Here is a 57,671-nt window from a genome sequence, read left to right as displayed (position 1 = left end):
CGCGGTCCCGTCCAGCTTCGGCGCTTTCTTAGAGAACAGGAACTTATGCAATGCGACCGCTTCTTCCGGCGGCTCTCCTTCCCCCTGGGTGGACGTCACTACCACCAGCAGTTTTTCCGCAGCAATTTGTTTGAATTTATAATCGCCTGCATTCACCAGCTTCACGTTCAGCTTCGCCGCCAGCAGATCGTCACGCAGCGCTTCGGCGACGCGGCGGGCGTTGCCGGTTTGCGAGGCGGAAATCAGCGTGATCGTCGGTACCTCGGCGGCCGGGGCGGGGGCGGCTACCGCCGCGCCGGACTGCTGATTCAGCACGCCCCAGAAATAGCCAGATACCCAGGCGAGCTGAGTGGGCGTGAAGTCAGTGGTGGCCGCCTGAAGGCGCGCCAGTTGCTCCGGGTTGAGCGGCAGCAAGTTGGAAGGTGGGGCCTGTGTCGTCATGCGTCGTTTGTTCCAGTAAGCAAAGCTGTTATTCGCACCCTGTCAGCGCGACAAAAACAGAAGAGAATAGAAGGTTAACGGCGGGCATAGTAACAATTAAATAAGGGATGGAAATAATAAATAACCAAATGGACTAACCTGTTTTAGTTGTAGTTATTAACAACAAAATCGATTAAATAAGCAATTGAAATATAAGAGATTAAATCAAATAAAGCAGATAAACATGTCCATTTTCTGTTCACGGCCGTTTTAGTTAATGCGAAAAAATGTACTTTCCGGTACCCTACGGCGGTTTTTTTCGTCCTGTTGAGAGTCAATGATGTCCACCACGCTGTTTAAAGATTTCACCTTCGAAGCCGCCCACCACCTGCCGCACGTCCCGGAAGGACACAAATGCGGTCGCCTGCATGGCCACTCCTTTATGGTGCGTCTGGAGATCACCGGTGAAGTCGATCCCCATACCGGGTGGATCATGGATTTTGCCGAGCTGAAGGCCGCCTTTAAGCCGACATACGATCGCCTCGACCACTATTATCTGAACGATATTCCTGGTCTGGAAAACCCCACCAGCGAAGTGCTGGCCAAATGGATCTGGGATGAGATGAAACCGCGGGTGCCGCTGCTCAGCGCCGTGATGGTCAAAGAGACCTGCACCGCCGGCTGCGTCTATCGCGGCGAGTAAGCGAAAAAAAAGCCCGGTCAGTACGCTGCCGGGCTTTTTTATCAGGCAATATTCAGATACTTGTGCGTCTGCATAGACAGGCGCCAGTTGCGGGCGATGCAGGTGTCGATACACAGGCGCGTCGCATCTTCTTTCTGACTGATCGGCTGCAGGGCGATGATCCGCGGTTTGTCATCGCTCAGCGTTTCCAGCAGTTCGTCCAGCGCTTCTATGTCGCGGACGCGCCCTACCGGATGCTTGATCTCATCCGCCCGCTGCAGGGCCTGAGACAGCACGTCATAGCCACCGCGCATGTTGACCTTCGGGGAAACCGTCACCCAGGTATTGGGGCTGCAGCGTACTTCATGGGTGCCGCTGGTTTCAATCTGACAGCTAAAGCCGTTTTGTTCCAGAAGCGAGGTTAACGGCGTTAAATCATGAATGCAGGGCTCACCGCCGGTAATAACCACGTGGCGGGCTGTCCACCCCTGCCGCCCAATAATCGCCAGCAGATCCTCGCTGCTTGCCGGGCCCCACTTGTCGCTCTCTTTGGTTTTCGCCAGGATGCTGAACAACGACACTTCCCGATCGGCCAGCTTGTCCCAGGTATGCTTGGTGTCACACCACGCGCATCCTACCGGGCATCCCTGCAGACGAATAAAGATGGCAGGCACGCCGGTGAAGTAACCCTCGCCTTGCAGGGTCTGGAACATCTCGTTAATCGGGTACTGCATAGTCATCTCTGTTTAGGGTGATAAACGTTCATTATCGCAGATTTCGCTGCCCAGGTCTTGTCCTGCGCTGCGATCGCTTTTTTACCCCTCCGTCAATATCCGTGTCGGGAATAATATTATTGATTAAAAAAGCAATCTTTTCTTTTGGCTTAGTTTATTAGCATGGTAAGAATTAAAATAAATAGCATTCTGACGCGCGGGGGGAAATATGTAACAGAAAATGTTATCCCTGTCATTCAGGATAAAATAAAAGGTCCAAGAACCAAAATAAAAAACCTTAAAATACAGTAATGTACAAACTGATACATGAAAGAGTGAATTATCTGGCCGATCTGCGAGTCCAATTCTATCCCCCGGTAATAATAACCTTAAACTGGTCTTAATAAAGCCCTGATCGGGCCCCTTTTTTATTTAATTGTCGTTTACTTTTGCCCGCCTAGAATCCCGCAGACCAACCATAATGAGATAGCGTTTATGACCACATTATTAATTACCGGCGTTACGGGGTTTCTGGGCGGTGCCGCGTTAGAGAAAATACTCCATCAGGAAACCCGGTTAGATCTGCTGCTGCTGGTACGTGCTGATAGCCCCGAGGCTGGCCTCGAACGGGTTAAAGAGAACATGCGTAAGTTCAACATCGCCGAGGAGAAGCTGGCGATGTTGCGCCAGCAGCATATCCTGCTGGGCGATCTCGCCTCTCCGGAGCATTTTCTTAACGATCCGCGCCTCGATCAGGTCACGCACATCCTCAACTGCGCCGCTGTCGCCTCATTTGGCAGCAACCCGCTTATCTGGAAGGTTAACGTTGAGGGCACGCTGCGCCTGGCGCAACGTATGGCGCAGGTGACGGGTCTGCAGCGCTTTCTGCACGTCGGTACGGCGATGTCATGTTCGCCTGAACCGGATTCACTGGTCGCCGAAAGCTCGGAGTTTCGGGAACGCGCTGAGCACCTGGTGGAATATACCCACTCGAAGTCGACCATCGAGCAGCTAATGCAGCAGCAGTGCCCTACGCTACCGCTGGTAATTGCCCGCCCCTCTATCGTGGTGGGTCATACCCATCACGGCTGCCGGCCTTCCAGCAGTATTTTCTGGGTGTTCAGCATGGGGCTGATGCTGCAGAAATTCATGTGCTCCATGGAGGACCGAATTGACGTTATCCCGGTGGACTACTGCGCCGACGCCCTGCTAATGCTGCTTAACCAGCCTCTGGCTCACGGCGAGGTGGTGCATATCTCTGCTGGCGAAGAGAACAGCGTGAAGTTTGCCGAAATCGACCGGGCGATGGCTCAGGCCCTGGAGCAGGCGCCGGTGGGGGATAAGTACGCCCAGGTGAGCTATGAAACGCTGGTCAAAATGCGTCGTGAACTGAAAGGGATATTTGGGCCATGCAATGAGCGGCTGATGCTGAAAGCCATGCGCTTATACGGCGCATTCGCCACACTGAACGTGCGCTTTAGTAACGACAAACTGCTGAGCATGGGGATGCCAAAACCGCCGCGCTTTACCGATTACATCGACCGCTGCGTGGAAACCACCCGTGGGTTGTCGATCCCTCAGCAAATGGCCGTCGACTTTAAATAATGGCCGCAGGCGTAAAAAAAAATGCCAGCCCGAAGGCTGGCATGATTATTTCACAAGGACAGGATTAAGCCTGGCCTTTGATCTCTTTACGACCGTTGAACGGCGCTTGCTCACCCAGCGCTTCTTCGATACGAATCAGCTGGTTGTATTTAGCAACGCGGTCAGAACGGCTCATAGAACCAGTTTTGATCTGGCCTGCAGCGGTACCAACAGCCAGGTCGGCAATGGTAGCGTCTTCAGTTTCGCCAGAACGGTGAGAGATAACAGCGGTGTAGCCAGCGTCTTTCGCCATCTTGATAGCAGCCAGAGTTTCGGTCAGAGAACCGATCTGGTTGAACTTGATCAGGATGGAGTTAGCGATGCCTTTTTCGATGCCTTCTTTCAGGATCTTGGTGTTGGTTACGAACAGGTCGTCACCAACCAGCTGGATTTTGTCGCCCAGTACTTTAGTCTGGTAAGCGAAACCTTCCCAGTCAGATTCGTCCAGACCATCTTCGATGGAGACGATCGGGTACTGTTTGGTCAGCTCTTCCAGGAAGTGAGTGAACTCTTCAGAGGTGAACGCTTTGTTGCCTTCGCCAGCCAGAACGTATTTACCGTCTTTGTAGAATTCAGACGCCGCGCAGTCCATCGCCAGGGTGATGTCTTTGCCCAGCTCGTAGCCTGCAGCTTTAACCGCTTCAGCGATAACAGCCAGCGCTTCGGCGTTGGAACCCAGGTTCGGCGCGTAGCCGCCTTCGTCACCAACGGCAGTGTTCATGCCTTTGGACTTCAGCACTTTCGCCAGGTGATGGAACACTTCAGAACCCATGCGTACTGCTTCTTTCAGGGTCGGCGCGCCAACCGGCTGAATCATGAATTCCTGGATGTCGACGTTGTTGTCAGCGTGCTCACCGCCGTTGATGATGTTCATCATCGGAACCGGCATGGAGTATTTGCCCGGAGTGCCGTTCAGTTCAGCGATGTGCGCGTACAGCGGCAGGCCTTTGGACGCAGCTGCTGCTTTGGCGTTCGCCAGAGAAACGGCCAGGATAGCGTTCGCACCGAAGTTAGATTTGTTTTCAGTACCGTCCAGGTCGATCATGATCTTGTCGATGCCAGCCTGATCTTTAGCATCTTTGCCCAGGATTGCCTGAGCGATCGGGCCGTTTACCGCAGCAACAGCTTTGGTTACGCCTTTACCCAGGAAACGGGATTTGTCGCCATCGCGCAGTTCCAGCGCTTCGCGGGAACCAGTAGAAGCACCTGACGGAGCAGCTGCCATACCGACGAAACCACCTTCCAGGTGTACTTCGGCTTCAACAGTCGGGTTACCACGGGAGTCGATGATTTCACGACCGATGACTTTAACGATTTTGGACATTAGGTTTTCCTCAGTACAAGTTAAACTAAAACTCCAGACAAACAATGCACCCGGATGGGTGCATTGCCGTTCAAACTCTTTTTACTTCGCCTGGCGTTTCTGGTACTCGCTCGCGGCTTTCACAAAGCCGGCAAACAGCGGGTGTCCATCACGCGGCGTCGAAGTAAACTCCGGGTGGAACTGGCAGGCCACAAACCACGGATGGTTCGGCACTTCGATGATCTCGACCAACTGATCATCCCCGGAACGGCCCGCAACGCGCAGACCGGCAGCTTCAATCGGTTTCAACAACATGTTGTTGACTTCGTAGCGGTGACGATGACGCTCGGTGATGGTCGGCTCGCCGTAAAGCTGGCGTACCAGAGAATCATCACTCAGCTGGCACTGCTGCGCGCCCAGGCGCATGGTGCCGCCCAGATCGCTCTTCTCAGAGCGGACTTCAACGTTGCCATCTTCGTCACGCCATTCGGTAATCAGGGCCACGACCGGGTATTTACAGTCTGGCACAAATTCCGTCGAGTTGGCGTTTTCCATACCCGCTACGTTACGCGCGAACTCAATCAGCGCAACCTGCATACCCAGGCAGATGCCCAGATAAGGAATATTGTTTTCACGCGCATAGCGCGCGGTGGCGATCTTGCCTTCAACGCCGCGGTAGCCGAAGCCGCCCGGGATCAGGATAGCGTCTAAATCCTTGAGGATTTCGACGCCGCGCGTTTCCACATCCTGCGAATCGATCAGCTTGATGTTGACGGTAACGCGATTTTTCAGACCGCCGTGTTTCAGCGCTTCAATCACCGACTTGTAGGCATCCGGCAGTTCAATGTACTTACCGACCATACCGATGGTGACTTCGCCTGCCGGATTAGCTTCTTCATAGATTACCTGTTCCCATTCGGCCAGGTTTGCTTCCGGACAAGTTAAGCTGAATCGTTTACAAATATAATCGTCCAGCCCCTGAGATTTCAACAGGCCCGGAATTTTATAAATGGAATCGACGTCTTTCAGAGAAATCACAGCCTTTTCCGGAACGTTACAGAACAAAGCAATTTTGGCTCGTTCGTTGGCCGGAACCGCGCGATCGGAGCGGCAGATCAGAATATCAGGCTGAATACCGATGGAGAGCAGCTCTTTTACGGAGTGCTGGGTCGGCTTGGTTTTGACTTCGCCCGCGGCGGCCATGTACGGCACCAGAGTCAGGTGCATGAACAGGGTATGCTCGCGGCCGATCTCTACCGCCATCTGACGAATCGCTTCGAGGAACGGCAGGGATTCGATATCGCCTACGGTACCGCCGATTTCCACCAGCACGACGTCATGGCCTTCGCCGCCCGCCAGTACGCGCTCTTTGATAGCGTTGGTGATGTGCGGGATAACCTGAACGGTCGCGCCCAGGTAGTCGCCACGGCGCTCTTTGCGCAGCACGTCGGAGTAGATACGGCCGGTGGTGAAGTTATTGCGGCGCGTCATCTTGGTGCGGATAAAACGCTCATAGTGGCCCAGGTCCAGATCGGTTTCTGCGCCGTCTTCAGTAACGAACACTTCCCCATGCTGGATTGGGCTCATGGTGCCCGGATCGACGTTGATATACGGATCCAGTTTCATGATGGTCACGTTGAGACCACGGGCTTCAAGAATGGCTGCCAGGGAGGCTGCGGCAATGCCTTTACCCAGAGAGGATACGACCCCGCCGGTCACAAAAATATAGTTCGTTGTCATGCTGAACCTGAGAAGTTAGGGTAAAACGATGGAATAACCAGGACGGGAAAGTAGTATACCCGAACATGCGTGACGCCACAAACTTTCATTCTTCCCCTCCCCTTCGTTCTTCAAGTTGCACCTGTGTTGCGACTCGAACAACTCGAAGAGGCAGGCTACATGGTGTTTCAACGACATAACGGAAAGAGAAAATAGACGCTTTTGGCGAAATGTTTTTGACGTAAATCAAGCGCTTGTTATTTATAAAATCACACAAATCGCGCTTGATCACGAAAATCCGTTAGAGATCAGTTTCCTGGCGTTTTACTTCCTGCCACACTTCTTCCATGGTATCGAGGTCGACGCCGGTCATTTGCAGGCCTCGGGCGGCGACAATACGCTCGACCTCGCGGAAACGACGCTCAAATTTGAGGTTTGCTTTCTGCAGCGCCACCTCGGCTTTGACGCCCAAATGACGGGATAAATTCACCGTGGCAAACAGCAGATCGCCCACTTCCTCTTCCAGTTTTGCTTCATCCACCACCGCCTGCTGCGCTTCATGCATCACTTCATCAATTTCTTCATGCACTTTGTCGAGCACCGGGCCCAGCGAGGTCCAGTCGAAACCCACTGCCGAGCAGCGGCGCTGGATTTTATGCGCGCGCATCAGCGCCGGCAGGCTATGGGGAATATCGTCCAGTGCCGAATGCTGGGCTTTTTCCGCTCGCTCCGCGCTTTTGATTTGCTCCCAGCGGGCCAGGACTTCCGTGCTATTGCCCGCCGATGCCTCGCCGAAGATATGCGGGTGGCGACGCTCCAGCTTGTCGCTGATGGCGGCGCAGATATCGTCAAAGTTAAAGCGTCCCTCTTCCTGCGCCATTTGCGCATAGAACACCACCTGGAACAGCAGATCGCCCAGCTCACCGCGCAGATCGTCAAAATCTTCCCGCTGGATAGCATCGAGGACCTCGTAGGTCTCCTCAAGGGTGTAAGGGGCGATGGTGGCAAAGGTCTGCTCTTTATCCCATGGGCAGCCGTTTTCCGGGTCGCGCAGGCGGCGCATGATGCCGAGCAAGCGGTCAATTTGAGTCATGTGACAATCCTGGAAATTTTAAAAATAGTCGGCCGGATAAGGCGTTTAGACCTTATCCGACGTTGCGAAATTGCCGGATGGCGGCTTCGCCTTATCCGGCCTACAGACGAATTAACCGCCGTGCAGACGGCGCGCGTCGATCACATCCGGCACCTGGTTGAGCTTACCGAGCACCCGGCCCAGCACCTGCAGGTTGTAAATCTCGATGGTCATATCGATGGTTGCCAGCTGCTGACGGGTATCGCTGCGGCTGGCGACGCCCAGCACGTTCACCTTCTCATTGGCGAGGATGGTAGTGATATCGCGCAGTAAACCGCTGCGATCGTTCGCCTCCACCCTGACCACCAGCGAGTAGCCCGCCGAGTAGCTTTCGCCCCATACCGCATCGACGATGCGCTCCGGAGCATGCGACTGCAGTTCAGCCAGCTGATCGCAGTCCGCGCGATGCACGGAGATCCCGCGCCCCTGGGTGATAAAGCCGACGATCTCGTCGCCCGGGATTGGCTGGCAGCAGCGGGCAATATGGTGCATCAGGTTGCCTACCCCTTCCACCACTACCCGGCCATTGTCCTTGGTGCGATTTTGCGGCGTGTAGGTTTTCTGCTGCAGTTGCTTCAGCGCGGCCGCATCCTGCTCGGCGGCGCTAGGTTTATTGAACTGCGCCTGCAGGAAGTTGACCATCTGGTTAAGGCGAATATCGCCGCCGCCGATAGCCGCCAGCAGTTCATCCAGTTCATTAAAGTTGTAGCGCGGCAGCAGATGTTTCTCGGCATCCTTCAGGCTGATGCCCAGATGCTCGAGCTCATCGTCAAGGATCTGCCGCCCGGCGAGAATGTTTTTATCGCGATCCTGTTTACGGAACCAGGCGTGAATTTTGGAGCGTCCACGGCTGGTGGTCACGTAGCCAAGGTTCGGGTTCAGCCAGTCGCGGCTTGGGTTCGGCTGCTTCTGGGTGATTATCTCAATCTGATCGCCCATCTGCAGCTGATAGGTGAACGGCACAATGCGGCCGCCAATTTTGGCGCCGATGCAGCGATGGCCGACATCGCTGTGAATATGATAGGCAAAGTCGAGCGGCGTCGACCCCGCAGGCAGGTCCACCACGTCGCCTTTCGGCGTAAAGACATACACCCGGTCGTCGAAGACCTGGCTGCGCACTTCGTCGAGCATCTCGCCGGAGTCGGCCATCTCTTCCTGCCAGGCAATCAGCTTACGCAGCCAGGCGATACGGTCTTCATAGCCGCGGCCGCCGCTGGTGCCGGCTCCCGCGCCCTCTTTGTACTTCCAGTGTGCGGCCACGCCCAGCTCGGCATCTTCATGCATCTGCCGGGTGCGGATCTGAATCTCCACCGTCTTGCCGCTCGGCCCCAGCACCACGGTATGGATAGACTGGTAACCGTTGGGTTTCGGGTTGGCCACGTAGTCGTCGAATTCATCCGGCAGATGGCGGTAGTGAGTATGGACGATCCCCAGCGCGGCATAGCAATCCTGCAAACGCTCAGCCACAATACGCACCGCGCGAACGTCAAACAGCTCGTCGAAAGCGAGGTGTTTTTTCTGCATTTTGCGCCAGATACTGTAGATATGCTTCGGCCGGCCATAGACTTCCGCCTTGACGCCTTCGGCTTTCATCTCTGAGCGCAGGTGGCCGACAAACTCTTCGATGTAATGCTCGCGGTCGATACGGCGCTCGTGGAGCAGTTTGGCAATGCGCTTGTATTCCGCCGGGTGCAGATAGCGGAAGCAGTAATCTTCCAGCTCCCACTTCAGCTGGCCGATACCTAAGCGGTTCGCCAGGGGAGCATAGATATTGGTGCACTCTTTCGCCGCAAGAACGCGCTCATCTTCCGGCGCGTCCTTGACCTCGCGCAGATGCGCGATCCGCTCAGCAAGTTTGATGACCACGCAGCGGAAATCGTCAACCATCGCCAGCAGCATACGGCGAATGTTATCCACCTGCTCGGAAGAGACCGAGTCGGTATGGGTAGCCTTCAGCTGGCGGATAGCGGCCATGTCCCGCACCCCGTGAATCAGGGTCACGACCGATTTACCTACGCTCTCCTGCATCACCTCTTCGCTGACAACTTCGCCGTCGGCCAGCGGGAACAGCAGCGCCGCGCGCAGCGTATCGATGTCCATACTTAGGGTGGAGAGGATCTCCACCATTTCGACGCCCCGCCACAGCAGCAGGTCCGCCTGCGGGTGTCCTTGCGTTTTTTCGCGACAATAATCCCAGGTTTCGGCTAAGCGCTCACACGACTGCTGGCTGGAAATTCCCAGACTCGCGATCCATTTCTTCGGGTCAAATTCACCAGCTTTATTAAGATGTGCACTTCTTACCGCAACCATTGTCCTCTCCTTAAGGGACCGGCCTGCCGAAGTCGGCAAGCCTCAACTTTCTACATGTCATCCTGCAGGTCGCGTCAGCATTCATGGCCAGGGTGGCTCTTCTGCGACGTTGTGAATGACCTTATGTAAGCCTGCGCTCAAACAACACCATTGATTCCAGATGGCCGGTATGCGGGAACATATCCAGCATCGCCAGGCGTTGAATCTGATATCCAGCCTGCAACAGGGTTTCGCTGTCTCGCGCCAGCGTCGCCGGGTTGCAGGAAACATACACCACCCGCCGCGGTGCCAGTTTTATTATATGCGGCATCACGCCCGGCGCGCCGGCGCGGGCCGGGTCCAGCAGCACTTTATCAAAGCCGTGCTTCGCCCAGGCCTGACGGGTGACGTCTTCTTCCAGATTTTCATGGAAGAAAGTGACATTTGATAAACCATTGCGGGCGGCGTTTTCCCGCCCCTTCTCCACCAGCGCCGGCACCCCTTCCACGCCCACCACATGGGCGGCGCGTGTCGCCAGCGGCAGGGTAAAGTTGCCCATCCCGCAGAACAGATCCAGCACCCGGTCCTCTGGCCGCAGATCCAGCCACTCCAGTGCGGTACGCACCATCTGCTGATTTACGCCGTCGTTGACCTGGATAAAATCCCGCGGGCTGAACACTAAGCGTAGTCCGTCTGAGGTATACCATGGCGCTTCGCCATGAATATGCTCCAGTATCTCGCTTTGTGGCGCGAGGTACAGGGAAAGACCGTGAGTTTGCGAAAAGCGTTCCAGTTTTTCCTTGTCTGTCGCCGGCAGGGCTGCGGTATGGCGCAGCACCATCAGCGGGCCATTGTCCGCCTGCACCAGCTCGACGTGGCCGAGATGGCGTAATGCGCTCAGCGCGCTTAAGCACTCGCGCACGGCGGGCAGCAATGCCTCAAGTTGGGGCACCAAAACAGGGCACTGCACCACATCGACGATCGCTTTGGCGTTGGCCTGGCGAAAACCCATCTGCAATTGTTGGGTCTTCGGCTGATAATTCAAGCTCAAGCGTGCGCGACGGCGGTAGCCCCACGGCGCGCCGGCGATGACGTCATCTACCTCACGCTTCATCAGTCGCCCCAGCGCGGCGCGTTTACTTTGCTGCTGAAGCGGAACGCTGGCATGTTGTTGTTGGCATCCGCCGCAGACGCCAAAATGGGGGCAGCGCGGCGCCTGGCGCTGCGGGCTGTCGGTCAGTCGGCGTTTCACCTCGGCGCGGGCGTACTGTTTTTTATCTTCCACCAGCGCCACCTCGGCCTGCTCGTGGGGCAGCACGCCGCTCACGAACAGCGCCTTCCCCTGGTGGCGGGCAACACCCTGACCAAAGGGATCGAGGTCGTTGACTGTAACGGTTATGATCTGGCGCGTCGTCACACGCCGTTTTGCAGAGTAGAATTGCGCCATCGTAGAGAGTTGTCTCAATCAAATAAAACGAGCTCGTTCAGAGCGGCAGCGCCGCGAGGCGCAGCAACGCTGCACAGAACGATGATGTCTATATTCTCCCATAATGGAACCGCATGACCAACTACAGCCTGCGTGCTCGCATGATGATTCTGATTCTGGCGCCAACCGTCCTGATAGGACTGTTGCTCAGTATTTTCTTTGTCGCTCATCGTTATAACGACCTGCAACGCCAGCTGGAGGACGCTGGCGCCAGTATTATCGAACCGCTGGCGGTCTCCAGCGAATATGGCATGAACTTGCAAAACCGCGAATCCATCGGCCAGCTGATCAGCGTTCTGCATCGTCGCCACTCGGAGATCGTGCGGGCCATCTCGGTGTACGATTCGCATAACCGCTTATTTGTCACCTCCAATTACCAGCTCAATCCCAGCGAACTGCAGATCCCGAAAGGCGAGGCATTCCCCCGTCACCTCAGCGTCATCCGCGATGGCGACATGATGATCCTGCGCACGCCTATTGTCTCGGAAAGCTATTCTCCGGATGAATCACCCGAATCTGACGCTAAAATGCCGGGCAATATGCTGGGCTACGTCGCCCTGGAGCTGGATCTAAAATCGGTTCGCCTCCAGCAGTACAAAGAGATTTTTATCTCCAGCGTAATGATGCTGTTCTGTATCGGCATCGCGTTAATCTTCGGCTGGAGGCTGATGCGCGACGTCACCGGGCCAATCCGCAATATGGTTAACACTGTCGACCGCATCCGCCGCGGACAGCTGGACAGCCGGGTCGAAGGCTTTATGCTCGGCGAACTGGATATGCTGAAAAATGGCATTAACTCGATGGCCATGTCGCTGGCGGCATACCACGAAGAGATGCAACACAACGTCGACCAGGCGACCTCCGATCTACGGGAAACGCTTGAGCAGATGGAGATCCAGAACGTCGAGCTGGACCTGGCGAAAAAGCGCGCCCAGGAGGCGGCGCGCATTAAGTCTGAGTTCCTGGCCAATATGTCTCACGAGCTGCGCACCCCGCTCAATGGGGTGATCGGCTTTACCCGCCTGACGCTGAAAACCGATCTCAACGCTACGCAGCGCGACCACCTGACCACCATCGAACGTTCGGCCAACAATCTGCTGGCGATCATCAATGACGTGCTCGACTTTTCCAAGCTGGAAGCCGGGAAGCTGATCCTGGAGAGTATTCCGTTCCTGCTGCGCACTTCGCTTGATGAAGTGGTCACCCTGCTGGCGCATTCCGCGCACGATAAAGGGCTGGAGCTGACGCTGAATATTAAGAACAATGTACCGGATAACGTCATTGGCGATCCGCTGCGTCTGCAGCAGATTGTGACCAACCTCGTGGGCAACGCCATCAAATTTACCGAGCACGGCAATATCGACGTACTGGTGGAGCAGCGGGCCATCAGTAATTCCCGGGTACAGATCGAAATTCAGATCCACGATACCGGCATCGGCATCCCCGAGCGCGACCAGTCCCGGCTATTCCAGGCCTTCCGTCAGGCCGATGCCAGTATTTCACGCCGCCACGGCGGCACCGGGCTCGGGCTGGTGATCACTCAGCGTCTGGTCAAAGAGATGGGCGGGGATATTTCGTTCCACAGCCAGCCGAACCGCGGCTCCACCTTCTGGTTCCATATCAGCCTCGATCTCAACCCGAACGCCATTCCGGATACGCTGAACACCGACGGGCTTGTCGGCAAACGTCTGGCCTATGTGGAAGCCAACGCGACGGCGGCGCAGTGTACCCTGGAGATGCTGGCCGCTACGCCGCTGGAGGTTATCTACAGCCCTACCTTCTCCTCGCTGGCGGAAGCGCAGTATGACATTCTGCTGGTCGGTATCCCGGTTTCAATGCGCGATTTGTCGCCGCATCGGGAAAAATTAGCCAAAGCCTGCGCGATGTCCGATAACGTACTGCTGCCCCTGCCGTGCCATGCCCAGGTCAGCGCCGAAGCCCTGAAGCGCGACGGCGTTGCCGCCTGCCTGTTAAAGCCGCTCACCACCACCCGTCTGCTACCGGCGCTGGTGGCTACCAGCCACGCGCTTGCCTCCGCGCCGCTGATGCAGATCGACAGTCATAAGTTGCCAATGACGGTAATGGCCGTCGACGACAACCCGGCTAACCTGAAGCTGATTGGCGCCCTGCTGGATGATCTTGTGCAGCAGGTGATCCTCTGCGACAGCGGCCAGCAGGCGGTGGACAAGGCCAAGCAGCTGCAGATGGATCTGATCCTGATGGATATTCAGATGCCGGATATGGACGGCATCCGCGCCTGTGAGCTTATCCATCACCTGTCCCATCATCAGCAAACCCCGGTTATTGCGGTCACCGCGCACGCCCTGGAGGGCCAGCGTGAGAAATTACTGAGCGCCGGCATGAACGACTATCTGGCGAAGCCAATCGAAGAAGAGAAACTGCACGCACTGCTGTTGCGCTATCAGCCCGGCCTGCACAGCGTCGTTCCGGCGTCGCTACCGCCCGCAGAGCCGATCGTCGATCATAACCAGACGCTCGACTGGCAGCTGGCGCTGCGCCAGGCGGCCATGAAGCCGGACCTGGCGCGGGAGATGCTGCAAATGCTGATCGCCTTTATGCCGGAGGTGCGTAACAAAGTTGAGGAGCAGCTGGTGGGCGAGCAGCCGGAAGGGCTCGTGGATCTGATCCATAAACTGCACGGCAGCTGCAGCTATAGCGGCGTGCCGCGGCTGAAAAAGCTGTGCCATACCCTGGAAAGTCAGCTGCGGGCAGGTACCGCCGCCGAGGATCTGGAGCCGGAGCTGCTTGAGCTGTTAGATGAGATGGATAATGTGGCCCGCGAAGCGTGCCGGATGGGGGTGTAAACCCCGGATAGCGGCGCTACGCGCCTCATCCGGGCTACGCCCTACGGTCCGGTATTCGGTTGGTAGCCCCGGTAAGCGTAAGCGCCACCGGGGATGGTTCCCGGATCGCGGTGCTACGCACCTTATCCGGACTACAAATACCACTGCGCCAGCCGGGTTACCGCCTGTCGCCCATCTGCAAAACCGCGGCTACGTTACGCGCCGTCATTCGCAGGTTGGCGGCGGCATTGGCCAACGCTTCATCAAGGGTACAGATGGTATACAACACGCTGAATACCGCATCCAGCCCGTGCTGATGCACGACGCCAACATCGGCGGTAAGACTGCCGGCAATCCCGATCACCGGGACGTTAAAACGCTTCGCCACTCTCGCCACCCCCACCGGCACTTTGCCGTGGATCGTCTGGCTATCGATACGCCCTTCGCCGGTGATCACTAAATCGGCATCCGCCACCCGCTCAGCCAGCTGTAGCGCATCGGTGACAATCTCAATGCCCGGACGCAACTGAGCACCACAGAACGCATACAGCGCCGCCCCCATGCCGCCCGCCGCGCCGCCGCCCTCAAGGCTCAGCACGTCGATATCTAAATCGCGGGCGATAATCCGGGAATAGTGCCGCAGGCCGCTGTCGAGCCGGTCGATCATCTGCGCCGTCGCCCCTTTTTGCGGGCCGAACACCGCGCTGGCGCCCTGCGGGCCGGTCAACGGGTTGGTGACGTCGCAGGCAACGTCAATCCGGCAATCTGCCAGCCGCGAATCGAGTTCGCTGAGATCGATTCGCGCCAGCGTCTCCAGCGCGCCGCCCCCGGAGGCGATTTGCTGGCCCTCGGCGGTCAGCAGTTTCGCCCCCAGCGCCTGCGCCATCCCGGCGCCGCCGTCATTGGTCGCACTGCCGCCAATACCAATAATGATCTGTCTTACCCCGGCGTCCAGCGCATGGCGGATAAGCTCCCCGGTACCCCAGGAAGTGGTCAGCAGCGGGTTACGCTGCGCCGGCGGGACGCTCTCCAGGCCGCTGGCCGCCGCCATTTCGATAAAGGCGCACTGGCGATCGCCGGACAGCCCGTAAAATGCCTCAACCGGCTCGCCCAGCGGCCCGGTGACCGTCAGCGGAACCAGAAGCCCGCCGGTCGCCGCCACCATGGCTTCCACCGTCCCTTCCCCACCATCGGCAACCGGCAGCTTGACGTACTCGGCGTCAGGATAAATCTCGCGAAAGCCTTGCTCTATCGCACTGGCCACTTCCAGCGCGCTCAGGCTCTCCTTCCAGGAATCCGGTGCGATCACTATTTTCATCTGCTGTCCTTACTCTGAGCCAACCCCTGGCGCTGTCGCGCAATGCCGGCCCCCGCAGAGGCCGGCGGACTTTTAGCGCACCATGCATGGACGCTTGTTGTCAAAGGTCCAGCCCGGGATCAGATACTGCATCGCCATCGCATCGTCGCGGGCGCCAAGACCATGTTTCTTATATAGCTCATTTGCCTGCATCACGCGGTCCATATCCAGCTCAACCCCCAGGCCCGGGGTACTAGGTACCTGCACCATGCCGCCTTTGATTTCAAAAGGTTGTTTGGTCAGACGCTGGTTGCCCTCCTGCCAGATCCAGTGGGTATCGATAGCGGTGATCTTGCCCGGCGCCGCTGCCGCGACGTGGGTGAACATCGCCAGCGACACGTCGAAGTGATTATTAGAGTGCGAACCCCAGGTCAGACCGAACTCATGGCACATCTGCGCTACGCGCACCGACCCCTGCATGGTCCAGAAGTGCGGGTCCGCCAGCGGGATATCCACCGATTGTAGCGACAGCGTATGGCCCATCTGCCGCCAGTCGGTGGCGATCATATTGGTGGCGGTCGGCAGGCCCGTCGCGCGGCGGAACTCGGCCATCACTTCGCGGCCGGAGAAGCCCTGTTCGGCGCCGCACGGATCTTCCGCATAGGCCAGCACGCCCTTCAGCTGTTTACCAATCTGAATGGCCTCCTCAAGCAGCCAGGCGCCATTCGGGTCGAGAGTGACGCGAGCATTCGGGAAGCGCTTCGCCAGGGCGCTGATCGCTTCGGCTTCTTCAAAACCGGCCAGCACGCCGCCCTTCAGCTTAAAGTCGTTGAAACCATATTTTTCATACGCCGCTTCCGCCAGGCGGACCACCGCATCCGGCGTCATCGCCTCTTCATGGCGCAGGCGATACCACTCGCACTGCTCATCCGGCTGGCTCTGATAGGCCAGCGGCGTCGCATGGCGATTACCGACAAAGAACAGATAGCCCAGCATTTCGACTTCGCTGCGCTGCTGGCCATCGCCTAGCAGCGAGGCGACGTTGACCCCAAGGTGCTGGCCCAGCAGATCCAGCAGTGCCGCTTCGATGCCGGTCACCACGTGAATGGTGGTGCGCAGGTCAAAGGTCTGCAGGCCGCGGCCCCCGGCGTCGCGGTCGGCAAACTGATTGCGCACCGCGCCCAGCACGTTTTTATACTCGCCCAGCGTTTTGCCCACCACCAGCGGAATGGCATCCTCCAGGGTCTGGCGAATTTTTCCACCGCCCGGGATTTCACCGACGCCGGTATGGCCGGCGTTATCTTTGATAATTACGATATTGCGGGTGAAGTACGGGGCGTGCGCGCCGCTCAGGTTCATCAGCATGCTGTCATGGCCGGCAACCGGGATCACCTGCATGGTGGTGACAACGGGCGTTGAAGAGAAAGTCGTCATAGCATCATCCTTTTTAATTAGTGGCGGCCGAAAACGGGACGTTTGCGGTCGAATGTCCAGCCGGGGATCAGGTACTGCATCGGGCCCGCGTCGTTGCGCGCGCCGCCCGGCAGCGCTTTATAGGCCTCATGGGCTCTGCGCACCTGCTCCCAGTCAAGTTCCACGCCGAGTCCCGGCGCGTCTGGCACGGCAATGCTGCCGTTAATAATCTGCAGCGGATTTTTGGTCAGGCGCGCGTCGCCCTCCTGCCAGATCCAGTGGGTATCGATGGCGGTGGGGTTGCCCGGCGCGGCGGCGCCGACGTGGGTAAACATCGCCAGGGAAATATCAAAGTGGTTGTTGGAATGGCAGCCCCAGGTGAGCCCCCAGTCGTCGCACAGCTGCGCCACCCGCACCGCGCCGGAGAGCGTCCAGAAGTGCGGGTCCGCCAGCGGGATATCGACGGCGTTGAGCATCACCGCATGGCCCATTTCGCGCCAGTTAGTGGCTATCATATTGGTGGCGACCGGCAGCCCGGTGGCGCGGCGGAACTCGGCCATCACCTCCCGGCCGGAGAAACCCTGCTCGGCGCCGCACGGATCTTCGGCGTAGGTCAGAACATCCTGCAGCCCTTTACACAGCGCGATGGCCTCATCCAGCAGCCAGGCGCCGTTAGGGTCGACGGTGATGCGCGCATCCGGGAAACGCTTTTTCAGCGCCCGCGCGGTGTCGATCTCCTGCTCGCCGGGCAGCACGCCGCCTTTGAGCTTAAAGTCTTTGAAACCGTAGCGATCCTGGGCGGCTTCCGCCAGACGCACTATCGCCTCGCTGCTCAACGCCTGCTGGTGGCGCAGGCGGTACCATTCGTGATCGCCCGGCGTATGGTCCAGATAACCAAGGTCGGTTTTCTGCCGATCGCCGATATAGAACAGGTAGCCCAGCACGGTGACGGCATCACGCTGCTTACCCGGGCCCAGCAGCTCGCAGACCGGCACATTAAGCACCTGGCCGAGCAGGTCCAGCAGCGCCGCTTCCAGCGCCGCCACCGCGTTAACCTTCAGTTCGAAGGTCCACGCCCCTTTGCCGAAGGTGTCGAAATCCGCCGCCTGATTGCCTTTGTGCACCTGCTGCACCACGCGATTGAGTCGGGCGACCTCCTGGCCCACCACCTGCGGGATCGCCGCCAGCAGCGTCTGGTAGATGACCTCTCCGCCGGGCGCTTCGCCGACGCCGGTATGGCCGGCGTTATCGGTTAACACCACGATATTGCGGGTAAACCATGCGTTATGCGCTCCGCCGATGTTCAGCAGCATGCTGTCGTGCCCGGCCACCGGAATGACCTTCATCTCTGTGATAATCGGGCTGGATTGAGTAGTCATGATTAACGTCCCGCTACAGGTTTCAGTTCGATACGTTTGATATCGCCCACCAGCACCAGATAGCTCAGCACCGCCACCAGGGCATGGATACCGACGTAGATCAGCGCGCCGTTGAACGAGCCGGTGGTGCCGACGATATAGCCGATGGCGATTGGGGTGACGATGCCGGAGATATTGCCGAACATATTGAACAGACCGCCGGAGAGACCGCTAATCTCTTTCGGCGCGGTATCCGCCATCACCGCCCAGCCGAGGGCGCCGATCCCTTTGCCGAAGAAGGCCATTGCCATAAAGCCGATCACCATCCACTCCACGTTGACATAGTTACACATCAGCATGGTCATGGAGAGCAGCATCCCCAGCACAATCGGCGTTTTGCGCGCAATGTTCAGCGAGCCGGTGCGGCGCATTAACCAGTCGGAGATCACCCCGCCCAGCACCCCGCCGACAAAGCCGCACACCGCCGGAATGGAGGCGACAAAGCCGGCTTTGAGGATCGACATGCCGCGCGCCTGCACCAGATAAACCGGGAACCAGGTGATAAAGAAGTAGGTTAAGGCGTTGATGCAGTACTGACCGATATAGATGCCGATCATCATCCGCGAGCCGATCAGTTGCTTGATCTGCCCCATTTTGACGCTAAACGGCACTTTCTGCGCGCTGCTCTTCTGATCCATGTTGATCAGCGCCCCGCCTTCGGCGATATAGTCCAACTCTTTCTGGTTCACGCCCGGGTGGTTGTTCGGATCGTGGATCACTTTCAGCCACACAAAGCTGATCACAATCCCCAGCCCGCCCATAAAGAAGAACACATGCGACCAACCCACCTCATGCGTCAGCCAGCCCATGATCGGCGCGAAAATAACGGTGGCAAAGTACTGGGCGGAGTTAAAAATCGATACCGCTGTCCCCCTCTCCTGCGCCGGGAACCAGGCGGCGACGATCCGGCTGTTGCCGGGGAATGACGGCGACTCGGCAAGGCCGACGAGGAAGCGCAGGGTAAACAGCGCAACGATAATGCCAAAGCCGCTGAAGATATCGACGAAGCCCTGCAGCAGGGTAAACATCGACCAGATGAAGATCGACCAGAAATAGACGCGCTTCGAGCCGAAGCGGTCGAGCAGCCAGCCGCCCGGGATCTGGCCGATGACATAAGCCCATGAGAAGGCGGAGAACACATACCCCATCCCCACCGGATCAAGGCCGATATCCCTGGCCATTTCCGAACCGGCGATCGACAGCGTCGCCCGGTCGCCATAGTTAAAAGAGGTGACGATAAACAGCATCACCACTATCCAGTAGCGGGCGTTGGTGCGCTTTTCAGCCGCCGTCGCCGCCTGACTTAATGAACTCATTGTTGTACTCCTGAATCATAGCGTTTAGCTACGTTCATTCTGAACAGCACAACCTGTAGGGTAATCAGAATGACGTGGTCGTGTTTTGATAGTTGTCGTTATATCTGGCACTGCATTTATCACTGGCTGGAGCAGTATATGAAGAGGCACACCGCGGCTCACCGTGCATCCACACAGCTTTTACGCCGCTATTGCAGGTGGTTTGTGGCGAATGCCTGAAAGAATGGGGGGAAGTTCACGGAAATGAAAAGCCAGCGCCGCTGGCGCCGCATAGCGCAGCAAAAAGGGCCGGAGTGTGAAATACCTCACTTGACCCGGTGAAACTGGCTGGCTTAAGCCATGATATTGTTAAGGATATTGTGGCGTTTGCCTAAAGGCGTGGCGCCTGGAAAGCGCTACTATTTTGACGTCCGCGTATCTGGCCGCGACGTATTGAAAGAGCGCCCTCTGCGTAGGGAGAGGGCAGCGCTTTTATGCGAGCAGGGTGGCCCACTGCTCAACCCACGGATTGGAGACGCTCTCCGGCTCCGGGTCTTCGCTGGCGTCAATCTTCAGCATCTCGCCGATGCGCTTCGCGCCCTGCTCCTGCAGCAGCTGATCGAACTTCAGGCCGCCGCCGCAAAAGTTGGCATAGGTGCTGTCGCCGAGCGCGATAATGCCGTACCGCAGGTGAGGCTGATACATATCTTTGATGCCCTCATACAGCGGGACGATGCTGTCCGGCAGATCGCCCTGCCCGGTGGTGGAGGTGACCACCAGCACATACTTACCCGTGTAGGATTCCCAGTCGTTGACCTGCGGATCCTCATACACGGTAGCCTTGTGTCCCAGTCCGCTGAGGATCGCTTCCGCTTCTTCCGCGACCAGCAGCGAGTTGCCGTACATGGTGCCGACAAAAATTCCGACTTCCGCCATGCTATTATCTCCCTGGATTGACCTTATTCTCTTCATCCTGACCGCTGTCGTCGGCAAACTCAACCCTTTCATTTAGCGGGAGAAGCCCGCGCCAGCCAAACTGCGACAGCGCGCGCATCCAGACGTCGTCAAAACCGGCGCGCAGGGTCAGCGGCTCGCCGGTAAAAGGATGGGTTAACGACAGCTCGCTGGCGTGCAGCATCAGGCGGTGACAGCCGAAATGTTCCGCGGCGCTGCGGTTTTGCCGCAGATCGCCGTGCTTGCTGTCGCCGAGGATCGGATGACGGAGGTGGGCCAGATGACGGCGCAGCTGGTGCTTGCGGCCGGTTTTCGGCTCCAGTTCCACCAGCCCATAGCGCGAGGTGGGATAGCGCCCAGTCGCCACCGGCATCTCCACTGTCGCCAGACCGCGGTAGTGGGTTACCGCTGGCTGCGGCCCTTTATCTTCGCGGGCGAACTTATCGGCGATTCTATCCAGCTCCTCCACCAGCGGGTAATCCAGCAGCGCCTCTTCCATCAGCCAGCCGCGGACGATCGCATGGTAGCGCTTCCGGATCTGGTGCTGCTCGAACTGTTGCGCCAGCAGCCGGCCCGCCTCGCTCGACAATCCCATCAGCAGCACGCCGGAGGTGGGCCGGTCGAGACGATGAGCGGTAAAAACGTGCTGACCAATCTGGTCGCGCACGGTCTGCATCACCACCACTTTTTCGTCGCGATCGAGCCAGCTGCGATGCACCAGCCAGCCCGAGGGTTTGTTGACCGCCACCAGCCAGTCGTCCTGGTAGATAATCTCCAGCATCAGGCCTGCTCACCGGCAAACAGCGCGTCTAACAGCAGAAGTTCCGCCAGCATGGATTCGCGGACCGGGTGGGCCTGATCCAGAGCCATTTCGTAATAAGGCGCAACGGCAAAATTTTGCGGCAGCGGCTGGCCGCTCTCCAGCAGCTGGTGCATACGCGGGATCAGGACCCACTGCAGCCACTCCAGCGGCTCCAGGGTATCCAGGCAAAACGGCTTATCGCTGGCGAAGGCGCTGCTGTCCGGCGCCGTCTCCTGCCAGTGCTCCGTTTCGCGCAGCAGGGCTTCAATGGCGCGCAGGCGATCGCGCACGCTATCGTGAAGAGTCATGGGGAAACCTCGATGAGTAAAAAACCGGGCGCAGGATAGCAAATCCGCAGGAGAAATAAAAAAAGGGAGCACTGTATAAACAGTGCTCCCGGTTCGTTTTGCAGCAGTCCCGCTACATTGGTGCTCCCTGCTCGTCCTTGAAAACTTTTCCTGAGGTCTCCTGACCATGTTCATCCATAAACACGTGCATCCTGCTTTCACACCACCCCGATGCGAAATGACTTATCCATAAGTTTGTCCCGATCTTCCTGATCCACCGTTCATCCTGAGCGGCTCTCGTTCTCCATCCTGGAGGTGTCCATTACGCGATCCTGCGTTATCCTTGCTTCATCCTGAAGCCTGTCCCTGCAACGCCGTCCTGGCGGGTCCTGCAGAAGCGCCATCATCCTGATGTTCGCTTCATTTCGTGACGTCCTGTCGACAGACATAGGATCACTGATTCTGCCCCTTCTTACAACCCTTCTTGAGACAATCTCTTAAGATTAGTCCCCACTCAAAAGGACGAAAAAATTAAGATCTGATTTAATACCAACAACTTATATAAAAAAGTATGGATTAAATTTACCTTAAATGATGACGATCTCTTACAGGTTTTGTAAGAGATCTCTCACAAACGATCTGGCAGACTGGATTACAGAACTGGCTCAAGGTGGTTGAGGAAACCCGCAAGTGAGGGAGAAAGCGTAATGCGTTTGGCGGTGCCGAGGGTCTCTTTGACTACCTCGCCGCTGAGATTACAGACGGATATCACATCCAGTTCACTCTCGAGGGTGGCGATGAACAGCGTCGGCGACAGCTTCAACCGCTTCTGCACCACCAGGTGCCCGATTAAATTTTCCTGCACCCGCTGGAAATCCTCTTCACTCCAGGTCTGCAGCAGCGTCAAGGTTTCGCCGGCAAACCGGCCGGACATATCGCCGGCAAACTGAGTGGTATAATAAGAATGAAGCGGCTGTTGTACCACAATGTCGAGGGCGCGTTCAACCGCGCTGATATTTTGCGCCAGCGAAAACGGCTGCGGCTGCCAGAAAACGGCCTCGCCCTGGGTGTCGACAACGCAAGGCGACGGGACGCCGTAAAGCTCTTCACTGCGCGGCAGGCTGTGGCGCTGCTGCTGCCAGACGGCGCAATATCGTTGGGTAAAAGCGCGTAGCGCTTCTGCTGTCTGATGGTCCACCGGTTTCTCTCTTCACGTTAGACAGGATACACTGGAGCAATAGTGTACCCGCTTTACTATGGTGAAACATGTCTTCTTACGATAATCATCAGGCGCTGGCCGGCCTGACGCTCGGTAAATCAACCGATTACCGCGATACCTATGACGCCTCGCTGCTGCAGGGCGTGCCGCGCAGTTTAAACCGCGACCCGCTGGGCCTGCATGCCGATAATCTGCCGTTTCACGGCGCCGATATCTGGACGCTGTACGAACTCTCCTGGCTGAACGGCAAAGGTCTGCCGCAGGTGGCTGTCGGCCACGTCGAGCTGCCCGATACCAGCCTCAATCTGGTGGAGTCGAAAAGCTTTAAGCTCTATCTCAACAGCTTTAACCAGACCCGTTTCGCCAGCTGGCAGGACGTTGCAGAGACCCTGACTCGCGATCTCAGCGCCTGCGCGCAGGGGAAGGTGAAGGTATCGCTCTACCGCCTGGATGAACTGGAAGGCCAGCCGATTGCCCGCCTGCACGGCACCTGCATCGACGATCAGGATATCGAGATCGATAACTATCAGTTCAGCGCCGATTACCTGCAGGGCGCCGCCAGCGGCAAAATCGTGGAGGAGACGCTGGTCAGCCACCTGCTGAAGTCTAATTGCCTTATCACTCATCAGCCGGACTGGGGCTCGGTGCAGATCCAGTATCGGGGGGCGAAAATCGACCGCGAGCAGCTCCTGCGCTATCTGGTTTCGTTCCGCCACCATAACGAATTCCATGAGCAGTGCGTCGAACGTATCTTTAACGATATTCTCCGTTTCTGCCAGCCGGAATCGCTTTCCGTTTACGCCCGCTATACGCGACGCGGCGGTCTGGATATCAACCCCTGGCGCAGCAATGGCGACTTTTCCCCCGCCACCGGCCGCCTCGCCCGTCAATAATAAACAATTTCACAATTTGCGTGCGTTTAGGCGCGCGCAAGGTTGTGGAAACGCCGTTCGCAGGGCTATTGTAATCACAGGAAGACCATAAGCGTCCTGTAAGGAGTTCACTTGATTACACATGTTAGCCCGCTTGGTTCAATGGATATGCTGTCGCAGCTGGAAGTGGATATGCTTAAGCGCACCGCCAGCAGCGACCTGTACCAACTCTTTCGCAACTGCTCGCTTGCTGTGCTCAACTCGGGGAGCCTGACCGATAACAGCAAGGAGCTCCTGTCCCGTTTCGAAAATTTCGAGATTAACGTGCTGCGGCGCGAACGCGGCGTGAAGCTGGAACTGATCAACCCGCCGGAAGACGCCTTCGTTGACGGGCGGATTATCCGCTCCCTGCAGGCCAACCTGTTCGCCGTGCTGCGCGATATCCTGTTCGTTTACGGCCAGATCCACAATACCGTTCGCTTCCCGAACCTCGATCTCGAAAGTTCGGTTCATATCACTAACCTGGTGTTCTCGATCCTGCGCAACGCCCGCGCGCTGCACGTCGGCGAGGCGCCGAACATGATCGTCTGCTGGGGCGGCCACTCCATCAACGAAAACGAATATCTCTACGCCCGCCGCGTCGGTACGCAGCTGGGCCTGCGGGAACTGAATATCTGCACCGGCTGCGGGCCTGGCGCAATGGAGGCGCCGATGAAAGGCGCCGCCGTCGGCCATGCGCAGCAGCGCTACAAAGACAGCCGCTTTATCGGCATGACCGAACCATCCATTATCGCTGCGGAACCACCGAACCCGCTGGTCAATGAACTGATCATCATGCCGGATATCGAAAAGCGTCTGGAGGCCTTCGTACGTATCGCCCACGGGATCATTATTTTCCCGGGCGGCGTCGGCACTGCCGAAGAGCTGCTCTACCTGCTGGGTATTCTGATGCACCCCGACAACAAAGCGCAGGTGCTGCCGCTGATCCTCACCGGGCCGAAGGAGAGCGCCGACTACTTCCGTGTACTGGACGAGTTTATCACCCATACCCTGGGCGAATCGGCCCGTCGCCACTACCGGATCATCATTGACGACCCCGCGGAAGTGGCGCGGCAGATGAAAAAAGCGATGCCGCTGGTGAAAGAGAGCCGTCGCGAGACCGATGACGCCTATAGCTTTAACTGGTCGATTCGCATCTCGCCGGACCTGCAGATGCCGTTTGATCCGACCCACGAGAACATGGCCAACCTCAAACTCTCCCCGGATCAGCCGGTGGAAGTGCTGGCCGCCGACCTGCGTCGTGCCTTCTCCGGGATTGTCGCGGGGAACGTCAAAGAGGTGGGCATCCAGGCCATTGAGCAGTACGGTCCTTACAAACTGCACGGCGATCCGGAGATGATGCGCCGTATGGACGATCTGCTGCAGGGCTTCGTCGCCCAGCACCGCATGAAGCTTCCGGGCGGCACCGCCTATATTCCTTGCTACGAAATCATCGCCTGATTTCCCCCTCTCCCGCCGGGGCATCGCCTGACGCCTGCCCCCGGCGGGCTCTCTTCCTCTGACTTCCAGAACGCGCTAAAAACCTTTCTGTTACTAATCAATCACCTGAATTATTTCTACATAGCCAAACGTTTGCGTTGGTAAAAACTGCGACAATTATCACTGCAAAAAATGGTTTTAAGCGCAAAAACGTCGACTAGTTCTCTTTTTTACAGTAAATCCCTCGTTATTACGCCGCTCCGCTTTTATCTCATATGCTGCAAATGGTAGCCTTCGCGCCACAAATCGCTGGCTGATCACCAGAAACAGGCTGTTGGACTAAAAATACGCACATTGAAAGTGGATTATTGCATTTGAGATCGAGATCACTGATGCATAAACCATATAAATGTATCTTTCCGGCCCAATTATTACGGAGAAAATTTCTAAAAAAACCGTAATTAAACGAATTTCATGTTACGCAATTGTATTTATTCATTAGATTTTGTTGATTCCTCCAGGAGATACAGATGGAAACCACTCAAACCAGCACCATCGTTTCGGGCGAAACCCGCAGCGGATGGCGTAAAACCGACACCATGTGGATGCTGGGCCTGTACGGCACGGCGATTGGCGCAGGCGTCTTGTTCCTGCCGATCAACGCCGGCGTTGGCGGCATGATCCCCCTGATCATCATGGCGATTCTGGCCTTCCCGATGACTTTCTTCGCCCACCGCGGCATGACCCGCTTCGTGCTCTCCGGGAAAAACCCGGGCGAAGACATCACCGAAGTAGTGGAAGAACACTTCGGCGTAGGCGCAGGTAAGCTGATTACCCTGCTTTATTTCTTCGCTATCTACCCGATCCTGCTGGTTTACAGCGTGGCGATCACTAACACCGTCGAAACCTTCATGGCGCACCAGCTGCACATGACGCCGCCGCCGCGCGCCATTCTGTCGCTGATCCTGATCGTCGGCATGATGACCATTGTGCGTTTCGGCGAGCAGATGATTGTGAAAGCGATGAGCGTGCTGGTGTTCCCATTCGTTATCGCGCTGATGGTGCTGGCTCTGTATCTGATCCCGCAGTGGAACGGCGCGGCGCTGGAGACGCTCTCCCTGAGCGGCGCTTCCGTTACCGGCAACGGCCTGCTGATGACCCTGTGGCTGGCGATCCCGGTGATGGTCTTCTCCTTCAACCACTCGCCGATCATCTCTTCCTTCGCGGTAGCCAAACGTGAAGAGTACGGCGAAGGCGCTGAGAAGAAATGCTCCAGTATCCTCGCTCGCGCCCACATCATGATGGTGCTGACCGTGATGTTCTTCGTCTTCAGCTGCGTTCTGAGCCTCTCTCCGGCAGACCTGGCGGCGGCGAAAGAGCAGAACATCTCGATTCTGTCTTACCTGGCGAACCACTTTAACGCGCCAATCATTGCCTGGATGGCGCCGATCATCGCGATGATCGCCATCACCAAATCCTTCCTTGGCCACTATCTGGGCGCTCGCGAAGGCTTTAACGGCATGGTGATCAAATCCCTGCGCAGTAAAGGCAAATCGATTGAAATCAACAAACTGAACAAGCTGACCGCGCTGTTCATGCTGATCACCACCTGGATTGTGGCAACCCTGAACCCGAGCATCCTCGGTATGATCGAGACCCTTGGCGGCCCGATTATCGCGATGATCCTGTTCCTGATGCCGATGTACGCGATTCAGAAAGTCCCGGCGATGCGTAAATACAGCGGCCATATCAGCAACGTCTTCGTGGTGATTATGGGCCTGATTGCCATCTCCGCGATCTTCTACTCTCTGTTCAGCTAATTCATTCAACGCCTCCCCCCGCGCCGCTTTACGGCGGCGCGCTTTCCGACAGCACGGGAATACATATGATCAGCGTATTCGATATCTTTAAAATCGGCATTGGCCCTTCCAGCTCCCATACCGTTGGACCGATGAAAGCGGGCAAACAATTCACTGACGACCTGATCGCGCGCGGCCTGCTGGCCGAGGTGAGCAAAGTCGTCGTCGACGTCTACGGCTCCCTCTCCCTGACCGGTAAAGGCCACCATACCGATATCGCGATTATCATGGGACTCGCCGGCAACCTGCCGGACACCGTCGACATCGACGCCATTCCGGGCTTTATTCAGGATGTTAATACCCATGGCCGCCTGATGCTGGCCAACGGTCAGCACGAAGTGGACTTCCCGGTGGATCAGTGCATGAATTTCCATGCCGACAACCTGTCGCTGCATGAGAACGGCATGCGCATCACAGCCCTGGCCGGCGACAAGGTGCTCTACAGCCAGACGTATTACTCTATCGGCGGCGGCTTTATCGTTGATGAGGAGCACTTCGGCCAGACTACCGAGGCGCCGGTTGCCGTTCCTTACCCTTACAAAAACGCCGCCGACCTGCAGCGTCACTGCCGTGAAACCGGGCTGTCGCTCTCCGGCCTGATGATGCAGAACGAACTGGCGCTGCACAGCAAAGAAGCCCTTGAGCAACACTTCGCCGCGGTGTGGGAAGTGATGAGCGCCGGTATCGAGCGCGGCATCACCACCGAAGGCGTCCTGCCGGGCAAACTGCGCGTCCCGCGCCGCGCCGCCGCGCTGCGCCGCATGCTGGTGAGCCAGGACACCACCAACAGCGATCCGATGGCGGTGGTCGACTGGATCAATATGTTCGCCCTGGCGGTGAACGAAGAGAACGCCGCCGGCGGCCGGGTGGTGACCGCGCCAACCAACGGCGCCTGCGGTATCGTGCCGGCGGTGCTGGCCTACTACGACAAGTTTATCCGCAAGGTGAACAGCAACTCCCTGGCCCGCTATATGCTGGTCGCCAGCGCGATTGGTTCGCTGTATAAGATGAACGCCTCCATCTCCGGCGCCGAAGTCGGCTGCCAGGGTGAAGTGGGGGTCGCCTGCTCGATGGCGGCGGCCGGTCTGGCGGAACTGCTGGGCGGCAGCCCGGGTCAGGTGTGCATCGCGGCAGAGATCGCTATGGAGCATAACCTCGGCCTGACCTGCGACCCGGTCGCCGGCCAGGTGCAGGTGCCGTGCATCGAACGCAACGCTATCGCTGCCGTGAAAGCGGTCAACGCCGCGCGAATGGCGCTGCGCCGGACCAGCGAGCCGCGCGTGTGTCTCGATAAAGTGATCGAGACCATGTACGAAACCGGCAAAGACATGAACGCCAAGTACCGGGAAACCTCCCGCGGTGGTCTGGCGATGAAGATTGTTGCCTGCGATTAACCTGCTGGCCCGCCACGCGTCGGCGTGTCGGGCCATCGTCCTGCATAACTCTTTTTGTTATATCAATAAAATTTTAGTTATTTAATGGTTATAAGCGATGTTTGTTACCTTACGCAAAACCGCTAAGGAGAACAGACAATGTCCAACCGATTCCGCCCCGCCTGGCTGCTGGTCCTCGCCGCCCTCTCTACCTCCGCGCTGGCCAAAGCGCCGGAAACCGTCAACATCGGCTATCAAAAGGCGAATATCTTCGCGCTGCTGAAGTACCGCGGCACACTGGATGAGAGCCTGAAAAAACAGGGCATTGCCGTACGCTGGGTCGAATTCCCCGCCGGGCCGCAAATGCTGGAGGGGCTGAACGTCGGTAGTATCGATCTGGCCGCGACCGGCGATGCACCTCCGGCCTTTGCCCAGGCGGCGCAAGCCGATCTGGTCTACCTTGCCCACTCCCCCGCTAACCCGAAAACGGAAGCGATTGTGGTGCCTGAACAGTCGGCAATCCACAGCGTGGCCGACCTGAAGGGCAAGCGCGTGGGGTTGAACAAGGGGTCTGACGTCAACTACCTGCTGGTTGCCGCACTGGAAAAAGCGGGCCTCAGCTATAAAGACATCACCCCGGTCTATCTGCCGCCGGCGGACGCCCGCGCCGCTTTCCAGCGCGGGGCGATTGATGCGTGGGTGATCTGGGATCCGTTCCTCGCAGAAGTGGAAACCAACGCGAAAGCCCGACAGATCCGCAATGCCGAGGGGCTGGTGCCGCACTACACCTTCTATCTCGCCAGCCGCAAGTTTGCAGATACCTACCCGGAGACAGCAAAGCAGGTGGTGGATGAGCTGGGTAAACTCAGCGCGTGGGCGAACAGCCATCAGGACGAGGCCGCCGGGCTGCTGTCGACCTCAACCGGACTGGATAAAGCCATCTGGCTGAAGACCCTGGCCCGCCTGCCCTACGGTGCCGAACGCATGACCCCGGCGGTGTATAACGAACAGCAGGCGCTGGCGGATACCTTTACGCGCATCGGCCTGCTGCCGGTGAAAGTCGACGTGCGCAGCGCCACCTGGTCGCTGGATAAACCTTGATTTTCCTGACGACGGGAAGCACTACGCCTCCCGTCGCCGACAGGCTTACCCCGCCGTTTTCTCACCATTGCCTATCTGCCAGATAAAGGTGGGCGCTTCACCGTTCACCAGCCAGTTACCGATATTACGTGCCTTATAAATCACCGGATTATGCGAGGCAACCGTCCGCGCATTGCGCCAGTGGCGATCCAGCGCAAGGCGAGTTCGCGTATCCGACGCCCCGAGGGCATTAAACAGCTCCGTCGCCGCCCGCGGGATCCAGTCGCTGGCGATCACCTGCGCCTGCGCCGCTTCCACTTCCGCCAGCTGGTTACGCCGGGCAATCAATGCTTCGTCGTCGCTGACGTGCGCCACATAGGCCTGCTGCAGCGATTCCGCGGCCTGCAGGACCGCGGCCCGGGTCGCCCATGCCCAGCTGCTGATCTGCCCAACGACCTGCAGAACCTGGGCGTCATCGCGCGGCACGGCGGCGTTGCCGTGGCTGTACATCCGGGAGCGATGTTTGACGCCCTGCGCGGCATCCCGCTCAACCGCCAGGCCAATGCCCGCGAGGGTCGCCAGCAGCACATGCTGGTAGAAGGCGGTCTGATAGCGAAAGCGCTGGGCAAAATCATAGACATGTTCGGTTTCCACCCGAGCGCCGGTAAAGCGGGTGGTCCCGCTGCCGGTCAACCGCTGGCCAAAGCCATCCCAGTCATCTTCCCGCACCACGCCGGTCTGCTGGGTGCTGACCAGGGCTATCACATCGCTGGCGGTATCACTGCGCCGGGCAAACACATCGATCCAGTCGGCGTACAGCGCGCCGGTGCTGTAAAACTTCTCGCCGTCGAGTCGCCAGCCGCCCTCTGCCGGCGTCACTCTGGTGTTCACCTCTCCCAGCTTAACCGCGCCGATCTCCGTCCAGCCGCTGCCCACCAGCTCACCGTCGAGGAAGCGACGAAACCAGCGGTCGCGCCCGGCGGAATCCGGCTGATTCAGCTGATCTTCCACAAAGGCAAAGTGCGCGCGCAGGGCCTGCGGCAGGTTAGAGTCCGCTTGCGCCAGCTCGATCAGCAGCGCGCTGAGCTGCGGCAGCGAAGCGCCCCAGCCGCCCTTCTCGCGCGGGATACGCAGCGTGCCGAAGCCCGCTTCTTTCAGCCAGCGGATCGGCTCATCGGGCAGAATGCGCTGCTGTTCGCGCTCCGCAGCGCCCTGGGCGATACGGGTGAATATCGGGCGGAAGGCGGCCGCCAGCGCGTCATAATCGGTGCCAGTAGAGAGCAGGGTCATTGTCAGTTCCTTATTCATGAAGTGCGTCGATATCTTCTCGCGTCGGTTCATGACGGACCGCCAGCAGGAAGAAAATGGGAATAATGGCGGCAAGCGAGACCACCCAGAACATCTGCGTGCCGAGGGAGGCCTGCAGCAGCGGCAGAATAAACAACGCCAGCGCGCTGCCGATCCCGGAGAGTGCCCGGCTGAAACCGACCCCGGTGGCGCGAATGGCAGTAGGATAGGAGAGCGCCGGGTAGATCATCAGCTGCGCCCCCGGGCCAAACCCTTCGGCGAACAGCCACAGCCCCAGCATCGCGATAGCCAGCACGATACCTGCCGTCGCGTGCGGTTGCCCCACCAGCGCCAGCACAATCAGCGCCACAAACTGCAGGGCGAAGCCGGCTATCGCCACATGACGCGAAGGATATTTCCACGCCAGATGCATACCGAGCAGCCCACCGGTAAAAGCAAACAGGGCGTTCAGCCCCAGCGATGCCGAAATAGTTTCGAAGACGCCAGCCCCGAGGAACTGGGCAAGAATTGACGGCAGGAAAAAGGCAATCGCCGTGTACTCGAAGGAGATACAGATATTCATCACCCCGGCGACGATAGTCCGCTCGCGGTAGGGTTTTTCGAACAGCACACGGAAGCTCACTTTCGGCGCTGGCGCGGGCTTCGCCGCCGGGACCTCATGGGCATGGATCCCCCAGGAGTCGCGTAAAATACGCACTGCAGAGGTCAGATCGCCCTGGTTCGCCGCCCACAGCGGGGATTCATTCATAAATCGACTGCGGACGGCAATAATCAGCAGTGCCGGCACGGCGCCGAACAGCAGGGAGGCGCGCCACAGCCAGTCAAGATGCTCCTGCGGCAGCAGGAAATAGAGGCCGAAGATAATGAGAAAGCAGACGGTTGAGGCGGCGTACCACATCGGGCACCACGCCGCGAGGCGAGCCGCTTTGTTGCCTTTGCCGGCAAAGCGGGAAAACTCGGCCAGATAGGACATCGCTACCGGCAGGTCGATGCCAACGCCGATGCCCATCAGGAAGCGGGCGCCAATCAACACCCAGACGTTCGGCGCCAGCCCGGCGGCGATAGCCGAAATCACGAAAAAGAACATATCGGCCATAAAAACCGAATAGCGACCATATTTATCGGTCAGCCAGCCGCCGATAATATTGCCGACGATAGTCCCGACCATAATGGACGAAGTCACCAGGCCGGTCAGCAGCGGTGAGAGCTGAAATTCACGTACAACGTCATCAATACCGTAGGAGAGCGTGGTTAAGTCATATGCGTCGAGAAAAACGCCCCCCAGCGCGAGGAAGACAATCATCCGCGCATATTTCGCTTGTTCCTTGCCGGAATTAATTAGCCGCGCCACATCCCCGACGCTACTGACCGGTACCGAAGCGATACCGGGATTATCCACTGGTAATGTACTCATTTTTTCACCTTATTATTTTGTGCAGGTCATCAGCGGTTATAGACCGCGCGCGACGAGAATCAAAACAAAAAATCATTCTATAAAAATCAATATAATCAATAAGTTAATAAATATCACCAACACAAAAAGGACGCGCTTTCACGCATCCTCAAGGGAAATAAATAACAACGAAAATAGACGTCGTGCAGGACGCTTATTCCGCGGACACTGGAACTAATACGTCTTTTACCAGCGGGTCATCGGTGGTTTTTAACCACGTCTGGATCCGCGGGTCAGAAAAAGCCTGTTTTAATTTGACGATATTTTCCTGCGATAAATACGGTGTACCAATCACTAATTGCGAAGCAAAGGTGCGCGGCGCCGGCGGGAATAATATGCCTTTCTCACGCGGCACTTTCCCGGCGTCAAATTGCGAGACATAGCCGATGGCGGCATCCACCGAATTTAACGCCCGCGGCATGGTCAGCAGATCCAGCTCTTTAAAGACAAACTGATGCGGGTTACCGACAATATTTTTCAGCTTCGCCGTGCGCGGCTCCACTGCCGGGTCGAGCGAGATCAACCCAATGCGCTGGAGCAGCCACAGGGCCTGCCCCTGATTGGCGCCATCGTCAGGCACGACAATGGTCGCGCCGTTGGGCAACGCCTGTACCGACGAGTAGCGGTCGGAATAGATGCCAAACGCCCACTGGAACACCGGCAACGTGGTCGACAGCGCAAAGCCGTTAGCGTCCACCACCTGTTTAAGCCACCACTGATGCTGATAGATCGTCCCGGCATACTGACCTTCCGCTACCGCGCGGTCAGCCTGGACCGGATCCTGCACCCCCACCGCCTCCAGTTTCAGACCGTAATCGGGCGCAATATGCTGATTAATATACTCAATGATCCGCTGCTCGCCGGCCATCGCCGGCTCGTAGTGAATTTTTAACGTGCTGCCGAAGACCACCTGCTGGCTTTGGGTATGTCCCCGCCACCACCAGAAGGCGATGGCGAGCAGGATAATCACCGCCAGCGCCGCCAGCCAGGGCCAGCGCCGCGCTTTACGTAACTCAAGTTGCTCTGTTGTCATACAAGGTTCCCCTGCGTGTGGCGTAAACGGTTGACCAGACGGTCACCCAAAAATTGAATCAACTGGATCGTGGCGATCAGGGCAACGATCGTCGCGATCATGATGTGGTTGTCGAAGCGCTGATAGCCGTACACCACGGCCAGGTAGCCGATGCCGCCGGCGCCGATGGTCCCGGCGATAGCCGAATACTCGATCATCGAGACCAGGTTTAGCGTCACCGCCGCCACCAGCGCGGGCATGGCTTCACTGAGCTGCGCGCTGGCAATGATTTGCCAGCGCGACCCGCCGCAGACGACCCCCACCGCGGTGACCTCCGCCGGCAACTCGCGCAGCGCGTTCTCCACCAGACGGCCAAAGAACGGGACGCCGGCGGCGATCATCGGCACTACCGCGGCGGGGATGCCAATCGTGGTGCCGGTCAGCCAGTAAGTGAACGGGATAATGGCGGCCATCAGCACCAGAAACGGCAGCGAACGTCCCATATTGACCACCCAGTTCAGCAGCCGGTACAGCAGTGCGTGCGGAAATAAGCCCCGCGGCGAGGCGTTAAACAACACCACCCCCACCAGTCCTCCCAGCGTGACGACAAACAGCATCACAATGGCCACCATCAGCCAGGTTTCGCCATAGGCGGGGAGCAGCAGCGAAGGGATTTCGCCCCAGGGGGTATCCTGACTGATGACTGTCGGTTTCATACCGCCTCCCTGAGCAACGGCGCACTGTCGAGGATCTCCGCCGTTATGCCGAGCTGCGCCAGCAGGCCCTGCAGTCGCGCGGGCGACAGGCGTTCGCCCTGAAAGCGCACTCCGGCCTGCAGGCGACCGGCCAGCCGACCATTAATCACCTCGACGTGACCGCCAAGGAGATCGATCTGCAGCGCCCACTGCTGGCTCAGGCGGCTGATCCAGTCGGTGGCCACCGGCACATCCCAGCGGTAGCTCAGACGCAGCAGCAGATCGCTGTGGGTAGCTGCCGCCGGCGTCAGCGGCAACAGCTGCTGGCCGAGCAGAGAATCGGGACGCGCCAGCAGATCTTCGATCCGCCCGTACTGGACGATCGTCCCGTCGCGGATCTCCGCCACCGCATCCGCCGCCGTGCGCACCGCGTCCATTTCATGGGTAATCAGGACGATCGCCAGCTGGTACTCATCACGCAGCCGCTTGAGCAGAGCCAGCACCGAGGCCGTGGCCTGAGGATCGAGGCCGGAGGTGGCTTCATCCGCCAGCAGAACGGACGGGCGCAGCGCCAGCGCGCGGGCAATGCCGATCCGCTGGCGCTGGCCGCCTGAGAGCTGGGCCGGCCAGGCATCCGCTTTGTGGCTCAGGCCGACGCTCTCCAGCAGCTCGCCAACCCGCGCCTTGATATCGCGCTCCACCACACCAAGCCACGCCAGCGGCAGGGCGACATTCTCCCAGGCGGTCCTGCGGCTCAACAGCGCCGAAGATTGGAAAACGGTGCCAATCGCCCGCCGTTCCCGGCGCAGCGCCTCGCCGGACAGCGCCGACAGATCCTGGCCATTGATACGAATGCTGCCGCTGTCCGGTTGCTCCAGCAGGCTGATGCAGCGCGCCAGGGTTGATTTACCGGCGCCGCTCGGCCCCACCACCGCGGTGATGGAGCGCTCAGGCACCTGCAGCGACAGCCCTTTCAGCACCGCGCTGAGCCGGCCATCCGCCGTGCGGTAACTTTTATGCAAGTCATCAATAGCGATCATGTCACCTTCTCCTCTACCGATGCCGCCGTGCGCGCATCGCGGCGGTAGCTGGCGCCCGGGTGAGGCGCGGCCAGACGCGGGCCGCCGCCGAACAGTTTTTCGCGCAGGGTCCCCTCGCGGTACTCCTGCTTAAAGACGCCGCGCTTTTGCAGCTCAGGCACCAGCAGCTCGACGACGTCGCGGAAGGTTTCGTGAGTGACGGCATAGGCGAGGTTAAAGCCATCGACGTCCGTCTCTTCGACCCAGGACTGCAGTTCGTCCGCCACGGTTTGCGCGCTGCCAACCACCAGCGGACCGAAGCCGCCGATCCCCGCCCAATCGGCCAGGGCCTGCACCGTCCACTGGCGGTTCGGATCAGCGGTCGAAAAGGCCTCCACCGCCGACTGAATGGCGTTGGTGTGCAGATACTTCAGCACCTGATCCGGCTGATACTGGCCGAAATCGATCCCCGTCCAGCCGGAGAGCAGCGCCAGCGCGCCTTCATAGCTGACGTACTGCTTATATTCCTGCCACTTCGCCTGTGCCTCGCGGTCGGTGTCGCCGACAATCACCGTCTGCAGGTTGAAGATCAGGATGCTGTGCGGATCGCGCCCCGCCTCAGCTGCCCGGCGGCGAATATCCGCCACCGTCTTCTTCAGCAGCACCTTCGACGGCGCTGCGACGAAGACGCATTCGGCATGGCCGGCGGCGAACTGTTTGCCGCGGCTGGACGCCCCCGCCTGATACAGCACCGGCGTGCGCTGCGGGGATGGCTCGCAGAGGTGGATCCCCGGCACGGAAAAGAACTGTCCCTGATGGTTAATGGGATGGATTTTCCGCGGATCGCTGAAGATCTTCCGCTCTCTGTCGCGCAGCACCGCCCCATCCTCCCAGCTTCCCTCCAGCAACTTATAGATCACCTGCAAATACTCATCGGCATAGTCATAGCGGGTGTCATGGTCGGTCTGGGTCTGCTGGCCGATATTGCGCGCCCCGCTCTCCAGATAGGAGGTGACAATATTCCAGCCCACCCGCCCTTTGGTCAGATGATCGAGCGTCGACAGACGACGAGCGAAGGGGTAAGGATGCTCAAACGACAGCGAGGCGGTCAGGCCGAAGCCCAGATGCTCCGTCACCAGCGCCATTGGGGTGATCAGAGCCAGCGGATCGTTGACCGGAACCTGCGTCGCCTGGCGGATCGCCGCATCGCCGCTGCCGTTCAGCACGTCATAGATCCCCAGCACGTCGGCGATAAACAGCCCGTCGAACTTGCCGCGCTCCAGCAGCCGCGCCAGATCCACCCAGTACTCCAGATCTTTATACTGCCAGGAGCGATCCCGGGGATGCGCCCACAGGCCCGGCGACTGATGGCCGACGCAGTTCATATCGAAAGCGTTAAGACGAATTTCACGTTGTGATGACATAGCAATCTCCATAGCGCGGCCCGTCGCCGGGGCGCACGCGGCAAAATGAATCAGGGAAAAGAAAGAGAGGTATTCAGTACGCAGGACATCGGGAGTCCTGCGGGATCCCGAGCGTGAGTAACGCTTGCGCCGCCACGTCAGCGGCATGGTCGGCTACCTGCGGCAGGCCCATCAGTTCGCCAAAACGCCCGCGGGCGGCCGGACCGGCCACCAGCACCGGCAGCGCCTCAACGTGCGGCTCAGCCACTGCCCGGGAACGGCTGTCCACCTCCAGGCCCATGCCGAGGGCATCGGCGCGAATCAGGCCGCGGCGGGCGAGGTCCTGTAAAAATGGCTGGCTGTCGGTCAGGGCGCGGTGTGCGGGTCCGGTGGTCAGGATCAGGTGATCGACGCTCAGCGTCTGCACGCCGCCGCCGCGCCGCGCCAGCGTCAGACGCAGCGTTTCGCCTTCACCGCTTATCGACAGTAGCCTGGCCGCCTGCACCTGCAGACTGCCCGTGCGCTGGCGCGCCTCCAGCACCTCGGCGACCTGCGGCGCCACGCGGTAGCGGTGGACATCCCAGTAATGGCGCAGATGGCGCAGAAAACGCTGGCGATCGGCGACGCTGAGCGCCTGCCAGATCCGTTGCCCCTGCTGACGAACCGCATCCAGCACCACCTGCCAGCTCAGGCCCTGCTGCGCCGCATACGCGACGTCGAGGCGGATCTGGCGCAGGCGCTGGCGCAGGCTGCCCTGCTGATAGTCGCCAGGCCAGGTTGCCCCTGCGCCGCTAAGGTTGCCGCGCGACAGCAGGCCATGGCGCGAAAAGGCGACGATACTGCCGCGGTGGCCCAGCCGGTCCAGCGTCGCGACCGTATCGGCCATGGTTAATCCGGTGCCCATCACCGCCACCCGGGCGTGCGGGGCGATGGCATCGAGCGCGCCTGGCTGCCACGGGTTGGCAATCAGCGCCGGATGATGACGCCAGGCTTCGGCCTGTGCCGGCAGCGAAGGCGGTGGATGACTGATCGCCAGCACCAGCAGATCGGCCTTAAGCTGCAGGCCGCCGTCGGTGGTCACCATCCCCTGATGAAAAGCGAGCGCCCGATCGCGCAGGTGGCGAAGCCGTCCGCCGCTGGACGCCGCGGCGTCGGCAAAACGCTGCGCCACATAGCGACCAAACTGGCCGCGCTGAGGGTAGACGGAACCGTCCGGGCGCAGCGCCTGCACATCGACGGTAAAGGCAGGCTGATGGCGGTACCAATGATCGAAGGCGCCCTCTTCGTCGCCGGCCAGCTGCATGCGAGCGGCCGGAACGTTAATCCGGTGCGTCGGCTCCGCAGTGGAGTAGGCCACCCCGGCCCCGGGGGACTGGCGCGGCTCCAGCAGCGTCACGCGCACCCCGTTCGGCGCCAGGCGCAGCAGCTCAATCGCCACCGCCGCGCCGCTAAAGCCGCCGCCGATAATCACGATATGCGGTTCTGCACTCATCGCTGCCCTCCTCCGGTATGCTGTCTCATGGTCGCGCTCCGGGCCATCAGCTGGCGCTGACCTGGCGCACCGGGCGCTTATCGCCGCCGATGGTTTCGCCAAACGGACCGGTGTTCACGCTACGCGCCTTCGACGAGGCCCCGTTTTCCAGCGGCAACAGAGGCATCACCAGCTCAGCAAAGCGGTGCGCTTCTTCCAGATGTGGGTAACCGGAGAAGATAAAGTTGCTGATGCCGAGCGCCTGATATTCGCGGATGCGTTCCGCTACCTGCTGCGGATTACCTACCAGCGCGGTACCCGCGCCGCCGCGCACCAGTCCGACGCCGGCCCACAGATTGGGCGCAATGCGCAGATTATCGCGCGATCCCTGATGCAGGGCGCTCATCCGCGCCTGGCCGGCCGAGTCCATGCGGGCGAAGATCTTTTGCGCCTGGGCAATGGTATCGTCGTCAAGATGGGCGATCAGCCGGTCGGCGGCGGCCCATGCCTCTTCTTCCGTTTCGCGCACAATGACGTGCAGACGAATGCCGTACTGCAGGGTGCGTCCGCGGGCCGCGGCGCGCTCGCGCACCACCGCCAGCTTCTCCGCCACCAGTTCCGGGGGTTCGCCCCACGTCAGATAGCTGTCGATCTGCTCGGCCGCCACATCAATGGCCGCATCAGAAGAGCCGCCGAAATAGAGCGGCGGGCCATTCTCCTGTACCGGCGGGAACAGCACTTCAGCGCCTTCCACGTGAATATGCTCGCCGTGATAGTCCACTTTTTCCCCGCGCAGCAGGCGGGTGTAAACATCAAGAAATTCGCGGGTCACCTGATAGCGCTCGCTGTGGCTGAGGAAGATACCGTCGCCTTTGTTTTCCACCGGGTCGCCGCCGGTAACGACGTTGATCAGCAGCCGACCTTCCGATAAACGGTCGAGGGTGGCCGCCATCCGCGCCGCCAGGGTTGGCGGCTGCAGGCCCGGCCTGACCGCCACCAGATAGCGCAGACGGCGGGTCAACGGCGCCAGCGCCGAGGCCACCAGCCACGAATCTTCACAGCTTTTACCGGTGGGGATCAGCACGCCGTAGTAGCCCAGGCTGTCGGCTGCCAGCGCCACCTGCTGCAGATAAGGTAAATCGACCGGGCGTCCACCCTCGGTGGTACCCAGATAACGGCCATCGCCATGGGTAGGTAAGAACCAGAAGACATTGATCTTGTCGGGAGCTTGCTGCGTCATTATCTATTTCCTATATAACCATATCCGATATTTATCGAAGAGATGTTTTAATTTGGTTATATGAGTGTTAGCGATAATCATGCCAATGGTGAATAAAAAATTAATCTTTTAAAATCAATGCACTGAAAACGGCTTCGCCGCGCCGCGCTGTTGCAAATCGCGCAGCCGCCGCGCATCCGCTGGCGCATTTGCAACAGCCGCGGGCCTTCCCCCTCTGGTTTCTGCGGCCGCCGCAGGATAAGTTCAGAGCATCAACGATCGGAGGCCCGCTATGCTGAACCCAGAATCCCCTTCCACCGCTCCCGCGCTGATCGACCCGGCGTCGAAGGCCTTCCAGAGCCTGCTGGACAAACTCGCGCCAACGGAGGCGACCGTGCTGATCGTGGGCGAAACCGGCACCGGCAAGGAGGTGGTGGCCCGCTATCTCCATCATCACAGCGCCCGTCGCCAGCAGCCGTTTCTGGCCGTTAACTGCGGCGCGCTGACCGAGAGCCTCGCCGAAGCCGAACTGTTCGGCCATGAGAAAGGCGCCTTCACCGGCGCGCAGCAGGGACAGCCCGGCTGGTTTGAAGCCGCGGAAGGGGGGACGCTGCTGCTGGACGAGATCGGCGAATTAAGCCTGCCGCTGCAGGTCAAGCTGCTGCGAGTGCTGCAGGAGCGTGAAATTACCCGCGTCGGCTCACGCAAAGCGATTAAAGTGAATGTCCGGGTGATTGCCGCCACCCACGTTGACCTGGCCCAGGCGATCCGCGAGCGCCGCTTTCGCGAGGATCTCTACTATCGACTGAATATCGCGGTGGTGCCGCTGCCGCCGCTGCGCCAGCGTCGGCAGGATATCCCGCTGCTGGCGCACCACTTTTTATCACTCTACGCCCGGCGCCTCGGGCGGCCAACCCTGCGTCTGGCGCCGGAATCACTGGCCCGGCTGATGGACTATTCGTGGCCGGGCAATATTCGCGAGCTGGAAAACACCCTGCACAACGCGGTGCTGCTCAGTAAAGAAGAGGAGATCAGTCCTGCCCAGCTGCGCCTGGCGACGCTCAACGACGCCCCGGGGCCGGCGAGCGATCATGAACTGGACGACTTTATTCGCCACCAGCTGGCGCTTCCCGGCGAGCCGCTGTGGCAGCGAGTGACCAGCGCCCTGATTCGCCACGCCATGGCACATTGCGACGATAACCAGAGCCAGGCGGCCGCGCTGTTGGGGATCAGCCGGCATACCTTGCGCACCCAGCTCGCTAACCTCGGGCTGATCAAAAGCCGCCGCCGCCCGCCTGCGCCGCCGCGGGCGTTCGCCAACGCAGCCGGGGCCGATCGCGAACTGCGCATTGGCTACCAGCGCTTCGGCAGCCTCGGGATCCTGAAAGCCCGTCAGAGTCTGGAAACCGCCTTCGCCAGCCTCGGCGTCAACGTGCTGTGGAGTGAGTTTCCTGCCGGACCGCAGCTCCTCCACGCCCTCGCCTGCAACGAGATTGACTTCGGCACCACCGGAGAAGCGCCGCCGGTGTTTGCCCAGGCCAGCAATAGTGAACTGATGTACGTGGCGTGGGAGCCGCCGGCGCCGCGCAGCGTGGCGATGGTCGTCCCGCAGGAGAGCGACATTCGCCAGCTCAGCGATCTGCGCGGTAAACGCATCGCCCTCAATAAAGGGTCGAATGTCCACTGGCTGCTGCTGCAGATCCTCGAGGACGCCGGCCTGGGTCTGAACGATGTGCGGGTGGTCTATACCCCGCCGAAATATCCGCTGACCGCCAGCGACTATCTGGCGGTTGACGCCTGGATGATGTGGGATCCGCTGCTCAGCGACGCCGAACACACCGGCGAGCTGCGGGTGGTCGCCAGCGGCGAAGGCCGGGTCAACAACCATCAGTTTTATCTTTCGCGACGGGACTACCTCGCTCAGCATGGCGATATCATGCGCCGCCTGCTGACGGAGCTGACCCACACCGGGCAGTTTATCGACTCGCATCGCGGCGAAGCGGCCCGCTTACTCTCGGCAGAGCTGGGGATCGACGCCCGGTCGCTGAGCATGGCCCTCGCCCGCCGCAGCCATCGCCCGCGGCCGATGGATCTGTCGGTGATCCGCGCCCAGCAGACCATCGCCGATCGCTTTTACGCCCTCGGGCTTATCGCCAAACCGGTCCCGGTGCGCGAAGCGGTGTGGTACGGCGAACCCGCGCCGGACGTCATCAGACCGCTGATGGCGGTCAGTTAGCGAAATTTGCGCGTTATCTTCCTGATTGTTCAGGCGCAGATAGCCTCGATCTGATGGCGATGTTACCCTAAAGACGCTGAGAATAAGGGGGTATCTGTGGCTGTTCATCTGTTAATCGTCGACGCGTTAAATCTAATCCGCCGCATCCACGCGGTGCAGGGTTCACCCTGCGTCGATACCTGCCTGCATGCCCTGGAGCAGCTGATCGTCCACAGTCAGCCCACCCACGCGGTGGCGGTGTTCGATGATGAGGATCGCGCCCACGGCTGGCGCCACCAGCGCCTGCCGGAGTACAAAGCCGGCCGCGCGCCGATGCCGGAGACGCTGGTGGCCGAGATGCCGACGCTGCGGGCCGCCTTCGAACAGCGGGGGATCCGCTGCTGGGCCTCGCCGGGCAGCGAAGCGGACGATCTCGCCGCCACCCTGGCGGTGAAGGTGGCCCAGGCGGGCCATCAGGCCACCATCGTCTCCACCGACAAAGGCTATTGCCAGCTGCTGTCGCCCACCATCCGCATCCGCGACTACTTTCAGAAGCGCTGGCTGGACGCCCCCTTCATCGCCAGCGAGTTCGGCGTCACCCCGGAGCAGCTGGCGGATTACTGGGGGCTGGCGGGGATCAGCAGCTCGAAGGTGCCGGGCGTGGCGGGCATTGGACCCAAAAGCGCCGCCCAGCTGCTGAACGAGTTTCAGGACCTGGAGGGGCTGTACGCCCGTCTGGCCGAGGTCCCGGAGAAGTGGCGCAAAAAGCTGGCCGCGCATCAGGAGATGGCCTTCACCTGCCGGGAGGTGGCCCGCCTGCAGACCGACCTCCAGCTGGACGGCAATCTGCAGCAGCTGCGGCTGACGCGCTGACCTTCGTTAAGAGGTGCGCCGGTGCAGGGTGACTGCCTCCGGCACTGCCTGCTTTACCCGGGCCAGGCAATCACCAGGCCGCCTGATATAACCCGACGATATCCGCCAGGCTCGCCTCGCGCGGGTTGCCGCCGGTACACACATCCGCCAGCGCCGCCTGGGCCAGCGCCGGAATATCCTCTTTCCTGACGCCCACCTCACGCAGATGGCCGGGAATACCGACATCGCGGTTAAGCTGGCAGACCGCCTCTACTGCCGCCTCGCGCGCGGCGGTCAGGCTTAACGCTTCCACCCTGACGCCCATCGCCCGGGCGATGTCGCGATATTTTTCCCCGGTCGCCTCAGCGTTAAAGCGCATCACGTGCGGCAGCAGGATGGCATTCGCCACGCCGTGCGGCGTGTTGTAAAAAGCGCCGAGCGGATGCGCCATGCCGTGCACCAGCCCGAGCCCGACGTTGGAAAATCCCATCCCCGCCACATACTGGCCGAGCGCCATAGCTTCCCCCGCGCCGGCGTCTCCGGCAACCGAGCCGCGCAGCGCGCCGGCGATGATCTCGATGGCCTTGAGGTGCAGAGCATCGGTCAAAGCCCAGGCGCCGCGAGTGAGGTACCCTTCGATAGCATGCGTCAGGGCGTCCACGCCGGTAGCCGCCTTCAGCGCCGGCGGCATAGCGTCCATCATATCGGCATCGATAAAGGCCACCTGCGGAATATCGTGCGGGTCGACACAGACGAATTTGCGCCGCTGTTCTTCATCAGTGATGACATAGTTAATCGTCACCTCCGCCGCGGTACCCGCGGTGGTCGGCACCGCGAAGATCGGCACGCTGGGCTGACGGGTGGGCGACAGCCCCTCGAGGCTACGGACATCGGCGAATTCCGGGTTACGCTGAATAATACCGATCGCCTTACAGGTATCCTGCGGCGAACCGCCGCCGATGGCGATCAGGTAATCCGCCCCGCTGCGTTGAAAGGCCTGCAGCCCCTGCTGGACCACGGCGATGGTCGGGTTAGGGATCACGTCGCTGAATATATCCCATGCCAGCCCGGCGGCATCCAGTTTGTCGGTGACTTTCGCCGCCACGCCGCAGCGGGCGAGAGTGCTGTCGGTGACGATCAATGCTTTACGATAGCCGCGCCGCGCCGCTTCATCGGTTAATGCGTTTATCGCCCCCCGGCCAAACCATGCCGTTTCATTGAGGATCATTCTGTTTGCCATCGTGGCTCTCCTGTTAGCGTTGCGGCATCACTCTTCAATGCGTAATCCGTAGGTTTTGAACTTCTCCAGCACGATGGCGATCGCCTCGTCATCCAGCACCGGGACCGGGTCGGTAATCGCCAGCGTACTGAGGTAGAGCTGGGCCAGGACCTCCACTTCATGCGCCAGCCAGAGCGCTTTCTCCAGGCTGGCCTCGCAGGCGATCAGGCCGTGATGCTGCAGCAGCGTGGCTTTGCGGTGCTTCAGCGCCACCGCGACATGCTCAGACAGTTCGCGGGTGCCGAAGGTGGCATAGGGCGCGCAGGGGATCGAATTCCCGCCGGCCGCGGCGATCATATAGTGGATGGCCGGGATGGGCCGGTTGAGGATCGACACCGCCGTACAATGGACAGCGTGATTGTGGACCACCGCCTGGGCATCGGGTCGCGTCTGGTAGGCCGCCTGATGAAAACGCCATTCGCTGGAGGGCAGTTTTCCCTGCTCATGCTGGCCGTCGGCATCAATAAAGACGATCTTGTCTTCCGTCAGCTTTTCATATGGGATACCGGTAGGGGTGATCAGCATTCCTCCCTGATAGCGCACGCTGACATTGCCGGCGGTCCCCTGATTTAACCCCAGGCGGGTCATTTCCAGGCAGGTATCGATAATCTGCCGGGCCAGTCTGTTTCTTTCCATTGCGTTCCTCTTTTGGTGACTCATCATCCATCAACGGCAGGGCAACAGAAATATCGTCGGCTACCGTGGGATAGGGTGAATAATGGTCTTCATCATCAACCTGAATATTCAAAGGGGAATTTTCATGATTATTTTTTGTGAGCCGCGTCAATTATTCCGCCATGAATAAAGCAACCATGCCCATTACGAGAGAGATTAAAATGCCCGTTCTTAATAATATTTCATCAAGCGGGCATTTTATTTCTTTGTAACATTTGCCCGTTTTCCACGATATATATTCATTCGGTCATTAGCGTTGTGGTTTTGTGAATTTATTTTCTCAAACGGTCAGCGTTTTTGAAAAATTAAAGTGACAATAATCACATAAAATGGCCCACAGTACGTTAAGTGTGACCATCATCATATTAACAGACGGTTTTTATTTGAAAATGAAGCCATGAGTTCCGCCGTGACTTTCATTTCACTCACCGGCGCGTCACCTGAGCTCACTTAATTTTGCGGTCTGCTGCAGCACCAGACTGCGCCCTGAATGCTGTTGTAAATGCTTCTGAACTGATGAGGACGCTATGGGAAACACAACGATACCAACGCAAAGTTACCGCGCCATGGAGAGCGGGCAGAGTAAGAGCTACATTATTCCTTTCGCTCTGCTGTGCTCCCTCTTTTTTCTGTGGGCCGTGGCTAATAATCTGAATGATATTTTATTACCGCAATTTCAACAGGCCTTTACCCTGACAAACTTCCAGGCCGGATTAATTCAATCGGCCTTTTACTTTGGCTATTTTATTATTCCCATCCCCGCCGGGATGTTGATGAAAAAATTCAGCTACAAAGCCGGCATCCTTACGGGGCTGTTTTTATATGCCTGCGGCGCCGCGCTGTTCTGGCCTGCCGCCGAAGTGATGAATTACACCTTATTTCTCATTGGATTATTTATTATCGCTGCCGGGCTTGGCTGTCTGGAAACCGCGGCCAACCCGTTTGTCACCGTCCTCGGTCCGGAAAGCGGCGGTCACTTCCGCCTTAATCTGGCCCAGACCTTTAACTCATTCGGCGCCATTATTGCCGTGGTATTTGGCCAGAGTCTTATTTTGTCTAACGTCCCGCATCAGCCGCAGGAGGTGCTGGATAAAATGACGCCGGAACAGCTCAGCGCCTGGAAGCACAGTCTGGTCCTGTCGGTACAAACCCCCTATATGATTATCGTGGCCATTGTCCTGCTGGTCGCCCTGCTGATCGTCTGCACCCGCTTCCCCTCCCTGCAAAGCGATGACCACAGCGACAGCGCGCAGAGCACTTTTTTCGCCTCGCTGACGCGCCTGATGCGCATCCGCCACTGGCGCTGGGCGGTACTGGCCCAGTTCTGCTACGTCGGCGCGCAAACCGCCTGCTGGAGCTACCTGATTCGCTACGCTATCGAAGAGATCCCGGGCATGACGGCCGGTTTCGCCGCCAACTACCTGACCGCCACCATGGTCTGCTTCTTTATCGGCCGTTTTACCGGCACCTGGCTTATCCGCCGCTTCGCGCCGCACAACGTGCTCGCTATCTATGCGTTTATCGCCATGCTGCTCTGCTTGCTCTCCGCCTTCAGCGGCGGCCACGTCGGTCTGCTGGCCCTGACCCTGTGCAGCGCCTTTATGTCCATTCAGTACCCGACCATCTTCTCGCTGGGGATTAAGCATCTGGGCCAGGACACCAAATATGGCTCGTCATTTATCGTCATGACCATTATCGGCGGCGGGATAGTTACCCCGGTGATGGGCTTTGTCAGCGACGCCGCCGGCAATATCCCGACCGCCGAACTGGTCCCGGCGCTGTGCTTCGCCATCATCTTTATTTTTGCCCGTTTCCGTTCACAAGCGGCGACGAACTAAACCTGTTATCCGCATAACCTGAGGGATCTGTAATGAAAAAAGTCAGCTTACCGAAGATCGGTATTCGTCCGGTAATCGATGGTCGTCGCATGGGGGTCCGCGATTCGCTGGAAGCGCAAACCATGAACATGGCGAAAGCCACCGCCGCGCTTATCAGCGAGAAACTGCGCCACGCCTGCGGCGCCCGGGTGGAGTGCGTGATTGCCGATACCTGCATCGCCGGCATGGCCGAGTCGGCCGCCTGTGAAGAGAAATTCAGCAGCCAGAACGTCGGCGTCACCATCACCGTCACCCCCTGCTGGTGCTACGGCAGCGAAACCATCGACATGGATCCGCTGCGCCCGAAGGCCATCTGGGGCTTTAACGGCACCGAGCGTCCGGGGGCGGTCTATCTGGCCGCGGCGCTGGCGGCCCATAGCCAGAAAGGGATCCCGGCGTTCTCCATCTACGGACATGACGTGCAGGATGCCGATGACACGTCGATCCCAGCGGATGTCGAAGAAAAGCTGTTGCGCTTCGCACGCGCCGGCCTGGCTGTCGCCAGTATGAAAGGGAAAAGCTATCTGTCGCTGGGCGGCGTCTCAATGGGCATCGCCGGATCTATCGTCGACCACAACTTTTTTGAGTCCTGGCTCGGCATGAAGGTGCAGGCTGTCGACATGACGGAGCTGCGCCGGCGAATCGATCAAAAAATCTATGATGAAACCGAGCTGGAGATGGCGCTGGCGTGGGCGGATAAACACTTCCGCTACGGCGAAGATCAGAACGCTGAGCAGTATAAGCGCAATGAAACGCAGAGCCGCGCGGTGCTGAAAGAGAGCCTGCTGATGGCGATGTGCATCCGCGACATGATGCAGGGCAACCCGAAGCTCGCAGAAAAAGGGCTGGTGGAGGAGTCGCTGGGTTACAACGCCATCGCCGCCGGTTTCCAGGGTCAGCGCCACTGGACCGATCAATACCCCAATGGCGATACCGCCGAAGCGCTGCTCAACAGCTCTTTTGACTGGAACGGGGTGCGCGAACCGTTTGTCGTCGCTACCGAAAACGACAGCCTCAACGGCGTGGCCATGCTGATGGGCCATCAGCTCACCGGCACCGCCCAGGTGTTTGCCGACGTACGCACCTACTGATCGCCGGATGCCGTTGAACGGGTCACCGGGCAGCCGCTCACCGGGCGGGCGGAGCACGGCATCATTCACCTGATTAACTCCGGCTCTGCGGCGCTGGACGGCTCCTGCCAGCAGCGCGACGCGCAGGGCAATCCGACGATGAAACCCCACTGGGAGATTGAGCAGAGCGAGGCGGATGCCTGCCTCGCGGCGACCGAATGGTGCCCGGCGATCCACGAATACTTCCGCGGCGGCGGCTTCTCTTCCCGCTTCCTGACCGAAGGCGGCGTGCCGTTCACCATGACCCGGGTGAACATCATCAAAGGTCTGGGGCCGGTGCTGCAAATTGCCGAAGGCTGGAGCGTAGCGCTGCCCAAAGCGATGCACGACCAGCTCGACGCCCGCACCAACTCCACCTGGCCCACCACCTGGTTTGCCCCACGCCTGACCGGCAAGGGCCCGTTCAGCGATGTGTACTCGGTGATGGCCAACTGGGGCGCCAACCACGGCGTGCTGACCATCGGCCACGTTGGCGCAGATTTCATTACCCTCGCCGCCATGCTGCGCATTCCGGTCTGCATGCACAACGTGGAAGAGGCGAAAATCTATCGCCCTTCCGCCTGGGCCGCGCACGGCATGGATATCGAGGGCCAGGACTACCGCGCCTGCCAGAACTACGGGCCGCTGTATAAGCGTTAACAGGTTGGTTTCGCCCGGAGGAGCAGGCTTACCTGGCCTACAGACGCGCGCGGTCTGTAGGCCGGATAAGCGCTGCGCCATCCGGCAATGTTGTTTCGGGAGTCACTATGAAGCAAGACGTTATCCTGGTCCTCGACTGCGGCGCCACGAACGTGCGGGCGATGGCCGTGGATCGACAAGGGAACATTATCGCCCGCGCCGCAACGGCGAACGCCAGCGACATCGCGGCGGAAAAAAGCGACTGGCACCAGTGGTCGCTGGAGGCCATTATGCAGCGCTTTGCCGACTGCTGTCGGCAGATCCATGACCAGCTGGCCTCCTGCACGGTGCGCGGCATCACCGTCACGACCTTTGGCGTCGATGGCGCGTTGGTGGATGAGAAGGGTGCCCTGCTGTATCCGATCATCAGCTGGAAATGCCCGCGCACCGCGGCGGTGATGGAGAATATCAGCCAGTATATGCCCGCGCGCCAGCTGCAGCAGATAGCCGGCGTCGGCGCGTTTGCGTTCAATACCCTGTATAAGCTGGTGTGGCTGAAAGAGAACCACCCGCAGCTGCTGGCGCAGGCCCATGCCTGGCTGTTTATTTCATCACTGATCAACCATCGGCTGACCGGGGAGTTCACCACCGACCTCACCATGGCAGGCACCAGCCAGATGCTCGATCTCCGGCAGCGCGATTTCAGCGCGCCGATCCTGCAGGCGACCGGCCTGCCGCGCCGCCTGTTCCCGCGGCTGGTTGAAGCAGGCCAGCCGATCGGCGCCCTGCTGCCGGAGGCCGCTGCGCTGCTGGGCCTTCCCGTCGGGATCCCGGTTATCTCGGCCGGGCATGACACCCAGTTCGCTCTGTTTGGCGCCGGCGCCGGGCAGGATGAGCCGGTACTCTCCTCCGGGACCTGGGAGATCCTGATGGTGCGCAGCGCGCAGGTCGACACCTCGCTGCTCTGTGACTACAGCGGCTCCACCTGCGAGCTGGACAGCCAGCCGGGCCGCTATAACCCGGGGATGCAGTGGCTGGCCTCCGGCGTGCTCGAGTGGGTGCGCAAACTGCTGTGGAGCGCTGACACCCCATGGCAGACGCTGATTGACGAAGCGCAGGCGATCCCGCCCGGCGCCCAGGGCGTCAGGATGCAGTGCGACCTGCTCGCCAGCCAGCACGCCGGCTGGCAGGGCGTCACGCTCAACACCACCCGCGGCCATTTTTACCGCGCCGCGCTGGAGGGGTTAAGCGATCAGCTGGCGCAGCATCTGCAAACCCTGGAAAAAATCGGCGGCTTCAGGGCGAAAGAGCTGCTGCTGGTGGGCGGCGGCAGCCGCAACGCGCTATGGAACCAGATCAAGGCCAACCGACTCGGGATACCGATCAAAGTCCTCGACGATGCCGAAACCACCGTGGCCGGCGCGGCGATGTTTGGCTGGTATGGCGTGGGCGAGTTCTCTTCGCCAGAACAGGCCAGAGCGCAGGTCGCGTACCGCTACCGCTATTTCTGGCCGCAAACTGAACCTGAACTGATAGAGGAAGCCTGAGATGCTCAAAACCATTTCCCCGCTGATATCGCCGGAACTGCTGAAAGTGCTGGCCGAAATGGGCCATGGGGATGAAATCATTTTTTCCGATGCCCATTTCCCGGCGCACAGCATGGGGCCGCAGGTGATCCGCGCCGATGGCCTGCGAGTCAGCGATCTGCTGCAGGCGATTATCCCGCTGTTCGAATTAGACAGCTATGCGCCGCCGGTGGTGATGATGGCCGCCGTCGAAGGCGATGCGCTCGACCCGACGGTGGAACAGCCCTATCGGCAGGCGCTCTCGGCGCAGGCCCCCTGCCCGGATATCGTGCGGATTGACCGCTTTGCCTTCTACGACCGGGCGCAAAAAGCCTTTGCGATCGTTATCACAGGAGAGTGCGCTAAGTACGGAAATATCCTTTTAAAAAAAGGAGTCACGCCGTAATCTCATGCCGGAGCGTCTGCCTGATGCAGACGCTCAATCAATGATGGGATGAGAATAAATGAAAGCAGCCCGCCAGCAGGCGATCGTCGATCTCCTGATCACCCACAGCAGCCTGACCACCGAAACGTTGTCAAAACAGCTCAACGTCAGCAGGGAAACTATTCGCCGCGATCTGAGCGAGCTGCAGGCGCAGGGCAAAGTGCTGCGTAACCACGGCCGGGCCAAAGTGATCCACCAGCGCAGCCAGGACAGCGGCGATCCTTTCCACATGCGCCTGAAAAGCCATTACGCGCATAAAGCCGACATCGCCCGCGAAGCGCTGGCCTGGATTGACGAAGGGATGGTGATCGCCCTCGATGCCAGCTCCACCTGCTGGTATCTCGCCCGCCAGCTGCCGGACCGCCCGCTGCACGTCTTTACCAACAGCCAGCCCATCTGCCAGGAGCTGGCCAAACGCGACCAGATCACGCTCACCTGCTCCGGCGGCACTCTGCAGCGGAAATATGGCTGCTACGTGAACCCGGCGCTGATTTCCCAGCTGAAATCGCTGGAGATCGATCTGTTTATTTTTTCCTGCGAAGGCATCGACCCGCAGGGCGCGCTGTGGGACTCCAATGCGTTCAATGCCGACTTCAAATCGATCCTGCTTAAGCGGGCGGCGCAGTCGCTACTGCTGATCGACAAAAGCAAGTTCAACCGCTCCGGCGAGGCGAGGATTGGTCATCTGGATGACGTGACGCATATTGTGTCGGATGCGCCGCAGCCTTAAGGGGAAGGCCGGAGGACGCGCACGCGTCTCCGGCCTGAGGGGGAAGGATTAACGCTCGTCGCGACGTCCGCCGACGGCGGCCCACAGGCGGCGCACGTGAACGGTCACCTCTTCACGATCGTGATACAGCTGACGCGCCTGGATCTGGGCGTTAACGCCGTGCTCGTCCAGCTGGGCCTGAATATAGGCCAGATTCTGCGACACCTCTTCATAGCGCTTTTTCATCGGCAGCTTGAGGTTGAAGATGGTCTCCCGGCACCAGCCGTTGACCAGCCACTGCGCCATCAGCGCCGCCACCTTCGCCGGTTTCTCCACCATATCGCAGACCATCCACGAGATGTTGTTGCGGTTCGGACGATAGCGGAAACCGTCTTCGCGCAGCCAGGTCACCTGGCCGGTATCCATCAGGCTCTGGGCCATCGGGCCGTTATCGACCGAAGAGACCCACATGTTGCGCTTCACCAGCTGATAGGTCCAGCCGCCCGGGCAGGCGCCGAGATCGACGGCATACATGCCGTTCGCCAGACGCTCGTCCCACTCGTCCGCCGGAATAAAGACGTGGAACGCCTCTTCCAGCTTGAGGGTGGAACGGCTCGGGGCGTCGGAGGGAAACTTCAGCCGCGGAATGCCCATATAGAACGGTGAGTTGTTGTTGCTGTATGAGTAGCCGGTATAGCAGCAGCCGGGTGCGATAAAGAACACATGCACCACCGGTCGCTTTGGCGTTTCATAGTTGGTCAGCACGCCCGCCTCGCGCAGCGCCGCGCGTAACGGCACCGTAAACTTGCGGCAGAACTTCATCAGCTCTTTGCTTTCGTTGGTATCCGCCACTTCCACACGCAGCTCGCCACCCTTCTCCACCACGCCCTGCAGCATGCCGACGATCGGGGTTATGCGATCCTCCGGCGGCAGGTCGCGCAGCAGTTCGCCGACCACAAACATCTGACGGGCGAAAATCAGCGAGCTGAACGGCAGATCGCGCACCAGCTTCTCGCCGTCGTCCTGCTGATAACCTTCAAAAATTACATAGCCAGAGTCTTCTTTGACCCGGGCAAAACCAAACACCTCAAGGCGGGCTGCCTTATCGGTAATTTCTGCTGCGCACTCTTTCTCAAAACCAGGGCGACAATAGAGGACAACCTTATTCATGAACAACGCCCTTACGTTTCAGACGAATTGCACCAATTAACATTAAAACCCAACCGGCGAGGAAGCTTACGCCGCCCACCGGGGTCACGAACGCCCACAGACGTAAATGAGAGAGCGCCAGACAATAGAGGCTGCCGCTGAACAGCACGGTCCCTAACGCCAGAAATACGCTGCTCCAGTAGAACCAGATACTGATCCGACGCTGCATCGCCACCGCCAGACCAAAAATCGCCAGGGTATGGAAGGCCTGATACTCCAGGCCGGTATGGATCCAGGCCATCTCCGCCGCGCCGAGCGATTGACTTAAGACATGCGCGCCAAAGGCGCCCAGAGCCACAAAGATAAAGCCGCTAATCGCGGCGAATATCAGCATAAAACGGCTGGTCATGTTGTTACCCTACAAGTAATTATTGTTCATAACGAAAGCGGAATTTTTCTTGTTCACTTGCCGCTTTCGCCAGGATCCACTGCCGGAAAGCGGCTATTTTACCCAGTTCTGCCTGACTGTCATGGCAAACAAGGTAAAACGCATTCTTACTGACCAGAACATCATTAAACGGACACACCAGACGACCGGCTTCAATTTCGGACTGCGCCATGACGTTGTTGGCCAGCGCCACGCCCTGCCCGTGAATGGCCGCCTGCAGCACCATCGCGCTATGGCTGAAAATCGGCCCCTGCTGCACATTAATATGGCTTAGACCAAGCTGACGGGTATAAGTTTGCCAGTCGCGGCGGGACGCATCGTGAAGCAGGGTATGTTGCGCCAGATCGGCAGGCGTTTTCAATGCTTTGTCGCCGGTGAGCAAGAGCGGGGAACAGACCGGCAGCAGATACTCGGCGTACAATTTTTCCACACGCAGGCCCGGCCAGTTGCCGCGACCATAAAAAATCGCCACATCGACATCGTCCGCCAGCTTATCCTCCTGACGGTCCACCGCCTGGATCCTGACGTCGATTCCCGGATAAGCTGAGTTAAAGCTTGTGAGTCTTGGCACCAGCCACTGAATGGCGAAACTTGGCAATAAACTGACCGTTAATGCCCCTTTGGCGCTGCGCGCCTGCAGTTTACGCGTCGCTTCCGTCAGTTGCGAAAAAATCTCTTTAATATCCTGAAAATAGCTCTGCCCTTCTTCCGTTAACAGCAGCGAACGATTGCGCCGACGGAACAGCTTAAGGCCCAGAAAATCCTCGAGAGACTTGATTTGATGGCTGACTGCGGCCTGCGTCACAAAAAGCTCATCGGCTGCCCGAGTGAAGCTGAGATGACGTGCGGCTGCATCAAAAACACGTAATGCATTCAGAGGTGGTAATCGCTTCGACATGGTTATTCTGGCTTAGATGTTAACTCAATTTAACAAATAGGAAACAATGATTAACCTATTAGTTTTTTTTATCTGAGCCATTATAAATTGTCCGTTGAGGTTCTACCAGCAAATACCTATAGTGGCGGCACTTCCTGAGCCGGAACGAGAAGCTTTTTTTGGAATGCGTGTTCCATCAAGCTTTTGGCTTACGGTTGTGATGTTGTGTTGTTGTGTTTGCAATTGGTCTGTTTTTGCAGACCCTGGTAGCAAAGCTACCCCTTTTCACTTCCTGTACATTTACCCTGTCTGTCCATAGTGATTTAATGTAGCACCGCAACGCGCGGTGCTTTTTTTTGCCTTTTTACTGCCTTACTCGTCCAGTTCACCCAGTTGTTTCACGTCAGAGCGATTGATCTGCTGTTTGTTGCCCCACGCGTCTTTATACGAGATCATGCCAGTGTCATTATCGGTTTGCGGTTTCCCGTCGGTAACGATGGTCCGCCCATCGTTGGTATGCATCACATAGTTAGAGGAACAGGCGCTCAGGCCTAAAGTCAGCATACAGGCAGAGATAATCGCAGCGGCCTTAGTCATTTTCATTCTTCTCTCCTTACGGCTATTTATACTATTCGTAACTCGTTAAGTAATAGGTTAAAACACAAACCCAACACTTTTCAGCATAACCCTCTTTGACCGACGTGGAGTCACATTCGGACAATTCCACAGGACGCAGAGACCTTGTCACGCCCGGCAAATTGCGCGACGATCGCGGTATTGATACGAGGAATTCCATGAACGCATTCAACCCGGCGCACTTTCGCGCGCAGTTTCCGGCTCTGGCCGATGCCGGCGTCTATCTCGACAGCGCGGCGACAGCGCTCAAACCGCTGGCGGTGATCGACGCCAGCGACCAGTTTTATCGCCTGAGCGCCGGCAATGTCCATCGCAGCCAGTTCGCCGCCGCCCAGCGGCTGACCGAGCGCTACGAGGCGGCCCGCGATCGCGTGGCGGCGTGGCTTAACGCCCCGTCCGGCAAAGATATCGTCTGGACGCGGGGGACCACCGAGGCCATCAATATGGTGGCGCAGAGCTACGTCCGGCCGCGCCTGCAGCCTGGCGATGAAATTATCGTTAGCGAAGCCGAGCATCATGCCAACCTCGTGCCCTGGCTGATGGTGGCCGGGCAGACCGGCGCCAGAGTGGTCAAGCTGCCGCTTGGCGCCGACCGCCTGCCGGATATCGCCAGCCTCAGCGCGCTGATTACCCCGCGCAGCCGGGTGCTGGCCATCGGTCAGATGTCCAACGTCACCGGCGGCTGCCCGGACCTGGCGCAGGCTATCCGCCTTGCTCACGCCGCCGGGATGGTGGTGATGGTCGATGGCGCCCAGGGAGCGGTGCATTTCCCCGCTGACGTGCAGGCGCTGGATATCGATTTTTACGCCTTTTCCGGCCATAAGCTGTATGGCCCGACCGGGATCGGCGCCCTGTACGGCAAAAGCGAGCTGCTGGCAGCGATGTCGCCCTGGCTCGGCGGCGGGAAAATGATCGCCGAGGTCAGCTTTGACGGCTTTACGCCGCAGCCGGCCCCCTATGGCCTCGAGGCCGGTACGCCGAATGTCGCCGGGGTTATCGGCCTCAGCGCCGCGCTGGAGTGGCTGGCGCAGAGCGATATCGGCCAGGCGGAAAACTGGAGCCGCAGTCTGGCGAGCCTGGCGGAAGAGGAACTGGCGAAACGGCCGGGCTTCCGCTCTTTCCGCTGCCAGCAGTCAAGCCTGCTGGCCTTTGAATTTGAGGGTATTCATCACAGCGATCTGGTGACGCTGCTGGCGGAGTCCGGCATTGCCCTGCGCGCCGGGCAACACTGCGCCCAGCCGCTGCTGACGGCCTTAGGGGTCAGCGGCACCCTGCGGGCCTCTTTCGCCCCCTACAATACCCAAGACGATGTTGCGGCGCTGGTCCACGCGGTGGATCGCGCCCTGGAAATTCTGGTGGATTAATGACAACTCTGCACCCCTTCGGCACAACCATTACCGACGCTACGCTGCGCCAGATCTTCGCCCCGCTGAACCAGTGGGAGGATAAATACCGTCAGCTGATTTTATTGGGCAAAAAGCTGCCGACGCTGACCGACGAGCGCAAAGCGCAGGCCCATGAGATTGCCGGCTGTGAGAACCGCGTCTGGCTGGGCTATGAGGAGGACGCCGAGGGCAGGCTGCACTTCTTTGGCGACAGCGAAGGAAGGATTGTGCGCGGTCTGCTGGCGGTACTTTTAACCGCCGTGGAAGGAAAAACCCGCGCCGGGATCCTGGCGCAGGATCCGCTGGCGCTGTTCGACGAGCTGGGGCTGCGCGGCCAGCTCAGCGCCTCGCGCAGCCAGGGCCTCAGCGCCCTGAGCGAGGCGGTGCTCGCCGCCGCCCGCGAAAGGTAACCTCACGATTTCGCTTTCCCGCCGCCGCGCCCGATGGGGAAACTACTTTCCGGAAGCCGCAGCGTCACGCTGCGCTTTCGCCAGCATCTTCTTCAGGGCATGCGACACCGCGACGAAGCCAAAGGTCGCGGTCACCATCGTCGCCGCGCCAAAGCCGGAAGCGCAGTCCATCCGCTTCGGCCCTTCCGCCGTGCTCTTCATTGCGCAGACGCTGCCGTCCGCCTGCGGGTAGACCAGCGCTTCCGTAGAGAAGACGCAGTCTACACCGAGCTTACCTTTGCTGTTTTTCACCACCCCAAACTGGCTTTTCAGCCGCTCGCGCAGTTTGGCCGCCAGCGGATCCTGGATGGTCTTCGCCAGGTCCGCGACCTGGATCTGCGTTGGGTCAATCTGACCGCCCGCCCCGCCGGTAGTCACCAGCGGCACCTTGTAGCGGCGACACCAGGCGATAAGCGCCGCTTTCGGCCGGACGCTATCGATAGCGTCGATAACATAGCTAAAGCCGACGCCAAGATATTCCGCCACGTTTTCCGGGGTCACGAAATCATCCACCACCGTCACCCGACACTCCGGGTTGATGAGACGAATACGCTCCGCCATCACCTCCGCTTTCGCCAGCCCGACGTTGCCGCTGAGGGCGTGGATCTGACGATTGGTGTTGGTGACGCAGACATCGTCCATATCGATAAGGGTGATCGCCCCGATGCCGGTCCGCGCCAGCGCTTCCGCCGCCCAGGAGCCGACCCCGCCGATCCCGACCACGCAGACGTGGGCGTCGGCAAAACATTGCAGCGCTTTTTCACCATATAAACGTGCCGTACCGCCAAAACGCTGGCGCCAGGCATCGCTGATTACAACAGACATAGAACCTCAGAACAAAATGACAGCGCCCGGAGGCCGCCGTAAACGGCGTCATCCGGGCGCCCTGGTCAACAGGCATGGCCAGGGGAGTTAGCCGCTAAAAACATTCCCCGCGCCCGGGGCGTTTTTCAGCACCCATACGCGACCGTAGTGGTTATACCAGCCGGCACGGTGGCCCGCGTCAGGCCCAATGCCCTGATAGATGTCGAAATGCTGACCTTTGATGGCCCCGCCGACGTCGAGGGCGACCATCAGGCGCAGTTCGTACTGGCCGTTAAACTTGCCGTTATTATCCAGCAGAGGCACCTCGGCCAGCAAGGTGGTTCCTGGCGGAATAATCGACCGGTCGGAGGCCACCGAGGCGCGGCCGATCAGCGGCACAGCGCTGGCCCCTTTCACCGGCGCGAAAGACTGCGGTTTAAAGAACACGAACGACGGGTTCTGCTCCAGCAGCTCACGCACTTCCGCTTCGCTGTGCTTCTCACCCCACTCGCGGATCGCCTGCATCGACATATCTTCTTTCTTCACTTCCCCGCGGTCGATTAGCACTTTGCCGATGCTGCGATAGGGCCAGCCGTTTTTCCCGGCATAGCTAAAGAAGTTGAGCGGCGAACCATCGCCAAAGTCGATATAGCCGCTGCCCTGCACGTCCATGATGAAGTTATCCATCAACGAGTTGCTGTACGCCAGCACATAGTTATCGCTCAGCGCGCCGGCATAGATGCTGGCGCGGGACGGCAGCTTACCGCGTTTCGGCGGCATACGGTAAATGGGGTACTGGAATTCGCCCTGACGGGTGTGGCGCGCCTGCACCACCGGCGTGTAGTAGCCGGTAAACTGGACGTTGCCATAGTTGTCGACGCCCTGCATCTGCCAGGCGTCGATGCCAAACTGGCGCAGCGTACGGGTGTCGCCGCCGGCGCGCAGCCACTCCTGCAGCGCGTTATAGACGTTGCTCTGGCTATTATAGAGGCGTGGCGAGGCGTTACGAATTTGATTAACCTGCTCGGAGAAGTCGCCGGCGTTGATCGGCGCCCCGACGGCATCCGGCTGGTTTACCAGTGAAAACGGCTGGGTGAACTTGCCATCGCTATATTGCTGACCGCGGTCGGTCGGTTTTGAGGAACAGGCGGCGAGCATGGCCAGCATTGCCCCCGTCGCTACATATTTTGCCCAACGTCCTTTCATGGTGTCTCATCTTTTGCTGCGAAGCCTTAGTGCGTGTTGAAGATAACAAAGCGCCGGAGCTATTGAAATGCGCGATCTCATCGATGGCACAGATTTGTGTAAAAAAACACCACAACGTGGCGTTTTATAAGCCAATTCTTACAAAAATGTCGATTTGGTCGAAAAAAGGTTGCATCATCTCGCTAGCGGAGTATAGTGCGCTTCCACGGACGCGGGGTGGAGCAGCCTGGTA

General features: G+C 59.2%; 49 protein-coding genes and 1 pseudogene (1 of these 50 only partly in view). 18 read left to right on the top strand and 32 right to left on the bottom strand.

Going from position 1 to position 57,671, the window contains the following annotated elements:
• A protein-coding gene (cysJ, locus tag KHQ26_RS16825; protein WP_004151065.1) for an NADPH-dependent assimilatory sulfite reductase flavoprotein subunit crosses the window boundary here: on the bottom strand, window positions 1-441 show its beginning. It extends 1,359 nt beyond the left edge of the window; only the first 441 of its 1,800 coding nucleotides appear in the window; it begins with the start codon at window positions 439-441; the stop codon falls past the left edge of the window.
• A 316-nt stretch (window positions 442-757) separates the two neighbouring features.
• Here cysJ and queD point away from each other — a divergent pair, with 316 nt between their 5' ends.
• On the top strand, window positions 758-1,123 hold the full coding sequence (queD, locus tag KHQ26_RS16820) for a 6-carboxytetrahydropterin synthase QueD (protein WP_004174641.1): 366 nt from the start codon (window positions 758-760) through the stop codon (window positions 1,121-1,123).
• 41 nt (window positions 1,124-1,164) lie between these two features.
• Here the strand turns inward: queD and queE are convergent, their stop codons facing one another.
• On the bottom strand, window positions 1,165-1,836 hold the full coding sequence (gene queE, locus KHQ26_RS16815) for a 7-carboxy-7-deazaguanine synthase QueE (RefSeq protein WP_002915210.1): 672 nt from the start codon (window positions 1,834-1,836) through the stop codon (window positions 1,165-1,167).
• Window positions 1,837-2,310: 474 nt separating this feature from the next.
• Here queE and KHQ26_RS16810 point away from each other — a divergent pair, with 474 nt between their 5' ends.
• The gene (locus KHQ26_RS16810; protein WP_029497026.1) at window positions 2,311-3,420 is read left to right on the top strand and encodes an SDR family oxidoreductase; all 1,110 of its coding nucleotides are present in this window, start codon (window positions 2,311-2,313) and stop codon (window positions 3,418-3,420) included.
• A 64-nt stretch (window positions 3,421-3,484) separates the two neighbouring features.
• Here the strand turns inward: KHQ26_RS16810 and eno are convergent, their stop codons facing one another.
• From eno to rlmD, 5 genes are all read right to left on the bottom strand, one after another.
• The gene (gene eno / locus KHQ26_RS16805; protein ID WP_002915213.1) at window positions 3,485-4,783 is read right to left on the bottom strand and encodes a phosphopyruvate hydratase; all 1,299 of its coding nucleotides are present in this window, start codon (window positions 4,781-4,783) and stop codon (window positions 3,485-3,487) included.
• Between the two features lie 81 nt (window positions 4,784-4,864).
• The gene (gene pyrG, locus KHQ26_RS16800) at window positions 4,865-6,502 is read right to left on the bottom strand and encodes a glutamine hydrolyzing CTP synthase (protein ID WP_004142808.1); all 1,638 of its coding nucleotides are present in this window, start codon (window positions 6,500-6,502) and stop codon (window positions 4,865-4,867) included.
• 280 nt (window positions 6,503-6,782) lie between these two features.
• Window positions 6,783-7,574: a nucleoside triphosphate pyrophosphohydrolase gene (mazG, locus tag KHQ26_RS16795; RefSeq protein ID WP_004210594.1), complete on the bottom strand. Its 792-nt coding sequence runs from the start codon at window positions 7,572-7,574 to the stop codon at window positions 6,783-6,785.
• A 111-nt stretch (window positions 7,575-7,685) separates the two neighbouring features.
• A complete protein-coding gene (gene relA / locus KHQ26_RS16790; RefSeq protein WP_002915217.1) occupies window positions 7,686-9,923 on the bottom strand; it encodes a GTP diphosphokinase in 2,238 nt (745 codons plus the stop codon).
• 121 nt (window positions 9,924-10,044) lie between these two features.
• On the bottom strand, window positions 10,045-11,349 hold the full coding sequence (gene rlmD / locus KHQ26_RS16785) for a 23S rRNA (uracil(1939)-C(5))-methyltransferase RlmD (RefSeq protein ID WP_020805106.1): 1,305 nt from the start codon (window positions 11,347-11,349) through the stop codon (window positions 10,045-10,047).
• Window positions 11,350-11,462: 113 nt separating this feature from the next.
• Between rlmD and barA the strand changes: the two genes are divergently transcribed.
• On the top strand, window positions 11,463-14,213 hold the full coding sequence (barA, locus tag KHQ26_RS16780) for a two-component sensor histidine kinase BarA (RefSeq protein WP_032415468.1): 2,751 nt from the start codon (window positions 11,463-11,465) through the stop codon (window positions 14,211-14,213).
• 157 nt (window positions 14,214-14,370) lie between these two features.
• On the opposite strand, the gene KHQ26_RS16775 is transcribed toward barA, so the two are convergent.
• The 8 genes from KHQ26_RS16775 to syd all read right to left on the bottom strand — a co-directional run bounded on the left by KHQ26_RS16775 (window position 14,371) and on the right by syd (window position 22,856).
• Window positions 14,371-15,510, bottom strand: a complete 1,140-nt coding sequence (locus KHQ26_RS16775) for a glycerate kinase (protein ID WP_020805089.1) — start codon at window positions 15,508-15,510, stop codon at window positions 14,371-14,373.
• Between the two features lie 72 nt (window positions 15,511-15,582).
• Window positions 15,583-16,923, bottom strand: coding sequence for a glucarate dehydratase (gene gudD / locus KHQ26_RS16770; RefSeq protein ID WP_020805108.1), 1,341 nt, complete (start codon window positions 16,921-16,923; stop codon window positions 15,583-15,585).
• Between the two features lie 17 nt (window positions 16,924-16,940).
• Window positions 16,941-18,281 (bottom strand): enolase C-terminal domain-like protein, encoded by a 1,341-nt coding sequence (locus tag KHQ26_RS16765; RefSeq protein WP_002915224.1) that lies wholly within the window; start codon window positions 18,279-18,281, stop codon window positions 16,941-16,943.
• Between the two features lie 2 nt (window positions 18,282-18,283).
• On the bottom strand, window positions 18,284-19,636 hold the full coding sequence (locus tag KHQ26_RS16760; RefSeq protein ID WP_002915225.1) for an MFS transporter: 1,353 nt from the start codon (window positions 19,634-19,636) through the stop codon (window positions 18,284-18,286).
• A 471-nt stretch (window positions 19,637-20,107) separates the two neighbouring features.
• Window positions 20,108-20,551, bottom strand: a complete 444-nt coding sequence (locus tag KHQ26_RS16755; protein ID WP_002915235.1) for a flavodoxin — start codon at window positions 20,549-20,551, stop codon at window positions 20,108-20,110.
• A 4-nt stretch (window positions 20,552-20,555) separates the two neighbouring features.
• A complete protein-coding gene (truC, locus tag KHQ26_RS16750; RefSeq protein WP_002915236.1) occupies window positions 20,556-21,350 on the bottom strand; it encodes a tRNA pseudouridine(65) synthase TruC in 795 nt (264 codons plus the stop codon).
• Window positions 21,350-21,679, bottom strand: coding sequence for a YqcC family protein (locus tag KHQ26_RS16745; protein WP_002915249.1), 330 nt, complete (start codon window positions 21,677-21,679; stop codon window positions 21,350-21,352). The genes truC and KHQ26_RS16745 overlap by 1 nt, the downstream gene beginning before the upstream one ends.
• A gap of 631 nt (window positions 21,680-22,310) precedes the next feature.
• Window positions 22,311-22,856, bottom strand: coding sequence for a SecY-interacting protein (syd, locus tag KHQ26_RS16740; RefSeq protein WP_002915253.1), 546 nt, complete (start codon window positions 22,854-22,856; stop codon window positions 22,311-22,313).
• A 68-nt stretch (window positions 22,857-22,924) separates the two neighbouring features.
• Between syd and queF the strand changes: the two genes are divergently transcribed.
• From queF to KHQ26_RS16715, 5 genes are all read left to right on the top strand, one after another.
• Window positions 22,925-23,770 (top strand): NADPH-dependent 7-cyano-7-deazaguanine reductase QueF, encoded by an 846-nt coding sequence (gene queF / locus KHQ26_RS16735; RefSeq protein WP_004174633.1) that lies wholly within the window; start codon window positions 22,925-22,927, stop codon window positions 23,768-23,770.
• Between the two features lie 111 nt (window positions 23,771-23,881).
• Window positions 23,882-25,249, top strand: a complete 1,368-nt coding sequence (gene ppnN / locus KHQ26_RS16730; protein ID WP_002915258.1) for a nucleotide 5'-monophosphate nucleosidase PpnN — start codon at window positions 23,882-23,884, stop codon at window positions 25,247-25,249.
• A 509-nt stretch (window positions 25,250-25,758) separates the two neighbouring features.
• Window positions 25,759-27,048 (top strand): HAAAP family serine/threonine permease, encoded by a 1,290-nt coding sequence (locus tag KHQ26_RS16725; protein WP_004151070.1) that lies wholly within the window; start codon window positions 25,759-25,761, stop codon window positions 27,046-27,048.
• A 65-nt stretch (window positions 27,049-27,113) separates the two neighbouring features.
• Window positions 27,114-28,481, top strand: a complete 1,368-nt coding sequence (locus KHQ26_RS16720) for an L-serine ammonia-lyase (RefSeq protein WP_002915259.1) — start codon at window positions 27,114-27,116, stop codon at window positions 28,479-28,481.
• A gap of 138 nt (window positions 28,482-28,619) precedes the next feature.
• Window positions 28,620-29,561, top strand: a complete 942-nt coding sequence (locus KHQ26_RS16715; RefSeq protein WP_002915261.1) for an aliphatic sulfonate ABC transporter substrate-binding protein — start codon at window positions 28,620-28,622, stop codon at window positions 29,559-29,561.
• A 45-nt stretch (window positions 29,562-29,606) separates the two neighbouring features.
• Here KHQ26_RS16715 and KHQ26_RS16710 read toward each other — a convergent pair whose 3' ends face one another.
• The 9 genes from KHQ26_RS16710 to KHQ26_RS16670 all read right to left on the bottom strand — a co-directional run bounded on the left by KHQ26_RS16710 (window position 29,607) and on the right by KHQ26_RS16670 (window position 39,335).
• On the bottom strand, window positions 29,607-30,830 hold the full coding sequence (locus tag KHQ26_RS16710) for an acyl-CoA dehydrogenase family protein (RefSeq protein WP_004890080.1): 1,224 nt from the start codon (window positions 30,828-30,830) through the stop codon (window positions 29,607-29,609).
• Between the two features lie 10 nt (window positions 30,831-30,840).
• Window positions 30,841-32,262, bottom strand: coding sequence for an MFS transporter (locus KHQ26_RS16705; protein WP_004151071.1), 1,422 nt, complete (start codon window positions 32,260-32,262; stop codon window positions 30,841-30,843).
• 193 nt (window positions 32,263-32,455) lie between these two features.
• Window positions 32,456-33,334, bottom strand: a complete 879-nt coding sequence (locus tag KHQ26_RS16700) for a MetQ/NlpA family ABC transporter substrate-binding protein (protein ID WP_020804180.1) — start codon at window positions 33,332-33,334, stop codon at window positions 32,456-32,458.
• Window positions 33,331-34,029, bottom strand: coding sequence for a methionine ABC transporter permease (locus KHQ26_RS16695; RefSeq protein WP_002915267.1), 699 nt, complete (start codon window positions 34,027-34,029; stop codon window positions 33,331-33,333). The genes KHQ26_RS16700 and KHQ26_RS16695 overlap by 4 nt, the downstream gene beginning before the upstream one ends.
• Window positions 34,026-35,048, bottom strand: a complete 1,023-nt coding sequence (locus tag KHQ26_RS16690) for a methionine ABC transporter ATP-binding protein (RefSeq protein ID WP_004174621.1) — start codon at window positions 35,046-35,048, stop codon at window positions 34,026-34,028. Before KHQ26_RS16690 ends, KHQ26_RS16695 begins: the two co-directional genes overlap by 4 nt.
• Entirely contained in the window at window positions 35,045-36,451 is a 1,407-nt protein-coding gene (locus tag KHQ26_RS16685) for an LLM class flavin-dependent oxidoreductase (RefSeq protein WP_002915313.1), read from the bottom strand. Before KHQ26_RS16685 ends, KHQ26_RS16690 begins: the two co-directional genes overlap by 4 nt.
• 73 nt (window positions 36,452-36,524) lie before the next feature.
• Complete coding sequence (locus KHQ26_RS16680) at window positions 36,525-37,922, bottom strand: FAD/NAD(P)-binding protein (RefSeq protein WP_004149578.1); 1,398 nt, start codon at window positions 37,920-37,922, stop codon at window positions 36,525-36,527.
• A gap of 46 nt (window positions 37,923-37,968) precedes the next feature.
• The gene (gene ssuD, locus KHQ26_RS16675; protein WP_002915347.1) at window positions 37,969-39,141 is read right to left on the bottom strand and encodes an FMNH2-dependent alkanesulfonate monooxygenase; all 1,173 of its coding nucleotides are present in this window, start codon (window positions 39,139-39,141) and stop codon (window positions 37,969-37,971) included.
• A 77-nt stretch (window positions 39,142-39,218) separates the two neighbouring features.
• On the bottom strand, window positions 39,219-39,335 hold the full coding sequence (locus KHQ26_RS16670; RefSeq protein ID WP_004219275.1) for a hypothetical protein: 117 nt from the start codon (window positions 39,333-39,335) through the stop codon (window positions 39,219-39,221).
• Between the two features lie 77 nt (window positions 39,336-39,412).
• On the opposite strand from KHQ26_RS16670, the gene KHQ26_RS16665 reads away from it, so the two are divergent.
• Window positions 39,413-41,356 carry a sigma-54-dependent Fis family transcriptional regulator gene (locus tag KHQ26_RS16665; RefSeq protein ID WP_004142865.1) on the top strand — a complete coding sequence of 648 codons (1,944 nt, stop codon included), beginning with the start codon at window positions 39,413-39,415 and terminating at the stop codon, window positions 41,354-41,356.
• Between the two features lie 96 nt (window positions 41,357-41,452).
• A complete protein-coding gene (gene xni, locus KHQ26_RS16660; RefSeq protein ID WP_004174615.1) occupies window positions 41,453-42,208 on the top strand; it encodes a flap endonuclease Xni in 756 nt (251 codons plus the stop codon).
• A gap of 70 nt (window positions 42,209-42,278) precedes the next feature.
• Here the strand turns inward: xni and fucO are convergent, their stop codons facing one another.
• A complete protein-coding gene (fucO, locus tag KHQ26_RS16655) occupies window positions 42,279-43,427 on the bottom strand; it encodes a lactaldehyde reductase (protein ID WP_020804179.1) in 1,149 nt (382 codons plus the stop codon).
• A 27-nt stretch (window positions 43,428-43,454) separates the two neighbouring features.
• Window positions 43,455-44,102 (bottom strand): L-fuculose-phosphate aldolase, encoded by a 648-nt coding sequence (gene fucA, locus KHQ26_RS16650; RefSeq protein ID WP_002915470.1) that lies wholly within the window; start codon window positions 44,100-44,102, stop codon window positions 43,455-43,457.
• Window positions 44,103-44,668: 566 nt separating this feature from the next.
• On the opposite strand from fucA, the gene fucP reads away from it, so the two are divergent.
• The 5 genes and pseudogenes from fucP (at window position 44,669) to fucR (ending at window position 50,506) form a co-directional block, all read left to right on the top strand.
• Complete coding sequence (gene fucP, locus KHQ26_RS16645) at window positions 44,669-45,979, top strand: L-fucose:H+ symporter permease (protein ID WP_004151076.1); 1,311 nt, start codon at window positions 44,669-44,671, stop codon at window positions 45,977-45,979.
• 32 nt (window positions 45,980-46,011) lie between these two features.
• Window positions 46,012-47,787 (top strand): annotated as a pseudogene (fucI, locus tag KHQ26_RS16640) (L-fucose isomerase).
• A gap of 107 nt (window positions 47,788-47,894) precedes the next feature.
• Entirely contained in the window at window positions 47,895-49,313 is a 1,419-nt protein-coding gene (fucK, locus tag KHQ26_RS16635) for an L-fuculokinase (RefSeq protein WP_020804174.1), read from the top strand.
• Between the two features lies 1 nt (window position 49,314).
• On the top strand, window positions 49,315-49,737 hold the full coding sequence (gene fucU, locus KHQ26_RS16630) for an L-fucose mutarotase (RefSeq protein WP_020804178.1): 423 nt from the start codon (window positions 49,315-49,317) through the stop codon (window positions 49,735-49,737).
• Between the two features lie 58 nt (window positions 49,738-49,795).
• Window positions 49,796-50,506 (top strand): L-fucose operon activator, encoded by a 711-nt coding sequence (gene fucR / locus KHQ26_RS16625; protein WP_004142883.1) that lies wholly within the window; start codon window positions 49,796-49,798, stop codon window positions 50,504-50,506.
• A gap of 48 nt (window positions 50,507-50,554) precedes the next feature.
• Here the strand turns inward: fucR and rlmM are convergent, their stop codons facing one another.
• The 4 genes from rlmM to KHQ26_RS16605 form a co-directional block, all read right to left on the bottom strand.
• Window positions 50,555-51,655, bottom strand: coding sequence for a 23S rRNA (cytidine(2498)-2'-O)-methyltransferase RlmM (gene rlmM / locus KHQ26_RS16620; RefSeq protein WP_002915541.1), 1,101 nt, complete (start codon window positions 51,653-51,655; stop codon window positions 50,555-50,557).
• Complete coding sequence (locus KHQ26_RS16615; RefSeq protein WP_002915543.1) at window positions 51,648-52,043, bottom strand: DUF423 domain-containing protein; 396 nt, start codon at window positions 52,041-52,043, stop codon at window positions 51,648-51,650. The genes rlmM and KHQ26_RS16615 overlap by 8 nt, the downstream gene beginning before the upstream one ends.
• Window positions 52,044-52,062: 19 nt before the next feature.
• Window positions 52,063-52,980, bottom strand: coding sequence for a glycine cleavage system transcriptional regulator GcvA (gene gcvA, locus KHQ26_RS16610; RefSeq protein ID WP_002915545.1), 918 nt, complete (start codon window positions 52,978-52,980; stop codon window positions 52,063-52,065).
• Window positions 52,981-53,331: 351 nt separating this feature from the next.
• On the bottom strand, window positions 53,332-53,556 hold the full coding sequence (locus KHQ26_RS16605; RefSeq protein ID WP_002915549.1) for a YgdI/YgdR family lipoprotein: 225 nt from the start codon (window positions 53,554-53,556) through the stop codon (window positions 53,332-53,334).
• Between the two features lie 197 nt (window positions 53,557-53,753).
• On the opposite strand from KHQ26_RS16605, the gene csdA reads away from it, so the two are divergent.
• Both csdA and csdE read left to right on the top strand, forming a co-directional pair.
• Window positions 53,754-54,959: a cysteine desulfurase CsdA gene (gene csdA / locus KHQ26_RS16600; protein ID WP_020804185.1), complete on the top strand. Its 1,206-nt coding sequence runs from the start codon at window positions 53,754-53,756 to the stop codon at window positions 54,957-54,959.
• Window positions 54,959-55,390, top strand: coding sequence for a cysteine desulfurase sulfur acceptor subunit CsdE (csdE, locus tag KHQ26_RS16595; RefSeq protein ID WP_004142894.1), 432 nt, complete (start codon window positions 54,959-54,961; stop codon window positions 55,388-55,390). The genes csdA and csdE overlap by 1 nt, the downstream gene beginning before the upstream one ends.
• A gap of 42 nt (window positions 55,391-55,432) precedes the next feature.
• Here csdE and tcdA read toward each other — a convergent pair whose 3' ends face one another.
• Together tcdA and mltA are read right to left on the bottom strand one after the other, a co-directional pair.
• Complete coding sequence (tcdA, locus tag KHQ26_RS16590) at window positions 55,433-56,254, bottom strand: tRNA cyclic N6-threonylcarbamoyladenosine(37) synthase TcdA (protein ID WP_002915577.1); 822 nt, start codon at window positions 56,252-56,254, stop codon at window positions 55,433-55,435.
• An 87-nt stretch (window positions 56,255-56,341) separates the two neighbouring features.
• A complete protein-coding gene (mltA, locus tag KHQ26_RS16585) occupies window positions 56,342-57,439 on the bottom strand; it encodes a murein transglycosylase A (protein ID WP_002915579.1) in 1,098 nt (365 codons plus the stop codon).
• Between the two features lie 29 nt (window positions 57,440-57,468).
• On the opposite strand from mltA, the gene KHQ26_RS16580 reads away from it, so the two are divergent.
• Window positions 57,469-57,671, top strand: a 203-nt coding sequence (locus KHQ26_RS16580) for a hypothetical protein (RefSeq protein WP_009484717.1), incomplete at its 3' end; no start/stop codon positions are given.

Source organism: Klebsiella sp. 10 (genome assembly GCF_018223925.1).
GTDB lineage: Bacteria > Pseudomonadota > Gammaproteobacteria > Enterobacterales > Enterobacteriaceae > Klebsiella > Klebsiella pneumoniae.
This window is presented reverse-complemented; position numbering and strand designations above follow the sequence as displayed.

Coding starts and splice junctions, on each gene's coding strand:
- KHQ26_RS16710 (WP_004890080.1), bottom strand. CDS start 30,830: ATGACCCTGCTCTCTACTGGCACCGATTATGACGCGCTGGCGGCCGCC.
- tcdA (WP_002915577.1), bottom strand. CDS start 56,254: ATGTCTGTTGTAATCAGCGATGCCTGGCGCCAGCGTTTTGGCGGTACG.
- fucO (WP_020804179.1), bottom strand. CDS start 43,427: ATGGCAAACAGAATGATCCTCAATGAAACGGCATGGTTTGGCCGGGGG.
- KHQ26_RS16775 (WP_020805089.1), bottom strand. CDS start 15,510: ATGAAAATAGTGATCGCACCGGATTCCTGGAAGGAGAGCCTGAGCGCG.
- fucR (WP_004142883.1), top strand. CDS start 49,796: ATGAAAGCAGCCCGCCAGCAGGCGATCGTCGATCTCCTGATCACCCAC.
- gudD (WP_020805108.1), bottom strand. CDS start 16,923: ATGACGACTTTCTCTTCAACGCCCGTTGTCACCACCATGCAGGTGATC.
- rlmD (WP_020805106.1), bottom strand. CDS start 11,349: ATGGCGCAATTCTACTCTGCAAAACGGCGTGTGACGACGCGCCAGATC.
- queD (WP_004174641.1), top strand. CDS start 758: ATGATGTCCACCACGCTGTTTAAAGATTTCACCTTCGAAGCCGCCCAC.
- KHQ26_RS16605 (WP_002915549.1), bottom strand. CDS start 53,556: ATGACTAAGGCCGCTGCGATTATCTCTGCCTGTATGCTGACTTTAGGC.
- fucA (WP_002915470.1), bottom strand. CDS start 44,102: ATGGAAAGAAACAGACTGGCCCGGCAGATTATCGATACCTGCCTGGAA.
- csdE (WP_004142894.1), top strand. CDS start 54,959: ATGACAACTCTGCACCCCTTCGGCACAACCATTACCGACGCTACGCTG.
- KHQ26_RS16720 (WP_002915259.1), top strand. CDS start 27,114: ATGATCAGCGTATTCGATATCTTTAAAATCGGCATTGGCCCTTCCAGC.
- KHQ26_RS16715 (WP_002915261.1), top strand. CDS start 28,620: ATGTCCAACCGATTCCGCCCCGCCTGGCTGCTGGTCCTCGCCGCCCTC.
- mazG (WP_004210594.1), bottom strand. CDS start 7,574: ATGACTCAAATTGACCGCTTGCTCGGCATCATGCGCCGCCTGCGCGAC.
- mltA (WP_002915579.1), bottom strand. CDS start 57,439: ATGAAAGGACGTTGGGCAAAATATGTAGCGACGGGGGCAATGCTGGCC.
- queF (WP_004174633.1), top strand. CDS start 22,925: ATGTCTTCTTACGATAATCATCAGGCGCTGGCCGGCCTGACGCTCGGT.
- KHQ26_RS16810 (WP_029497026.1), top strand. CDS start 2,311: ATGACCACATTATTAATTACCGGCGTTACGGGGTTTCTGGGCGGTGCC.
- rlmM (WP_002915541.1), bottom strand. CDS start 51,655: ATGAATAAGGTTGTCCTCTATTGTCGCCCTGGTTTTGAGAAAGAGTGC.
- relA (WP_002915217.1), bottom strand. CDS start 9,923: ATGGTTGCGGTAAGAAGTGCACATCTTAATAAAGCTGGTGAATTTGAC.
- gcvA (WP_002915545.1), bottom strand. CDS start 52,980: ATGTCGAAGCGATTACCACCTCTGAATGCATTACGTGTTTTTGATGCA.
- fucK (WP_020804174.1), top strand. CDS start 47,895: ATGAAGCAAGACGTTATCCTGGTCCTCGACTGCGGCGCCACGAACGTG.
- pyrG (WP_004142808.1), bottom strand. CDS start 6,502: ATGACAACGAACTATATTTTTGTGACCGGCGGGGTCGTATCCTCTCTG.
- fucP (WP_004151076.1), top strand. CDS start 44,669: ATGGGAAACACAACGATACCAACGCAAAGTTACCGCGCCATGGAGAGC.
- KHQ26_RS16615 (WP_002915543.1), bottom strand. CDS start 52,043: ATGACCAGCCGTTTTATGCTGATATTCGCCGCGATTAGCGGCTTTATC.
- KHQ26_RS16760 (WP_002915225.1), bottom strand. CDS start 19,636: ATGAGTTCATTAAGTCAGGCGGCGACGGCGGCTGAAAAGCGCACCAAC.
- KHQ26_RS16685 (WP_002915313.1), bottom strand. CDS start 36,451: ATGTCATCACAACGTGAAATTCGTCTTAACGCTTTCGATATGAACTGC.
- KHQ26_RS16690 (WP_004174621.1), bottom strand. CDS start 35,048: ATGATCGCTATTGATGACTTGCATAAAAGTTACCGCACGGCGGATGGC.
- fucU (WP_020804178.1), top strand. CDS start 49,315: ATGCTCAAAACCATTTCCCCGCTGATATCGCCGGAACTGCTGAAAGTG.
- eno (WP_002915213.1), bottom strand. CDS start 4,783: ATGTCCAAAATCGTTAAAGTCATCGGTCGTGAAATCATCGACTCCCGT.
- csdA (WP_020804185.1), top strand. CDS start 53,754: ATGAACGCATTCAACCCGGCGCACTTTCGCGCGCAGTTTCCGGCTCTG.
- KHQ26_RS16705 (WP_004151071.1), bottom strand. CDS start 32,262: ATGAGTACATTACCAGTGGATAATCCCGGTATCGCTTCGGTACCGGTC.
- KHQ26_RS16725 (WP_004151070.1), top strand. CDS start 25,759: ATGGAAACCACTCAAACCAGCACCATCGTTTCGGGCGAAACCCGCAGC.
- truC (WP_002915236.1), bottom strand. CDS start 21,350: ATGCTGGAGATTATCTACCAGGACGACTGGCTGGTGGCGGTCAACAAA.
- ssuD (WP_002915347.1), bottom strand. CDS start 39,141: ATGACGCAGCAAGCTCCCGACAAGATCAATGTCTTCTGGTTCTTACCT.
- KHQ26_RS16755 (WP_002915235.1), bottom strand. CDS start 20,551: ATGGCGGAAGTCGGAATTTTTGTCGGCACCATGTACGGCAACTCGCTG.
- KHQ26_RS16765 (WP_002915224.1), bottom strand. CDS start 18,281: ATGACTACTCAATCCAGCCCGATTATCACAGAGATGAAGGTCATTCCG.
- KHQ26_RS16680 (WP_004149578.1), bottom strand. CDS start 37,922: ATGAGTGCAGAACCGCATATCGTGATTATCGGCGGCGGCTTTAGCGGC.
- KHQ26_RS16700 (WP_020804180.1), bottom strand. CDS start 33,334: ATGACAACAGAGCAACTTGAGTTACGTAAAGCGCGGCGCTGGCCCTGG.
- KHQ26_RS16695 (WP_002915267.1), bottom strand. CDS start 34,029: ATGAAACCGACAGTCATCAGTCAGGATACCCCCTGGGGCGAAATCCCT.
- queE (WP_002915210.1), bottom strand. CDS start 1,836: ATGCAGTACCCGATTAACGAGATGTTCCAGACCCTGCAAGGCGAGGGT.
- KHQ26_RS16665 (WP_004142865.1), top strand. CDS start 39,413: ATGCTGAACCCAGAATCCCCTTCCACCGCTCCCGCGCTGATCGACCCG.
- KHQ26_RS16745 (WP_002915249.1), bottom strand. CDS start 21,679: ATGACTCTTCACGATAGCGTGCGCGATCGCCTGCGCGCCATTGAAGCC.
- barA (WP_032415468.1), top strand. CDS start 11,463: ATGACCAACTACAGCCTGCGTGCTCGCATGATGATTCTGATTCTGGCG.